We start from the raw sequence: 57,671 nt of genomic DNA on the forward strand, positions 1-57,671 counted from the left end.
CGCTCGACCGGCCACGGCGATGAAACGGATCGCCTCGGATCGTCGTCCGAGACGGTGACGACCAAGAAAATTGCGACTCCGGCGCATCGGGAGGATGCGTCCGAAATTTCAATCGCGGAATTTGGGGATCGCATGGTCCTTGACAAACTGCTGGGCCGGGATGATGTTTCGCCCCAAATCGTCGGTCGCGCTCGAGGCGTCGGAGACCAAGCAATACCCGACCTCGGAACCGATCGCATTTCGATTCGCGACGTCGCCCGGATCCTGAACCCACGTCAGCGGAAGACCGAGTTCCTTAAGAAGGTAGCAGATCATCGGAATCGAAGCCACGAAGGACTCCGACAACAGCGGGATCGCCACGTGCCCGGCAGACCGGCGCGGATCGTTCCACTCGTCGAGGCGGCCGCGCGTATCCAGAAGCGTCAGCACCGGGGTATGGGAAGTCAGGGCGTCCGCCAGCCCGACCGAACGGGCCAGGTCCCGTGCGAACCGGTCGTGGCGTTTCGGAAGACTCCGGTACGGAACGGTCAGAAAGGCCCGAACCATCGCCAGGGATTCTCCGAAGCGTCGGTAAAGACCGTCCACGACGGAACCGGCGATCTCATCGATGTATGGATCTTCCGGGAAGGACGAGTTGCATGCCGTCCACAGGTCGGAGATGGCCATCGGTTTGAAGTCCGCGAAACGCATGCATGGGCTCCCTTGCTCGCCAGGGGCCGAAGCGGACATCCGGGATTTCTTTCGATCGCCGGGTTCTGCAAAGGACGCATTTGCTGCCTCGGCCTTCCGAAGTATTCATCGGCTTGGCCCTGAACTCCTTGAGTTTCGCCGCCGTTTTCTCTCGACGCCTACGCCATCTCAGCGACAGTTCGACGCCCGAACGACGAGATCGATGGCATCAAACACACAATCAGCGGTTACAGGAGACTCATCTGCGGCTTCCGGAACAACGAGGACGACATTCGCGAACCGACTTCACGAGGAGAGCCTTCGCTTACTTTGACCGCGCGGCCTGGGCGATGGCCGCCGGCTCGGGGGGCGCCATGCGCATCGCGGGAAGGTGCGCGGCGTTTTCGAGCGGCAGGCGCTTTTGGATCAGCTTTTCGATCGAGCGCAGCGTGGTGCGTTCCTCGGAATCGCAAAACGACAACGCGATGCCCGACGCCCCGGCGCGCGCGGTGCGCCCGATGCGATGGACGTAGGACTCGGCGTCCATCGGCAGGTCGTAGTTGACGACGTGGCTCACCTCGTCGATGTCCAGTCCGCGCGCGGCGATATCGGTCGCCACGAGCACGCGGGCCGCGCCGCTCTTGAACGCGCGCAGCGCGTTTTCCCGCTGGCTCTGCGACTTGTTGCCGTGAATCGCGCCCGCCGCGATGGCGTGGCGCGACAGGTGCTTCACCACCTTGTCCGCACCGTGCTTGGTGCGGGTGAACACCAGCGCCCGCGTCACGTCGGTTCCGTCCAGCACGCGCAGCAGCAGGCGGATCTTTTCGGGCTTTTCCACCAGATAGACCGACTGGCGGATGCGATCGACGGTCGTGGCCGGCGGCGTGACGGCCACGCACTCCGGATTGACGAGCAACGTGTTCGCCAGCTCTCGGATCGCGGGCGGCATGGTGGCGGAGAACATCAGCGTCTGACGCACCTTGGGCAACGCCTGCGCGATCTTGCGGATCGGCGTGATGAAGCCCATGTCGAGCATCCGGTCGGCCTCGTCGAGCACGAGGATCTCGACCTCGTTCAGACGCACGACGCCCTGACCCATGAGGTCGAGCAGTCGCCCCGGCGTGGCGGCGACGATATCGACGCCGGCGGTCAGCGCGCGGACCTGCGCATGCTGGCTGACGCCGCCGAAGATGGTGGCGCTGCGCACCGGCATGCCCGCGCCGTAGGCGGTGAAGCTGTCGGTGATCTGCGTGGCGAGCTCGCGCGTGGGCACGAGGATCAGCACGCGGATCGGGCGCGGGCCGCGCGGCCGTGCGGGATGCGGCTTGCCGTGGAGCCGCTGGAGGATCGGCAGGGCGAACGCGGCGGTCTTGCCGGTGCCGGTTTGCGCGCACGCCCAGACATCGCGGCCAGCGAGCACGGGGGGAATCGCCGCGATCTGGATGGGCGTCGGCGCGGTGTAGCCCTGCGCGGCGACAGCGCCAAGCAGGGGAGCGATCAGGTTCAGATGGTCGAAATTCATATACAACAGCCTCATCCCTGAAACGTTCAGGGTGACGGTAAACAAGCCTGCATCGAGGGAAATCTGAGGCGGGTTTTCACGCCTCGTGACGCGTAGTTTTACGCGATATCGCTGGAGGGTCGCTTACGATTGCGCCGCTTATCGGCGAAAACCGCCGGAAAGTCAAGCACATGGGCGAAGCGGTCGCGCGCGCCGTTGAGATCACGGCGAATTCCGGCGTAAGTTCATACGCCTTGGGGGACGTCGTAGCCCATCAGGGATCGAGATGTCGGTGACTTCGCTCGTCGTTCTCGCCGGATGCGGCGCGGAGGACCCATCGACGGACTCCGGATCGGAAAAAACGTGTATGGACGACCACGAGCACGGACGATATCCGTCGGACCATTTCCCGGTCGTGACGACGGTGTCCGCCGAGCCCTCCGAGCCCGAAAAATCCCCCGTCGTTCCTTGACTTTCGAAGACCCCCACCTAGAATGCCGACGGCACGGGGGTTCGGGAAAGGAGGGGCCCAATGGCCCGCACCGGCATCGTCCGGCACCCGCTATATATTGAGCACGACATGGGGGCCTTCCATCCCGAGACGCCGCGGCGGCTGACGTCGATCTACGCCATGCTCGAAACCCCCGAAATGGTCGGGCGATTCACCGAAATCGAGCCGCGAAAGTCCGGCTTTTCCGACCTCGTGCGCGTCCATGACCCCGGCTACATCCGGACCGTCGCCGCGACGAAGGGGCGTACGGTCTCGCTCGATCCCGACACCTCGACCTGCCCCGCCAGCTATGACGCCGCCGTGCTCGCCGCGGGCGGCACGCTCGCCGCGATCGACGCGGTCATGTACGGGCGCGTGCGCAACGCGTTTTGCCTGCACCGCCCACCCGGCCATCACGCCGAACGCGACCGCGCCATGGGCTTTTGCTTCTTCAACAACGTCGCCGTCGGCGCGACGCACGCCATCGAGACGCACGAGCTCGAACGCGTGCTCATCGTCGATCCCGATCTGCACCACGGCAACGGCACGCAGCACTCGTTTTATCACCAGCGCAACGTGCTCTACATGAGCACGCACCAATATCCGTTTTACCCGGGCACGGGTCACTTTCGCGAGGTCGGCGACGGCGAGGGCCGCGGCTTCACGGTCAACGTGCCGCTCGACTTCGGCTATGGCGACGGCGACTTCGAGCGCGTCTTCGACGAACTGCTCATGCCCATCGCGCGGGCCTACAAGCCCGAGCTTGTGCTCATGTCCGCGGGATACGACACGCACGTGGACGACCCGCTCGGCGCCATGCGCGTGACCGCGCACGGGTACGGCATCATGTTCGACCGGCTGCTGCGTCTCGCGGACGAATGCTGCGAGGGCCGTTTCGTGGCCGTGCTCGAGGGAGGCTACCATCTGGAGGGATTGACGGAATCGGTGCGCACGAGCCTCAACGTGATGGACGCGGAGCCCGACGCGCGCGGCGAATGGACCGCCGAGCCGCTGCGCCACGATGCCGTCGACGCCGTGATCCGCACGGTGCGCCAGACGCACGCCCCCTACTGGCCGGGGCTGTGAATTTTCCGATGACCGACGCGTCCCAGACACTCGCGCAATATCTGACCGTGCAGGGCGAGCGCGTGAACGCGCAGCTTCGTCGCGTCATGGAAGATCGTTGCGGCGATTTCCCCCGGCTCGAAGAGGCGATGCGCTACTCGCTCTTCGCGGGCGGCAAGCGCCTGCGTCCGATCCTCGCGATCACCGCGTGCCGTGCCTGCGGCGGCGACGACGCGCTCGTACTGCCCTTCGCGGCGGCGCTCGAAATGATCCACACGTTCAGCCTGATTCACGACGACCTGCCCGCGATGGACGACGACGACTTCCGGCGCAGCCGCCCGACCAACCACAAAGTCTTCGGCGAGGCGCAGGCGATCCTCGCCGGCGACGCGCTGCTGTCCGAGGCGTTCCGCGTCATGGCCGACACAGCGCTCTACCCTGCGGTATCCCCGGCCACGGGTCTGGCGGTGATGCGCGAGGTCGCCGACGCGGCGGGCGTGTGCGGCATGGTCGGCGGGCAGAGCCTCGACCTGCTCTCGGAAAACCGCGATATCGAACCCGAGGTGCTCGACCTCGTGCACCGGTGCAAGACGGCGCGGTTCATCGCGGCGTCGGCGGTGGTGGGTGGCCTCGTGGCGAACGCGTCCGCGGATCGAATCGCCGCGCTGCGCGCGTACGGCGAGAAGATCGGACTCGCATTCCAGATCGTGGACGACTGTCTGAACGCCTCGGGCGACACCGCGACGACCGGAAAATCGGTGGGCGGCGACGCCAAGCACGGCAAGGCGACCTACCCCGCGCATTACGGCCTTGAAGAGAGCCGCGCCCGCGCCCGCGCCCGCGCCGACGAAGCCATCGCGGCGCTGGGTGTTTTCGGCGAAGAGGCCGACCGCCTTCGCGAGATCGCGCGCTTCATCGTCGACCGCGACCGCTAATCGGCTTCGAAAACGACCCGTCATGTGGCCCGGCCGTTCCCGGCCAGGTTCGACGTCTCTTGGATTTGTGGCCCGGCCGCCCCCGGCCGGGTTGGATCCCGCCCGTCGCGGGCGAGGGCGCCCGCGCCACACTTCTGAAAACCCGCGCCACAGGTCGTCTGTCGAACGAGCCGTCAGTCTGTTGGCGAGGCCGACCGGACGTCGAGGATCTCCCGCACGCGCCGCGCGATCTGGCGGGCGGTGAAGGGTTTTTGCAAGAAGTTGACGTCCGCGTCGAGCACCCCGTGGTGCACGATGGCGTCCGCCGTGTACCCGGAGATGAAGAGCACCGGCAGGTCCGGTTTCTCCGCGCGCAGTCGCCGGCAGAGCTCCGCGCCGCTGACGCGCGGCATGACGACGTCCGTGACGAGCAGATCGACACTGCCCGCGGCGTCGCGAAACGCCGAGAGGGCCTCGTCGGCCTGGGCCGCCTCGATCACCTCGTACCCCGCGGCCGCCAGACTGCGCACGGTGAAGCGACGGACGAGATCCTCATCCTCGACCAGCAGAATCGTCCCTTGGCCGGGCGCGTCGATGACGGGCGTCAATTCCGCCGTCGCCTCCGCTCCGGCGTCCGTGGCGGGCAGATAGATGCGAAAGGTCGTTCCAATCCCCGGCTCGCTGTAAACCGTGATCGCGCCCGCGTTCTGCCGCACGATGCCATACACGGTGGATAGCCCGAGCCCCGTGCCCTTGCCGCGCTCCTTGGTTGTGAAAAACGGCTCGAAGATCCGCTCCCGCGTTTCGCGGTCCATGCCCCGGCCGGTGTCGCTGACCGAAACGACGACGTAATTGCCGGGCTGGATGTTTTCGCGCGCTTGGCAGAATTCGTCGTCGAGTACGGCGGTCGAGGTCTCGAAGATGAGTTTGCCGCCGCCGGGCATGGCGTCGCGGGCGTTGACGGCGAGGTTCATGAGCAATTGATCGAACTGGTGGGGATCGATGCGTACGTGTCCGCCCGCGGGATCGAGATCGTGAATCAGCTCGACGTCCTCCCCGATCACCCGCGCGAGCATCCGGCGTGATTCGGCGAGCATGGCGTTCACGCTCACCACGCGCGGCGAGATGATCTGGCGGCGCGAGAAGGCGAGCAGTTGCTGCGTGAGTGAAGCCGCGCGCTCGGCCGCGGCGCGGATCTCACGGGCGTCGTCCGCCAGCGGATCGCGATCGGAGAGCCCGGCGATGATGAAGTCGGTGTAACCGAGAATCGCCGTGAGCAGATTGTTGAAGTCGTGAGCGACGCCGCCCGCGAGCAGCCCGATCGCCTCCATCTTCTGCGACTGCGCGAGCTGCTGCTCGAGTTTCGCCTTTTCCTCGGCCTGTCGGACGCGCTCTCCGATGTCCATGACGGAACCGGCGACGAGCCGGACCCGCCCGTCGTCGTCGCGCTCGTACACGCCGATGTGGTCGGCTACCCAGATTTCCTCGCCGTTCTTTCTGCGGATTCGGCATTCTTGAAGCGACGTGATGCTGTCGCCGGCGTCGCGGAAACGCCGAAAGTCCTCACGTCGTCCTTCGAGATCGTCCGGGTGCACGAGCGTGCCCAGCGCGTCGCGCCCCAACGCGGCGAGCTCGTCATAGGTGTACCCCGTGACGCCGGCGAGACCGTCGCTCGCAAACACGAACGTATCCGAGTTCACGTCGTAAATGTAGAGAAAACTCGGCAGAACGCTGACGAGCCGGTCGAGAAACGCGCGCGTCCGCCGCAGCTCTTCCTCGGCGTTTCGCTGTTCGGTGATGTCGACGGCGATGCCGACGAGCGACTGGACGAGGCCGTCGTCGTCGAAAATCGGGATCTTGGTGACGTGATACCAACGTCGCCCGCCCGGCGCATCGACCCACTCCTGAAATGTCATCGCCGCGCCCGCTTCGATGACGCTCCGGTCGTTCGATTCCATCTCGGCCGCGCTGCCGGGCATGATCTCGCGTGACGTGCGGTGAATGATCGCCTCGATCGGCAGGCGCAGAATCTCGCGCAGCCGCAGGTTCGCGACGAGGTGCCGCCCCTCGCGGTCCTTGACGAAGACGATCGCCCCGGCCTGATCGAGAATCGTCATCAACTGGTGTTCGCCGCGCGAAAGCGCGGTTTCGGCGCGCGACGCCCGCGAGAGAAAGCGGTTGATCGCGACGAAGAGCAACGCGGTCGTGATGAGGACGTAGGCGATGCCCTTGTAAGACTGTGCGACGGTGAGCGCGGTCGCGTCGCGGACAAAAAAGGACAACACGCGATCGGACATGAGAATCCAGATCACGCCGAACAGAAAATACAGGGCCGCGACCCGAAAACCGACCCCGCGAAACATCGCGCGAACGAGTCCCTTCACTTCGGCATCCAATCAGATTGACGCCGGAATTTTAGCCGAACTTCCCCTGGGCGTCCAAGTATCATTCACGGGGCGAAAATCACCGTTTGTTGGCCGTTTTGCCGATACGCCAAAATCCGTTACAACACCGGGCATGTTCTGGCCGACGCTGCTCGAAATCCTGCTTCTGCTCGGGCTCGCCTTCGTCGTGGGCGCGTGCATGGAGCGCCTCGGCCTGAGCGCCGTCGTCGGCTACCTCATCGCCGGGGTCATCGCGGGGCCGTGGCTTTTCGCCGAAAACGTCGTCCGGGACCTGTCGGAACTCGGCGTTTCGCTCCTGCTCTTTTCCATCGGCCTCGAGTTTTCGCTCGCCAGACTGCGTTCGCTGGGAAAAATCGCATTCGGCGGCGGCGCCGCGCAGGTCGCGGCCACGCTCGCCGTGTTCGCCGTGCCGATCGCGGTCTTTCGCGGAACGGGCGAGGCGGTGGCGCTCGGTGCGATGGCGGCGCTCAGCTCCACCGCGGTGGTGCTGCGCACGCTGGCGGACCGCGCGGAACTCGACTCGGTGCGCGGGCGCGCGTCGCTGGGCATCCTGCTCTTTCAGGACATCGCCGTCGTCCCCCTCGTGCTGCTCATCACGATCATGACCGAGGGCGGCGGCTGGCTCGACGTGGCGAAGACAATCGGGCGCACGGTGGCGTCGGCCGCCGCGCTCGCGGGAGCATTCTGGGTGCTGTTCAACCACGTCGTTCCGCTGCTCTTTCGGCGGCGCGAGGTGACGAAGAACCGGGAGCTCGTCATCCTGCTCGCCATCGTTTCGGCGGCGGGCTCGATCTGGGCCGCGCACGCCGTGGGGCTGTCGCCGGCGCTCGGCGCATTCCTCGCCGGCATGCTGCTCGCCGAGTCGCCCTTCGCCACGCAGATCCGCGCCGACGTCGGTACCATGCGCACGGTGTTCGTGACGCTTTTTTTCACGTCGATCGGCATGCTCGCAGATCCCCGGTGGGTGATCGACCACTGGACATGGGTGTTGCCGGGGCTCGCGGGCGTGCTCGTCGGCAAAACACTCGTCGTCTTCCTCGTCTGCCGCCTCTTCCGCATGGACACGCGCGACGCGCTGGCCACCGGCATCACCCTCGCGCAGATCGGTGAGTTTTCGTTCGTGCTCGCCACCATCGCCAACGCGGGCGGCCTGATCGACGACGATCTGTTCGCTTTTGCGGTGAGTGTGACGATGCTCTCGCTCTTCTTCGGGCCGGTGATGGTCGGAGCGGCGCAGGGCATGACCGACCGGACGCTCGGCTGGATCGCCGATCGGCGCGGCACGTCGTTCATCACGCCCGAGCTCACGCGCAAGATCGAGCTTCGTTCCGTGCTCGTCGTCGGCTACGGCCCCGCGGGTCGCGCCGTCGCCCGGGCGCTCGTGGAACGCGGCGAACGCACCGTCGTGCTGGAGCAGAACCCGGCCTCGGCCAAGATCGCCCGCCATGACGGGCTCGCAGTGAAGGTGGGCAACGCCGCGCAGCCCGAAATTCTGGAGCACGCGGGCGCGAGAACGGCGTGGTGCGTCGTGGTGACGCTGCCCGACACGAAGACGGCGACGGCGGTGATCGGCGCGGTGCGCGCGCTGGCGCCCGACGCCATCATCGTCGCGCGCGCGCGGTACAACCTGCTCAAGCGCGATCTCGTCAACGCGGGCGCGGATATCATCGTGGACGAGGAAGAGGAGGTCGGCGAACGGCTGGCCCTTACCGCCCTCGCACAGATCGGCAAGCCTTCCGCCTGAATCGCACTTTTTTGGTTGCGCCGCGTCGTGCGTTCGCTAGGATGAACGCAAGCTTGTGATCCGATTCATCATCACGGAGGGAATGTCATGCGGTCCCGACGGCTCGTTTGGTGCATCGTCTTGCTGTGCGCGTGCGTCCTCGTCGCCACGCCCGCGTTCGCCAGAAATCTCAAGAAATTCGCCGACGCTCCGGACAACACGATGAAGCTGCATCAGCACATCCGGCCCTTCGGATTTCCCAGCGCCCTGCTCTCGACCAACGTCGGCGTGTATCTGGGCTACTCGTATGCCCAACTCGAATATGAGGACAAGATCGACTTCGCGCTGTTCAAGGAGAATCGTTTTCAGCTCGCGGGACTCGTGCAGGTCATCGACTTCGAGGCGAAGATGCACGACCGCTTCAGCACCGAGTTTCTGATCTCGGGGAGCCTCAACTCGGGAGCCGACGACCGCAGCGCGCTGATCTTCGGCGGGCAGGGGCTCTACGCGCTCTCGGCGATTCCCAAGGTCAATCTCGTGCGCAACGACAAGTGGGGCACGGCGGTGTCGCTGGGCCTCGAACTGGACTACGACCAGGGCGTACAGAGCAGCCCCTTCGCCCTGATGATCCAGGTTCTCGAAAACGTGAACGAGTTTCTGACCGACCTGGCGAACGGAGAGATCGAGACGGTCGACGAGGACACGCTCGAGGATATTGTCGAGATCAAGCTCGCCGACGCGCTCACCACGACCACGACCACAGGCGTGAGCCCGATGATCCTCTACACGCAGACGATCGTCCCGGCCTTCGGCATCCAGGCTTGTCTGCGTTACGACTACGGCATCAACGAGGACGTGGACAGCCCCGAAGAAGATGACACGGGCGATCCGCCGACGGGCTGGTTCTTCGGCGGTCTCGCGGTGTACGACTTTTACCGCGTGTCCAAAGCCGCGTTCGGACTGCGTCTCGAGGGATTCTACGAGTCCGAAGAGAACGACGAGACCACTTCGACGCTGATGACTTACGCGGGCGGCATCCTCTTCACGGGCCGGCGCAGCCTCGACCTCGGCATGACCGTTTCCTACCAGCAGACCGAGGTGGATTTCGGCGGCGGGGTGATCCCGGAAATGTCCGGCGATTCCTACACGCTGCTGCTGAACATGAAGTATTACTTCTAGACGGTCATAATCCTCGGACTTCATTGCGCCGACCTTGACGGGTCGGCGCTCCCGTTTCCATGATCGGTCCATGCCGGTCGATTCCCCACGCGGGCCGCGGCGCTTCGCCGCCGCCGCCGTGCTCGCGCTCATTCTCGCCGCGTTTTGCGCGCAGAGCGTTCCGCGCCGGCACGCGCTCGAAAATCACTATCGGTCGAACGAGGGCATCTACGTCATCAGCGCCGTGATGACGCACTGGGATCTCGAATACGGCCGGCCGACGATCGTCGACCTGCTGCGTTGCGGCGACATCTACGCGCCGATGCAGTTTCTACTCGCGCAGCCGCTGCTCGCGCTCGGACCGACCGATCTCGAAACCCTGCGCCGCCTCAACGTCGCCTGGCTCGCCGTGCTGCTCCTCGTCACGCACCTCGCGGGCGCGCGCCTCACGGGTCGGCGCGAGGGCGGCTGGCTCGCGGCGCTCGCGGTCGCGACCTTCGGCTCGGTGTACGATTTCGCGTGGTACTACAATCAGCTCCTGCTCACGGCCCTGTTCATCATGGCCACGCTTGCGCTGATGTTTTCGAGCGATCTGCTGCGTAACCGCCAACGCGCGGCGCTGGCCGGGCTCGCCATGGCGGCGGCGTTTTTGTCGCATCGCGGCAGTCCGCCGCTCATGCTCGGTCCGCCCGTCGCGCTCTACGCCCTGCTGTCGTATCGACGCACCCGCGAATTCAAGACGCTCGCGAACGCCGCACTCATGTTTGCGATCGCCATCGCCGTCGCGTCGCCGCACCTGTACGACTACTATGTGCGTTCGGGGCACGTCGTCGGCACCTCGGTGCAGCGCGGAGAGAGCTACGTGCTCAAGGAACTCGCGATGGGCTTTGCGGCCCTCGACCAATCGGTCGAATTCTTCCGGTTGCTCGGGTCCTGGCACCTCACCCCGGTCATCGGCATCGCGTGGGTCGCCGTCGCTGCGTGGGCGATCTGGGCGGGCCGCCGCGACGCGCGGTGGTGGCCGCTGCTCGTCGCCGCGATGCTTCCGATGATCTGGCTTGGGTTCTTCAAGACGAAAAACCGCGACTTTCTATTTCCGGTGATCCCGCTGTGGGGGCTCCTCTTCGCGGCGGCGGTGTTTTCGCTGCCGGAGCGCGTGCGAAATCGCGCGGGGTGCGGCGTCGCGGCGGCGTTCGTGCTGTTCGGCTGGATCCGGCCCGCGTGGATCGAAGCGCGCGGGCCGGAGTATCCGTCGTTTGACCCGATGCTCGGCGCGACTTGCCGTGAGACGATCGACGCCCTCGCCGCGGTGCCCGAACGCGGCGCGACCGTGCTCTACGTCAACGGCCGCGACGATCGCTATCAGCCGCTCGGCCGCGACCTGCTGGGGTGCGTGCACCTGTCGCGCCCCGACCTTCGCGCGGCGATGGCGGATTTCGGCGACGCGCTCGACGACACGGCGGCGCTCGAGGTGTGGGCGATCGCGCCGGATGCGCCGGGGTCGGACACCGCGCGAGCGCTCGCCGACGCGCAGCTTCGCGTGCCGCCCGAAATCATGGTGCACCAGCCGAACGAGCCCCTGCCCGGCGTCGCCCGGCCGCCGCGCCCACCGAACCGTCGTGTGCTGCCGACCCCGGTCGATGGCGACCGCACGGTCATGGTGTTTTTGCCGTGAACCGCTAGTGAAAGATCGACAGCGAGTTGCCGAGGAAATTTGAGACGTAGAAGCGTCGTCCGTCGGGCGAGGCGGTGAGCGCGGCGGGGTCGTCGCCCGCGGGAATCACGTCGACCACCGCCATGGTCGCGATATCGATGAGCGCGATCCGGTTGCCCGCTGTGTCTGCCGTGTCTTCGGTTTCGCCGGGCGCGCCGGTTCGCGCGGGGAGCGTGACGACCAGCATTTTGTTGTCGGGCGTGACCGCCGCGAACTCCGGCGGCGAGGGCAGATCGATGTCGCGCACGACCGTCGGCGGCGAGACACGGATCACGCTGATCGACGATGACCGCGTGTTCAGGCAGTAGACGATCTCGCCGTCGGGATCGACGACGAGCCGCTCGGGACCTTCCCCCACGTCCAGCTTGCGCGCGAGCGTCGCGCCCGCCACGTCGAAGACGCTCACCGTGCCCTCGCCGAAGTTCGGCGCGAGCAGCAGCGAGTCGCCCTTCACGAAGACGGGCTCGCGCGAGGTGCGATCCACCGTCAGGCTCTGCGCCACGCGGCCCTCGTCGCCCGCGTTCGGATTGAACAGATAGACCTTGCCCGTCGTCATGCGCGTGCCGCGCTCGTCGCGCACCCACAGCCCGCCGGTCGCGGCCGCAATCTCGCCGGTCTTTCCGACGGCGATATAGCCGATGTGCCCGGGGAACTCGATGGTCCGGTCCACGCCGCGTGTGCCGACGTCCACCACGGTCACCGTCTGATCCTGCGCGCTCGCGACCAGGTAGCGGTTCGTGCCCGGCACGCGCTCGATGTCTGAGATGCTGCGTCCCACGCGGATCGCGTCGCGCCGCCGCCCCGTGGTGGCATCGAAAACGTGCAGGAACTGCCCCGCCATGCCCGCCGTCACCACGTAGCGGTCGTCCGCCGCGAGATCGACGTAGAACAGGTGCTCAAAAACCGGGCCGTACGTGTCCTGGATCGACATCGAATCGGGATCGATGAGCTGCAGTTCGCCGAGCAGCGCGCACGCGAGCCAAATGCGCCCGCGCCGATCGACCGCCGCGCCCATCGGTCGGCGGCACGTGGGGATCGCAACGCGCTCAACCGCGCGCTCAAGGTGGCCAGGGCTGAGCGATTCGTGGCCCCCGGGCGCGACCGCGCGCTCCTCGCCCACCGGCGCGGGCGGCGGACCCTCGACACGCACGCTCAGGTCGTCGCAGGCGGCGAGGAATAACGCGGCGAACAGAATGCAGATCCGCGCGAGCCGGAAGGCCCTCACCCCGGCCTTCGGCCACCCCTCTCCCGCCTGGAGGGAGAGGGGACGTGGGTGAGGGTGCTTTCCCCTCAACATCCGCAACCATCGTCGTCGCCGGACGAATCGTCGTCGGAGTCGTCGTCATCCGCCGCATCATCGTCCGCGTCGTCATCCGCGTCGTCGTCGCCGCACGGCCACGAGGCCGAAAGCGCGTTCGAGACAATTCCGTTCACGCTCGCCATGATCTCGTAGTCGCCGCACACGACCGTCCGAAACCTTCCGTACTCGATCGAATGCCCGCCGGGGCCGTTCACGCTCCACGTCACGAGACCGGTCACGTCTTCCGCCGAGCCGTCCCAGTAGGTCGCGGTCGCGGTGAGCTCGCCGTATTCGCCGAGCACGGGGGCGTCCGCTTTCCAATCGAGCGCCAGCGCTTCGACGCGCGAGGGCAGCGCCGCGTGAATCGTGAACACGCTCCACGCGAACTCGACCCACGGGCGGTCGCTGTTCGCGTTCTCGAAGCGCAGTGCGATCTCGCGCTTGCCGCGCGTGTGCGCCGCGTCGATCAGGAAGTCGTCCTCGAGCATCCGCCGCCACGTGTTCTCGCCGCGCCGGCGCCAAACGCCCGCGTCTACGCCGTCGACATCAACGCGCGCTTCCTGGCCCTCGGTCGCGGCATCGGTGGTGCGTCGCAGGAGCACGCCGTCGTTGTGCGGGTTGATCGCCACGTTGAATTGCGACGCCGAGTCGATCTCGTATCCGTATTCCACGACGTGCTCGCGATCGCGGTCGCCCTCGAAAAACGAATCGAGCTCCACACCCACGCGCCCCTCGGCCTCGTAGTCGGCCTCGGCCTCGCTCGCGGCGTCGCCCAAATCGATCGTCGCCGCGAGGGCGAGCGCGCGGTCGGGCGCGCCGTACCAATACGCCACGCTGCGATAGTCCTCGGCGGGCAGGATGTTGAGCAAATCGTGCTCGATGCCGAAGTGCAGGCCATCCATGAACGGTAGCGGATCGGCGATGTGGAAACGGTAGACCGAGGTGATGTCGTAAAGGCCCGTGTTCGTCTGGCCGACGTAGCCGTGCGTGGGCAACGTGAAGAGGCCCTGATTGAAGTACCAGCCGCCGTTGTAATAGTCCTCGGTCCCCGTGCCGTAGAGCGCGGGTGAACGCGAGCCGTTCACGTGCACGCGCTCGTCGCCTTCGAGAAAAAGCCGCACCGGCACGCCGCGCATCGTGATCGCGCTGCCCACGTAGTGCCCGCGCCCCGCCGCATCGAGCATGGTGTAATCGACAACGAGCTGCGTCACCTCTGACCGACCCAGCGCGTGAAAGTGCCCCGCGTGGATTTCGTAGGGCGCGTCCGCGACCGTCACCTCGTACTCGGCCTCGACCGTCGCCGCGCCGTCGCTCACGAGTTCGATCTCGAAGCTCCGCCAAAACGGCATCGGGAACCAGCAGTAGAACCAATCGTCCGCCGCGCCGACCGGCAGCGCGCGCGGCTCGATCTGCGCGTGCAGCGTGAGAAATAAATCGGGCAGCGGCGCATCGACCTGCGGCTCGGACGCGCCATCGAAGCGGATCCGCAGGCGCACGTCGCGCCACGCCTCGTTCTGCGGCATGTCGAGGCGAAAACGCAGCCCGGCGATGTGCCCAGCGCCCTCGCGACTCGCCACGAGCGCCGTCTCGCCCGGCGCGATGCCCACCTCGCCGGTGAGGATTTCGCCGTCCGTCAGCGGCTTGGGATCGTCGCCCGCGCTCTCCCAGTCGTCGAGCGCCTCGGCGAGATCGATCGCGTCGTCGTAGGGCTCGACGTCATCGCCGTTCGCGAACCTCTCGAAGTTGATGTTGTAGAAGTGCGGCAACCCGGTCGTGGCGATCTTCACCGATTCGCGAAAACAGATCGGCGCGTAGTTGTAGAATCCACCCGACGAGACGAGGTCGTCGCCGGCGATGGGGAAGTCGAAGGGCGGCGTCGCGCCCGAGACGAAGTCCTCGATCGGCAGGTCGATCAAAGGATCGGACTCGCCATCGATCCAAACGAGCAGCGTCCCCGACGTCGACAGATTCGTGAACCAGATCCGTTCCACGCACCCCGCGCCCGCCTCGTCCACCAGCACGTAGCGGTCCTCGTCATCGCGATAGAGGAACGAATAGGTGCCCGCGAAACCGTCGTCGTTGAAGCCGCGCCGGTCGTGGCTCGAGTCCTGCCGCACGAGCGCGGGGACGCGCTGCTCGGGCAAACGCTCGAATGCGTTCGTCAGATCCGCTCCCGTGGGAAACGCCCACGCGGCGGACGCGAGAGCCGTGCACGCCGAAATCAAAACGATGACAACGCGAATCATCCGATGTTTGTATCACGAAGAGATGGCCGTTGTGCAACTCGGAGAGCAGTTTGACGTCAAGTTCGTCGTGTGGAACAGGCGCCTTCGCCTGTTCATGCTCATGCACAGCCGGGGGCGGCTGTGCCACATGACTCGCGAGGGTTCACGCAGCCGGGGGCGGCTGTGCCACGTGATCCTCGCGGGCGCCGACTACAGGTTGCGCGCGAGCCACTCGGCGGCGGCGGCCTCGCGCGTCGCGCCGTCCGCCCCTTCGAGCACGCCTTCATCGAAATACGCTGCGCCCGCCTCGATCGCGATCGCTTGCGCCTCCGGGAAATTCGGCGCGTGGTCCCACACCGCGACGGGGATCTCCTTCTTCGCCAGGCCCTCCAGCGCGGCGCGCAAAGCGGGCGAAACGTCCGCGCCGGGCGAGTCGGGAGTCGTCGCCGCCGGCACGAGCGCCACGAGCGAGGGACGCAGGCGCGCGGAAAACGCCGCGAGGCGCGCGACGTCGGTCAGCGAGAACGTCGGTGCGTCGAGCGCGACGATGTCGAGCGCGCGCCCGCCCAGCACGGCGCTCATGAGCACCGACACGCCGTCGAGCGCGCGGTCGCGGTCGGGTTTTCCGAGCGCGCCGGCCCAGTCGCCGACGAAGACAATCCGCGCCGCCCCCGCGGGCGGAGCGAGCGGTATACGCGCACCGGTTGCGCGGATCACGACGAAGTCGGCCTCGATCGCGACGAGATCCGCGACGTCCGGCTCGCCATCCGGCGCATCGGTGGACACGGCTTCGCGGCCCAGGTCGGGGATGATGACATAGCGGATGACCACTGCGAGGAATGCGAGCAGCGCGAGGTTGACCGCGATCATCACGACCGGCGAGCGGGGTTTGCGCTCGGGGCGTCGGTCGCGGATGCGTTCGGCCAGCCGCGGCTGGCCGTGACTGTCGTCGTCGTCGATCATCATGGCGGCAGGTTACACCGTGCGCGACGCCCGGCCAACGTTGCCGGCACGGCGCGCGGTGCGCCCAGGCGGGCGTGCCGTGGGGTGTCATTCCCGTTACCGCGATGTCCGTGCCGCAAGCGCCATCGCGCGGGCCGTTGCGAGCGACACCGCCTCCCGCGACAAAAACGGCACCGGTTCGAAAGTATCTCCCCGGACCTGCCCCAAGACGCGGAGTTCATGTCACGCGGGGATCGAACCACGAGATCTTGCGGCCCAGCGCACGCGGCGTCCAGATGTGGTTGAATCACACCGGCAACATCGTCTAAACGCCCGGACAACGGCGGAGGCCGGCGAGTGTTGCGACGTTGAAGCAGTTCGTCGCCGGTTGAGTTCTTATTTCCTGAGCCGGTCGGTGCCGCGCAACCGGTCATTCCGAGTACTCTCTGCCTGTCATTGGGTGCTCTCCGGCGGTCATTGAGTGCCCTCCGGCTGTCATTGAGTGCCCTCCCGCTGGCCGGGCTTTTCAAGTTCTTTGGACAAGTGTTCGTGTCCTGGGGGAGTCACTCGCAACAGCCAGCGCGATTTGTCCGACAGAGCCGCGCCCCTGAGGGAGCGGTCTGATCGTCGCCGAAAAATGGGGTCGAACCCGGGCGACCCAGCTGCGGGAGGCGGAAATCCATCGGTTTGGTCGCAGCGGCAACGTGCTCGATACGCAGGACCGCTCCCTCACGGTCGCGGCTCTGTCGTCGCAGTGCATGCGCGCCAGCGCTTGCGGCACGGACGTCGCGGGGCGGAGGTCCCGACCGCAAAGCCGGGGGCGACTGTGCCACATGAGTAAAGGCCGCCCACAGCCGAGCGGGAGCTGTGCGAACTGCACTGACGCTCCCGCGTCGATCGCGCGGGATTTCTTCCCTGCTTTTTCGACGCGAATTGCGTTAGAATCCCGCCGGGCTCGGGCCCGAATGGGAGATGCCATGTCCGCTTTTCGTTTTTCCCGCCATGTTTCCGTTCTCGTCGCTTTGATGGTTTTCGTAATGTCACCCGCCGCCGCGTACGCCGCGCGATTCGACGACGCGCTCGTGGACGCGCTGGCCGAGGCTGCGCCGGGCGAAACGCTGAATGTCTACGTCGTGATGGCGGAGTCGGTGGATCTGTCCTCGCTCACGTCGTACATGGACGACGCGCGCCTGACCCGCGCGCAGCGGCACCTGTTGGTCGTCGAGGAGTTGCAGGACATGGCTGCGTCGACGCAGAGCGCGCTGCTGGGCACGCTGGCCGGCGCGGGCGCGGCGGTGCGCCGGGTGCGTCCGTTCTGGATCGCCAACGCGGTCGCGGTCGAGGCCGACGCCGCGTACATCGAATCGCTGCGCGCGCGGCGCGATATCGCGAGCGTCTATCTCGATCCGCCGCTGGAGCTGATCGAGCCGGTGGCCGTGGGCGACGCGATCGCCGCGGACGACGTGGCCACGGGGATTCTCGGCAGCATCACGGCGTCGCGCGCGCCGGAACTTTGGGCGATGGGATACGACGGCACGGGCGCGCTCGCGTGCGATCAGGACACCGGCGCGGACGCCACGCACCCCGCCTTCGCCGACCGCTGGCGCGGACTCGACGGCGGCGTGTTGCCCGAACACGCGTGGTTCGACCCGGTCGGCAGCGAGACCTTTCCGACGGACTCCGGCTCGCACGGAACGCATACCCTCGGCACGATCCTCGGCGACGACGGCGCGGGGCACCAGATCGGCATGGCGCCCGGGGCCAAGTGGATCGGCGCGAAGACGATCGACGTGCCCGGCGGCAACATTTACAGCGACGCGATCGCCGCGTTCGAGTGGATGGCGGATCCCGACGGCAATCCCGGCACGGTGGACGACGTGCCCGACGCGGTGAACAACTCTTGGGGCATTCCGAATCCGTCGTGCGCGAACGACTTCTACGCGGCGATCGACGCGGCCGAGGCGGCGGGGGTGGTGGTACTCTTCGCGGCGGGCAACGAGGGACCGGCGGCCAAGACGCTGCGTTCGCCGGGCAACCGCATCACGACGTCGCTCAACACCTTCTCGGTGGGCGCGCTCAAGCAGGACAATACGACGATCACGAGCTTTTCGTCGCGCGGCCCGTCGCGCTGCGACAACCTGACGCTGAAGCCCGAGGTCTCGGCGATCGGCGACAACGTGTTGTCGTCGGTGCCGGGCAACAACTACAGCACCATGAGCGGCACCTCGATGGCGACGCCCGCGGTGACCGGCGCGGCGATTCTGCTGCGCGGCGCGTTTCCCGAGGCGACCGTCGATCAGGTCAAGATGGCTCTGTACGAAACCGCGGTGGATTTGGGCGCGGCGGGCGAGGACAACATCTACGGGCGCGGGCGTATCGACGTGGTCGAGGCGTACTGGTGGCTGCTCGCGGAGATGGTCACGTCGAACGCGACGCTCTCCGTCGACCGCGCGCTGTACTCGTGCGATGACCTCGTGCGCGTGACGGTGACCGAGGGCGATCTGTCCGGCTCGCTGAACGTGACCGTGAAGAGCACCACCGAGGCCGGCGGCGAAACGCTCGCCCTCGCCGAGGACGTGGATGTGGACGGACTGTTCCGCGGCCAGATCGCGACCGCGACCGGCGCGCCCGCGGCCGATGGCGTGCTCCAGCTGACCAACGGCGACACGATCACGGTGACGTACACCGACGCAAACGACGGCGAAGGCGGCATCAACGTCGTGGAGACGAAAAACGCGAGCGCCGATTGCGCCGCGCCCGCGTTCGCCGGGGCGACCGGCGCGACCGGGCTCGACAACGAGGCCGAGATCACGTGGGATCCCGCGACCGATCTGGGCGTGGTTGTTTACAACATCTACCGAGCCGATGCGTCGGGCGGGCACGATTTCGACGACCCGATCGACACGGCGACCGAATCACCCTGGCTCGACCAGTGGGCGCCCAACGGGGCGGACTGGTACTACGTCGTGCGCGCTTGCGATCCCTTCGGCAACTGCGACGGCAACACGGTCGAGGTGACGGCGTCGCCCACCGGGCCCGACCGCATCTTCTTCGACAACTTCGATCTGGAGCCGCGAGCGTGGCAGATCGTGGACGGCGGCTCGAACACGGCGACCTGGAACTCCGACAACGCGGGGTCGCGATCGTCGCCGCACTGGACCGACCGATTCATCGCGGCGGACAAGGAGACGACGGGCGCGCTCCAGCGAATGGACGAGCAGCTCATCACACCGCCGCTCGACTGCTCGCACCACGAGGGCATCGAACTGCGTTTCCGGCACGAGTATCGCCACGGCCTGCTCGACCGCGCGCAGGTGGCGTGGTCATACGACGGCGCGACGTGGACGAATCTCGTGAACTGGGGCGCGGATCAGGAGGGCGCGGTGACCTTCGACCTGCCCGAGGCGGATCTCTACCCGCAGGTCTTCGTGCTGTTCTATTTCAAGAACGCGGGGCTCGATGCGCAGTACTGGGGTCTCGACAACATCGAGGTCGTGGGATGGCCGAGCACCGGCACGCCGACGACGACCACCTCCACGACAACATCGACAACGACCACGACGATTCCCGGAGACGACGACACCGACGACGACACGGCGGATGATGACGCGGATGACGACACCGCCGACGACGACATTGTGGACGACGACACGACGGATGACGACACCGTCGACGACGACGTCGTGGACGACGACACGACGGATGATGACACCATCGATGACGACTCCCTGGACGACGATACGGCGGATGACGACACCGTCGACGGAGCGGACGACAGCGGCGGGAACAACAACGACGGCGGCTGCGGGTGCTGAGCGCGCTGGACGTGCAGTCGGAGACAGAGCCTTCATTCGAAAAGCGTACTTGAAAAAAATCCGCCGGCCGCGTTGGCGGCCGGCGAAGGGTCATGGAAGGTCCGTCGATTTCTACTGAAGATCCTCGTCCAGGAACTGGCGGGCGATCATCTCCCAGTCGTTCGCACCGGCGGCCTTGGCGAGGCCGTCGACCGCCTCGCCACCGTCCGCGGCGACCATTCCCATCTCGTGCGTGGCGGCGAAGAACTCGTCCATCACGCGCGTCATCCACTGCTTCGCCCGCTCACCGTCGAAGAGCGATCCGCGCACGTCCGCCGGGTCCGCGGGTTTCACACGCAGCAGCCAACCCGCCTGATAGGGATCGTTGTTGAATACGTCGGCGTCGGCCGCGGCCAGCGCGTTCACGCCGACGACCGTGCCGTCGAGCGGCGAACGCACGTCGAAGCGCCGCCCGTCCACGACCAGCGTGAAGGCCCGCGCGCCCTTGCGAAGCACGGCGCCTTCGGCGGGCAGCACGACTTGCGTGACGCGGCCGAGCAGCTTGCGGGCGAAGTCGTCCGCGCCGACGAGCACGTTCTGGCGCACGAAGCGCGCCCACGCGTGGCCGGGGTGGAACGCCAGGTCGGCCGGCATCGCGATGCCCTTGATTCGCTCGACCGCGGCGCGCACCGCCTTGGCCGGATTCATCGGCCGGGCGACCTTGTAGAGAGCGACAAAGGCGAGCATGAGGCCGAAAGCGAGGGCGTACTCGACCTGTTTGATGAAGGTGACGTAGTCGACGAAGGTGTTGAATTCATGCATGGCTCGCCCCTCTAGTCGTGGTCCGGGAATTCGGGCAGCCGATTCAGAATCGGCATACGGTTGACGATCCAGCGGAAGATCCACACGCCGAAGACGACGAGCGTCGCGGAGACCGCGATCTCCATCCAGGACGGCACGTAGCGATCCGGCAAATTCCAATTCAGCGCGATGACGGCGACGTTCATGCGGTTGAGCAGCAGGCCGAGCACGGTGACCACGCTGCCCCAGCGAACCAGCGTCGCGCTCTCGCGCCAGATGCCGAGCAGGAAGAGGACGGACGGCAGGGCGATGCCCGCGACGATCTCGACGGCCCACCACGCGCCCCATCCGGTGAAAATGTGATTCCAGGACATGCCGTGCGCGATCGACAGGAGCTTGAGGCCGAGATACGCGAAGAGGGCGAACATCGCCGCCTTGCCGAGCCCCAGCGTCAGCCGGTCGATCGTCTCGTGGTCGTTGTGGGACAGCTTGTGGCCGAACACCTTGTGGGAGACGAGGCTCTCGACGACCAGCATCGCGATACCGCCGGCCACGCACGACGCGAAGAAGAGATACGGCAGATAGGGCGAGTACCACAGCGGGTGCAGCCGCGTGGGCATGAGCAGGAAGAGCGCGCCCAGCGCCGACTGATGCCCCATCACGAGCACCGAACCCAGGATCACCGCGCCGATATGGATGCGGTGCAGCCACGCGCGCACGGCTCGCAGACGCAGCCACTCGACCGCCGCGGGCAGGAATTCGAGGAACTGGATCGTGATGTACAGGAACAGATGCTCGGCGACGAGGAACATGACCGACGCGGTGCCCATCGAGACGAAGAGGGGATAGGGCAAGCGCCACGGACGGCCGAGGTCGATGGCGAGACCGAAGACCGCGAGAGCGTATCCGAGGAAGCCGGTGAGGATCGCCGGGCGGACCATCGGTTTGTACTCGGTGCGCCCGAGGATGTAGACGCCGACGACCATGGCGAATCCGCCGGTGGCGATCGCCACGCCGAAGAACATGTCGAAGCCGAGCCAGATACCCCACGGGTTGGTGTTGGACAGGTTCGTCGTCGCGCCGAGGCCCCAGATGAACCGGGCGATGATGACCGGCAGGCCGACGGCGACGATCGCCGCACCCACGAGATTCCACGGAGTGACGAGGCTGCGCAGGTAGTCGCGCACGCTCTGACCGAGCAGGATGTTTTCGCGAACCCAGGCCCGTCCTTCGGGCGTCATGACGAGCGGACTACTCATGATCGTCCTCCGCGCGCGCGTCGTCCCGCCGACGGGTGACGCTGTAGATGCCGGCCAGAAGCACGGGGAGCGTGATGTGCAGGACCGGGATGGTGGACAGGAATCCGTAGGTCGCCTTGGGCATCGGCTCCAGCGGAAGGTTTGTCGGGAAGCCGATTTGATCGAAGGGGACCCTGGAGATGTAGAGCACGCTCGTTCCGCCGAGTTCCTTCTCGCCGAAGATGTGCTTCACGTAGCCGGCGTCCTTTTCCAGACGCTTGCGGGCTTCCTCGATCAGCACTTCGCGCCGCCCGAAGACGATCGCGTCCTGCGGGCAGATCGAGGCGCAGGCCGGAGCGCCCTGCTTGTCGATATTGTGGAAGCACATCTCGCACTTGCGCACGCGCGGATCGAACGCGCTGTCGTATTCGTACGCGGGCATCGCGAAGGTGCACGCCTGCATGCAATAGCGGCAGCCGATGCACACGTCGGGGTTGTAGGTCACCGCGCCGTTGATGTTCTTCTCAAACGCCCGGGCCGGGCACGCGGAAACGCACGCCGGTTCGGAGCAGTGCATGCATTGGTTCTTCACGAAGACCGGAGCGGCGCCCTCGGCGGGGATACGCTTGTTGACGACGGTGAAGTGCGTGGCGTCGGTGCGCCGAATTTCGTCGAAGACCTTGTCGGACTCGTACTCCGCCGGGTGATTGCCGAGGTGATTGGCCTCGTTGCACGCGGCTTCGCAGCTTCGGCAGCCGATGCAGCGCGACAGGTCGATCAACACCGCCAGCGTGTCCTTGTGCAGCTCGATGCGGGGCGCGGCGCTCGCGGTCCCGGGCAGCAGGGGGGTCGCCGCCGCGGCCGCACCGCCCAGGAACATCAGGCGCAGGAAGTCCTTGCGGCTGACGGACTTGTCGCACGAAGTGTTCGTCGTGTTCGTCGTCATGGCTTCACCTCGCCGGTCGGAGCGGGGGCCGGAGTCGGCTTCGCCGCAACGTTTTTTGCGTGGCAGCCGGTGCAGGCGACGGGTCCGGCCTGAAGCGACTTGTGGCAACCCACGCACTGGATGTGGTAGGCGCGCTTGAGGGCGGCGGGCTTGCCGGCTTCCGTGACGATTTCGTCGGGCCGATGGCATCCCGAGCAGCTGAAGTCGAAGTTCTCGAGCCCCTTGTGATGGCAGCTCGCGCATCCGTTATCGACGTAGTCGTTGTGCGTCTTGTGCGCGAAGGTGACGGGGCCGAAGTGCGGGCCGATGGGCCGGATGGTCACGCTCTCGGGCGGATCCACCGGCGGCCCGGCCGTCTCCTGGCCCATCACCGCGGCCGCGGAGCCCGCCAGAACGATCAGGGCGATCGTCGCGGCGAGGCCGGCGGCCGTTCGGGTGGTGGGGTAGTTGCGTGGCATGGGTCTCTCCTTGCGATGATAAAAAGTCAAACCGATTTGGATTCGTCGCGGCCGCGGCCGTAGACGATCTCGCAAACGTGATTCCAGGTGTCGTCGTCCATGTGGCGCGCCGCGCCTTCCTGCACCTCGTCGCCGTCGGCCATCGCCGGGCCGAGCTGCGGCGCGCAGGCCGCGAACAGGCGGATCTTCTGGACGTCGAACCACTTGCGGAAACGCGCCGGGGTGTAGAGATCCGGCAGTTCGCTCAGGGCGTGATCGGGGGCGATCTTGATGATCCACGCGTCGTCGGCGAAGGGATTGCCGAGCTTCGCGGGATGCGCGACGAGATCGCGATGCACCTCATACACCGTGCCGGTCAGCGGCGCCGGCATTGCCAGCTCGCGCTCGCCGATGCGCAGCGTCCACGCCGGTTTTCCCTTGGTCACGCGGTCGCCCGGCTCCGGAGCCTGGATCGCGTCGATCGTGCCGGCGAGCCGCCGGGTGAACTCGTCGAGGCCGACCGTGAAGGCAGCCCGGTCGAGGCGGAGCCAGGTGTGGCCCTCGGTGTAGAGCATGTCCCGATCGGGTTCGCCCATGGCGTCCAGCGCGAACTTCTTCAGAAACATTTCCTTCGCCTTGCGGTGCGCAAGGCGCTCGACGACGAGGGCGTCGAGCGCGATGGCGGTGATGAAGAAGGCGGCGACGATGATGATGACCATGGGGTCCTCCCTTCTCGGGTTCGAGGCGTGCTCCCTTGGGCTTTACCTCGGTTCGCTTCCGCCTGTTTCCATATCCAAGAAGCGGGCCAAGTCACAAATTTCAAATATTCTCCTTTATAATCAAACGGTTACGAGTTCACGGCACGTCCCCGTGGCGCTCGACCGGGCCGAAAAGTGTCGAGGAATTCAACAGTGGATTCTCACAACCGCGAGTTTCGAGCGTAAGCACATGAAATCGCTGATAAAATTTGTTGTTGAATTTCGCGACAGCCCTTTTCGGAGGGATGCCGAATAGTTCAACACGCCGACGAGCCATCGCTGTAGGATATTTCGGCACGCGACTTTTTCGCCTTATTTATCAGGCCACTGGCGCTTTTTTATGGACATGCGAGTCCGCTTTGTGGTACCCTTGCGTCGTGCTCGGGAATCCCGAGCGGAATTTCGTCCGCAAATGGCGGGCGGGTTGGATTTGGCGATGTCGGGTTCGGAAAACGCCGCGCGTGCGCCCGGCGGCCTCGGTCGTCGCGCGTTGCGTTGGTTCGCGAGGCAGCCGCTCCAACACAAGTTGGTCGTCGCCACGCTCCTGCTGACCCTCACTCCTCTCATTGTCTATTCTTCAGTCGCCGCCGGTTTCCAGCGCGCCCGCGCCGTGGACAGCGCCCGCGAGGCTCTCGAGTTCGCGTCCATGAGCATCCTGCGCCTGTGCGAGGCGCAGGAGGCCCTCAACCGATTCCACGAGAATCGCTTTCAGGTTGCGGACGGCGTGAGCGGCGCGACGATGGGCTGGCGCGAAGGCGGCCAATTCAAATCGCTGCGCGACGTCGTGCGCGAGGTGCGCGTCGGGCGCCACGGCGAGAGCGTCGTCTTCGACGGCGAGGGCCGCGCACGCATCCATCCCCGCTTGGCGGAAGGCGAGGCCCTCGACCGGGACGGCCCCGACGCGGCGACCACCCGCGAATTGCTCGATACCGCCCGCGCGCTAGGGGCCGGGCAGATCGCGCTGCGCGAGATTCCTTGGGCGAGCGGGGGCGCAACGGCGAAGCGACTGGCCGCCGTCGGCTACTTCGCGCCGTACGACTGGGTGGTGCTGGTCAGCGAGAACGAAGCCGACATTCTGGCCGAATACCATCGCGGACGGCGCGCCTTTCTCGTACTCTTCGTCGTCACCGTCGCCCTCATTCTCGTGGGCGTGCAGGTGATCTCCGCGTGGATGATGCGGCCGATCGTCACCCTCACCGCCGCGACCGAGGTGGTGGCCGAGGGCAGCTTCGACGTCCCCCTCCCCCGCGCCCCGGCCGACGACGAAATCGGCCGCCTCACCCGGGCGTTCGGGCGCATGGTCGATCAGCTCAACGCTGCCCGCGAAAACCTGCTCGAATGGAATCGCACGCTCGAGGACAAGGTCGAGGCCCGCGCCCGCGAGCTCGAAACCGCGCGCGACCGCGTGCTCGAATCGGAGAAGATGGCGTCGCTGGGCAAGATGGCCGCGATGGTGGCGCACGAGATCAACAACCCGCTCTCGGGCGTGCTCAGTTACGTCAAAGTCTGCCGTAAGTTGATCGATGCCGAGCCGACCCCCGAACGCCTCGACGCCATCCGCCGCCATCTCGACACCGGAGCCGTCGAAATCAAGCGCGTGGGCGACATCGTGCGCAACCTGCTCATGTTCGCCAAACGCACCTTCGGCGAGTTCGCCACGGGGCCGCTCAACGAGATCGTGCGCCGCGCGGCGGGGCTCGTGCGCCACGGCATGGACATGAAGAACATCGCGTTCGAGCAGGATCTGTCGGCGACCGAACTGACGCTCGTCCACTGCGATGCGAGCGGGCTGGAGCAGGTGCTCGTGGCGCTGTTCGTCAACGCGATGGACGCCATGGAGCCGGGCGGGCGACTCCTGGTCTCCACCGACTATGAGAATAAGGAAGAGGTGCGCATCCGCGTGCACGACACCGGCAAGGGCATCGAGCCCGATTTGCTGCCGCACATCTTCGAGCCGTTTTTCACCAGCAAGACCTCGGGCAAGAGCATCGGCATGGGCCTTGCCGTGGTGTGGGGCGTGGTGCAGGCGCACCACGGTCGCGTGAAGGTGAACTCGACGCCGGGCATCGGCACGACGTTCACGATCACGCTGCCCCTGCGCGGTCCGTCCGACGAAGCGGGCGCGTCGGCGTTCGGGCGCGTGACGAAATCGGGAGCCTGATGTTTTTCGGAGTGTGAGCCATGGAAACCTCGGATATCGGCATTCTGATCGTGGACGACGAATTCTCGGTGCGCGACTCGCTCGACGCGTGGTTTTCGGCGGACGGGTTCCGCACGGGCACGGCGGCGAGCGCGGACGAGGCATTGGCGGCGCTGGACCGCGGCAAGTGGGAGATCGTGCTGACCGACATCAAGATGCCGGGCATGGACGGCATGGCGCTGCTGCGTCGGATCAAATCCACAACGCCCGACACGGTTGTCATCATGATCACCGCGTTCGCGGCGGTGGACACGGCCATTCAGGCGCTCAAGGACGGCGCGTTCGACTACATTTGCAAGCCCATCGACCCGGACGAACTGACGCACATCGTGCGCAACGTGATGGACGCGATCCGGCTGCGCAACGAGAACCGTGAGCTGCGCGAGGGCATCGACCGGCTCGCCGCCGTGGACGAGATCGTCGGCGGCTCCGCCGCGATCCGCAACATGATCCGGCTGATCGGCGAGGTCGCGCCGACCGACTCGACGGTGATGATCCGCGGCGAATCGGGCACGGGCAAGGAGCTCGCCGCCCGCGCGATCCACATGAACAGCCGCCGCAAGTATTTCAGCCTCGTCACGGTCAACTGCGGCGCCATCGCAGAGACGCTGCTGGAAGACGAACTGTTCGGCCACGAAAAGGGCGCGTTCACCGGCGCGCAGTATCTGCGCAAGGGCAAGCTCGAAACCGCGGACCGGGGCACGATCTTTTTCGACGAGATCGGCGACATCCCCCCGCGCATGCAGATCGACATTTTGCGCGTCATCGAGACCAAGCGATTCACGCGGCTCGGCGGCGACAAGGAGATCGGCGTCGATTTCCGCATCATCAGCGCCACCAACCGCGACCTGGAGCAGATGGTGAAGGACGGCACCTTCCGCGAGGACCTCTACTATCGCCTCAACGTCTTTCGCATCGACCTGCCCGCGCTGCGCGACCGCGCCGAGGATATCGAGCCCATCGCGCGCTACTGGCTCGGCCGGCTCGTCGAGCAGATGAACAAGCCGGTCGAAGGCTTCACCGAGCAGGCCCTCGCCCGCCTCGCCGCGCACCCGTGGCCGGGCAACGTGCGCGAGCTGCGCAACGTCATCGAGCGCGCGCTGGTGTCGGCGCGCGGGCGACGCATCGACGCGGCGGACCTGTCGCTGCCCGCGACCGGCGGCCCGGCCGCCCCCACGCTGATGTCCATCGCAGACATGGAGAAGGTGCACATCGAGCACGTGCTGCGTCAGGTGGACTGGAACATCTCGCGCGCGGCCGAAGTGCTGGAGATCGACCGGGCCACGCTGTACAACAAGATCAAGAAATACGGGCTGCGAACCTGAACCGGGCGCGAATGTGTCGATTGTTCTTCGTCCGATCGGCTACGTGGACGCGGCGCTGCTGGACGCGATCGCGCCGCGCGTGGCGCGGTGGTGCCGGCGCGAGGTGCGGCTCGACCCCCGCGCGATCGATCCCGAGCCCGCCCGCGACCCGAAACGCCATCAGTACCACGCGGGCGTTCTGCTCCAGAATTTGCTCGACGAGTCGAACGACGCGGCCACAGACGCGCGCGTGCTGGGCGTGACCGGCGTCGATCTGTTCATCCCCATTTTCACGTACCTGTTCGGTCAGGCGCAGCTCGGCGGGCGCGCGGGCATCTTTTCGACGCACCGTTTGCGCGAGGAATTTTACGGCGGCGGGCACGACGGCGACCGGCTCGTCGCGCGCGCGGTCAAGGAAGCGGTGCACGAACTCGGTCACACGTTCGGCCTGCGGCACTGCATCGACCCATCGTGCGTGATGCGCTCGTCCACCTATATCGAAGAGGTCGATCAGAAGGGCGAGGACTTTTGCCTCGCGTGCGCGGCGCATCTGCACGCGCCGACTTGACATCGCCCGCCGCCGCGCCGATATCTTTCGGGATTTCGTCCATCGAATTTTTTGGAGTTGCCGTTGAGCGAGCGCGGTCAGCCCGGTCCCATCGACGGCATCGCGCGTTTCGCAAACCGGTGGATGCTGGTCGCATTCGCATGGACGATCGGCGGCTTCGTGCTCGGTGTGATGCGCGCCGGGCCCTACGACTACCTTGACCGCGGCCTGCCCGGCGTCTTCGTCGCCACGGTGCAGAAATTCCTCGCCCCCGGCATCGAAAACGGCCTCGCCGTCGGCTTCGTGTTCGCCGTGCTCGTCGCCGTCGCGCGGCGGCTCGGCGGGCGACCCGCCGTGCGTGTCCTCGTCGCCGCCACGCCCACCGTGCTAATCATCGTGTCGTACGTCTTCTACGAGCGCGTCACGCTCGAGGGCGGACGGATGTTCAACATCGTCAACCTCACGATGACCATCAACTCGCCCGCCGAGCTGCTCGAAGTTTTTGTGCGTCTCGGCATGGCGGTCGAACCCCTTGCGTTCCGCGTCGTGCGGATCGCCCTGGCCGGGCTGCTCGCGGTCGCGTTCCTCGTCGTCGCCCACATCGTCCGTCGCCCGCGCGCCGCCGCCCCCGCCTGCCGACACCGCGCCCGCGCGTGGGTCGCCCCGGTGCTGCTCGTCGCGATGGTGATGCTCGGAGGACTCCTCGGCCGCCAGGCGACCGATCCGCTGCCCGCCGGCGCGGGCGACATCGTGCTCATCAGTATCGACACGCTGCGCGCCGACCATCTTCAGGTTTACGGCTACGAACGCGACACTGCGCCCGCCCTCACGCGGCTTGCCGCCGATGGCGTGGTCGTCGATCAGTTCATCTCCCATGCCCCGTGGACGCTGCCCGCGCACGCGTCGATCTTCACCGGACTCATGCCGCACGAGCACGGCGCGACCGACTGGCGTCACAAGATCCGCGATTCGGTCGGCGTTTTTCCCGAGGCGCTGCGCCAGCGTTCGTACCGCACGGGGGCTTTCGTCAACGGCGTGTACGTGTCCGACAAGTTCGGGTTCGACCGCGGCTTCGATGTCTTCCGCTTCGACGAAACCACCCACGCCGCCGAAAACGTGCGCGACGCCGCCCTGTGGCTGTTCTCCGACCGGCGCCCCGGATTCCTCTTCATCCACCTGTTCGATACGCATCATCCCTATGTCCCGCCGCCTGAGACGTATGGGATATTCGGCCCGCCGACGCCGAAGCTGATGGACAAGCAGACGGTGTTCTCGGAGTTCCTCGACTGGGCGCGGGTCGATCCGCACTACACCTCGCGCGCGACCATCAACCGCTACGACGAGTTGATCCTTTACGTCGATCAGATGCTCGGGCGGTTTTTCCTGCGCATGCAAGAATTGGGGCGTTACGACAACGCCCTCATCGTCGTGCTTTCCGATCACGGCGAGGAATTCTTCGACCACGGCTACTGGGGGCACTCCAACTTCCTCTACGAAGAAATGGTGCGCGTGCCGCTCATCGTGAAGTGGCCGAAGGGCGCGTGCGCCGGCTCGCGCCTGGTTGACGCGCCGATTCCGGCCCGGGCCGTCGCCAAGCTCATCCTCGACGCCTCGACAGACGACGCGCGCCGGGGCGAACTGCTGCGCTGCGAAAAGGACGGCGTGCCGAAACTCCTGCACGACCTCGTCGAGCGCGGACCGATCGTCTCCGAGACGCAGTCGATGGGCCCGAACCGCTTTTCGGCGCGAACGACGACCGAGAAGCTCATCGAGCCTTTCATGCCCGGCAACCCGCGCGACATCCGCGCGATGGCCCGCCCGTGGGAGTACTTCCGATTGAAAGACGACCCGCGCGAGATTTTCAACCTCTACGAACCCGGCGGCGCGGCCGCGTTGGAAAAAGCGATCGAGACCGCCCGCCGTGACCGAGAAACCGCTTCCGGCGATATGGAGAACATCCAACTCGACCGCCGCACGCTCGACCGCCTCAAGTCGCTCGGGTATCTGAACTGACCGCCCGCACGTCGCGGCGTCACGTCCCGCCCCTTTTGGCCTAACTCTTGAAATGCACGATAACATGTTTTATGTTAGAGTGCATAATGAGTGTTAGGAGCCGTCATGACGCTCGGGCTTGTCGACTTTGAGCGCTACCTCGTGGAAGCGCTCGCCATTTCCGTGTCCGGTCGACCGTGGCTTGGCGGCCAACGCCTTCCCGCGTTCCTCCGAGGCAATTACGCCTTTTTCGAGTGCGAGATCGACGGGCACCCCTGCCTGATCATGCAAGATCGAAACCGGGAGGACGTTTCCCCGGCTACGGTTCGCAAGCACATGGCGATGGTCCGCGGAAAATGGAGCGCGGACGTCATCTACGTGTGCGATCGCGTCACGGCATACAACCGCAAGCGCCTGATCGAACAGAAGGTGCCCTTCGTCGTACCCGGCAACCAGATGTATCTCCCAATGTCAGGCATCGACCTTCGAGAGCATTTCCGTAAGCTCCAAACGGAGAATCGGAAGTTTGCCCCAGCGACACAGGCTACGATCATTCACCTGCTGCTGAATGAGTCCGCGGGGAGTCGCATCACTCCCACCGAAACGGCGGCAGCGTTGAGTTACACACCCATGACAATGACACGGGTGTTCAACGAAATCGAAGCGGCGAACCTTGCCGCGCCCATCAAGCACGGAATCGGGCGATGCCTGATCATGCCAGGAAACCTGAGAGATCTCTGGACCAACGCTTTGCCGTATCTGCGCAGCCCCATCGAACGAAGGGTCAGCGGAAAACTCAGCACGTGGGAATCGCCGGGGCCACTGGCGGGGATCGCGGCCCTGGCCCGATATTCCGATCTCGCGGAACCGGAACACCCCACGTTCGCGGTCAGTCGCGAGCGTTGGAAAATGCTCCGGCAATCCGGACAGGTTCAGGAACTTCCATCCGAGGAAACGGACGCCGCGCAATTTGAGGTTTGGCGCTATTCGCCACAACCCCCAAAGAACTGCAAAGTGGTCGACCGGCTTTCCCTGTATCTCTCGCTGAAGGACGATCCGAACGAGCGCGTGGAAGCCGCTCTCGACGAACTGTTGCGGGGCGTACCGTGGTGAAGGGTCTCGAAATCTTCCGGGAGCACTTTCGGCTCCTCGCGGACAGATATCTGCTGATCGGGGGCACGGCGTGTGACCTCGCGATGAATGCCGCGGGGGTCGAGTTCCGCGCGACCAAGGATCTCGACATCGTCCTGTGCGTTGAGACACTGGATGCGGCATTCGTCACGGCGTTCTGGGAATTCGTCCGCGCGGGCGGATATCAAGCCAGGCGAAAGGAGATGGGAGGGCGGCAGTGCTACCGGTTTCAGAATCCGACGGATGCCGATTACCCGTCTATGTTGGAGTTGTTTACGCGGAAACCAGATCTGCTTGATCTCCCCGAAGGCGCTCACCTGACACCGATTCCGATGGGGGACGAAGTATCGAGCCTGTCGGCGATCCTCATGGAAGATGATTACTATCGATTCATCCAAGGCGGACGGAAAAGCGCCGAAGGGTTGACCTATCTCGGACCTGAGCACCTGCTGCCGCTCAAGGCCCGCGCGTGGCTCGACCTGACGGCGCGAACAGCCGAGGGGCAACCTGCTGACGGTCGGGACGTCAGAAAGCACGGGAACGATGTGTACAGGCTCTATCAAATCCTCGACCCCGACTTCGCGGGGGATGTTCCCGAGACCGTCCGTCACGACCTGCGGAACTTCGTCACACGGATGCGCGACGAGACAATCGACCTCAAGGCGCTCGGAGTGCGAGGCGCGGATCGAGATTCGATACTGGAAGAGATCCGCCGCATTTATCGACTGGGAACCTGAACCCCGTCGGACGTCACGCTCCCCCGCCTTGGCGCGAACGGCGATTCGGGTTAAACACGTCCGCCGGCCCCGGCGGGATTCCCCGGGGCCGCGTTGCGAACCTCGGTGGAAACGCCGCACGAACGGACGCCGTGACCAGAACCGCGACATTCCAACTCGCATTGATCCTGATTCTGCTGCGCCTGTTCGCGGGCGTCGCGCGCGCGTCGTCGATCTACACGCCGAACACCATCGGCCTGTCGCCGCGCGCCACAGCGCTCGCCAACGCGCTCGGCGGCGAGGCCGACGACGTGGCCGCGCACTACCTCAACCCCGCGGGCCTCGCCGTTACGGACCACACCGAGTTCCTCGCGTCGTACGCCTACACCATGCCGCGCCTCGTCGGCGGCCTCGCGGACGGGCAGACGGTGCACGAACGCGCGAGCAACCATCTGGTGATCCTCGGTCTGCGCCTCGACCTCGATGCCCTCGCCGGGCCACGGCTGAATCTTCCGCCCCTCGGCTGGGGATTTTCCGTCGCCGTCGATCGCAATTTCGGCACGATGATGATCTTCGACGACGTGCGTTCGGATTACGGCGAATTCGACCGCTGGGGTGAGGCGAACATGACGATGCAGTCGGCGCTCGGCGTCGGCATCGCGCCGCACGTCGCGCTCGGCATCGGGTTTCACGGCGGCTTTCGCGGCGACGGCATCGTCGAGACGCGCGCCGAAGTGTCGGGCGGCACGTCGAATGAAGGCACGCGCATGCGCGGCAGCTTCAGCCCCAAGCCGCTGTACGGCGTATACGTGTATGGCGAGGGCTGGGGCGTGGGCGCGACGTACCGCGAAGAAACCTGGGGCAGCTTCGAGGCGATCGAGGTGACGGCCGAGCCCACCGTCGCGGGTCTGCCCTTTCCCACGATGAACATCCCCATGAATTTTCTGGATACCTACGTGCCGCGCGACGTGACCGTGGGCATGCACTGGGACGCGCCGGGCGGCGTGCGCGTGCTGGCCGACGGCTCGTGGCGGCAGTGGAGCCGTTACGAGGAGGTCGCCGCGCGGCCGCACTTCGCGGGATCGCACTCCGAATACGAGACGGTGGACGTGTGGATTCCGCGCGCCGCCGCCGAGTGGACGATCGACGACCAGTGGACCGCGCGCGCGGGGTATCGCTTCGAGCCCACGCCGTTTCGCACGATCGGCACGCGCTTCCCCGAATCGGGCACGACCATTCGCGGCAAGGTCATCCTCGACGCCGACACGCACGTCATGGGCGGCGGCGTGGGCTGGCGCCCGCCCATCGCCGACTGGTTCCGCGTGCCGCTGCGCCTGGACGCGACGTACCAGTATCACGCGCTCGTGCCGCGCCGCGCCGCCACGTCGGACGGCCATGATTACAACGCGCGCGGTGGTGTGCACCTTCTCCACGGCGGATTGCTGTTCGGGGGGGAGACGGCGCAGTAGCGCCGTCACCGCCGGCGGACACGACGGTCCATGTGGCACAGTCGCCCCCGCCATCCATGCAAGATGGTCGTTTCCCGCTCCGGAGGCTCCCGATGAAACGCCCCCTCGCGCTCGCCGTCGTATTGGCGCTCGCCGCCACGGTCGCCGCCGCGCAGTTTCCCGCCGACATCGCCGCGCGCTATGAGACGAAGATGACGGCGAAGGTCTCGCGCGTGATCCCGCTGGAAACGCATTCATACATCGTGCTCGTCGACAAAGGCGCGGCGCACGGCGTGAAGCCTAGGACGATGGCGCTCAAGTACGGCTTGAATACCGCCGACGGCGAATTCGCGGTGATCGAAAACTTCAAGGCGCTCAAACAATCGGACCTCACGCCGGAGCGCATGCGACGTCCCTTCGCGGCGTTCCTGTCCACCGACGACGACTTCACCGCGTTTTATTTTTGGACCTTCGACGCGGGCATCGAGGCGATGAAGGCGCTGAACGAGACGAAGGGAAAAGCGTTCGCGTATCCCGCGCCGAAGGTCGGCGATTTGGTGGAGTTCGTCATCGCGAAGCCGTGAGGCATGCCCTCACCCCCGGCCCCTCTCCCGTCATGACGGGAGAGGGGTGCCGTCTTCGATCCTGAGGCTCAGACCCGAAGGGAGCAATGCGAGGCGGGGTGAGGGTTGGTTCCCGATTATCCGGTCTTTCCAACGGTTGCGTGTTTTCCGATAATAAATGGATTGAATCGGCGACGGTGCACCCGGTGCCGCGCGATGCGGTTGGTTGAGCCTGAACATGCGAACGACGCGGATGTTCGCGCGGAGGAACGATGTCGATGAAGTGGATTGCGGTTTGGCTGGCGGCAGCGCTGTTCGCCTTCGCGGCGTGCGACGCCCTCACCGAAAGCGTGAATGACGCGACGGCCAAGGAAGAAACCTTCGAGGAAGAACTCGACGAAATGCCGATCGTCGGCGTGGGCGCGGTCTGCCCGCCGGCGCTGCTGACCTTCGACGACCTGCTGGCCGACATCGACTGGTGGGCCGACGCCAAGGGCCATCTGGAAGACCTCGCCGTCGAGGCGATGGATTACGAGGTCAAGGACAACGAGACCCCCGCCGACGTGACCGTGCGTCTGTACCTCACCGAAACCACCGACGCGGAGCAGATCTCCGAGGACGACTTCATCGGCGTGACCGAGCTGATTCCCGCGAACACGACGACTGACGACTGGACGCCGCTCGATCTCGCGACCGACGCCGAGGACCGGCTGACCGAACTCGTCATGGAGTCCGATACCGAGTTCGCCATCTGCGCCAAGATCCCCGAGGTCGAGGACGGCACGGTGGCGCAGGAGGACGTGAACCTGACGCTCGGCTTCCAGGTCGTCGCCACCGCGACGTTTGTGCCGATCTCCGGGGACTGATCCGCGCGCGTCGGATTCCTGTCCGCGTCTTGACCACGCCCCCACCGTGTGGTGGTGTGCCCGCATGCCGAAAAAGGGCTGGGACCATCTCGTCACGACGCTCGTGATCGCTGCGGCGGTTTATCTCGCGACGCACACCATGTTTCGACCGTGGCCTCTGTGGGGTCATTCGTCGGGGCTCGACGCGGCGCGGCTTTTCGAACTCGACCGCGGCCTGCGCGCGGGCGAGCTCTATACGCGCTGGGCACCCGACATGTACGCGGGTTACGGCTCTCCGCTGCTCGCGATGTACGCCCCGTGGGGCTACTACGTCGCTTGGCCGTTCCACGCCCTCGGCCTCACGCAGACCCTCGCGATGAAATGCTCGTATCTGCTCGCCGTGCTCGGCGCGGCGCTGGGCATGTTCGCGCTCGCGCGACGGATCGCCGGGCGCGACGCGGGGCTCGCGTGCGCAATCCTCTACGTCTTTGCACCCTACCTGCTTGTCGATCTGTACGCCCGCGCGGCGATTGCGGAGTTGTGGGGTTTCGCGCTCATTCCATGGATCGTGCTGGGGCATCTGCGTTTCGCGGATGAGGGCGACGCGCGATGGCTCGCGCTCGCGGCGCTGGCGCACGGGGTGCTTGGCTTTGCGCACAACATCAGTTTTCTCATCTACACGCCGATCGTCGCGTTGTTCATCGTGCTGCGCACGCCTCGCCGCCGGTGGATCGCGGCGCTGGGCGCGATCGGCGCGGCGCTCTCACTTTCGGCGTTTTTCTGGTTGCCCGCGCTCGCGCTCAAGGATGCGGTGCAGTCCGAGAAACACCTGACGACGGGATTCTTTTCGTTCACGCGGCATTTTGTTCCCGCGCTCGATCTATTCCGCCCGCACTGGGGTTTCGGCGCGCCGGGCGGTGAGGACGGCGTGGGCATGTCGCGCCAACTCGGCCTCGTGCACTGGGCCGTACTCGCGGGCGCGCTGGTCGCGGCCATCCGCGTGCGCACGGTTCGGCGCGACGCGGCGGTGTTCCTCGTGCTCGCGGCCATCGGCCTGGCGTTCACGAATCGCCTCACCGCGCCGCTGTGGGAACACCTGCCCCTCATCCGCTTCGTGCAGTTTCCGTGGCGTTTCCTGATGGTGGCGACTTTTGCCGCGACCGTTTCGCTAGCCATCGTCTTCGCCGCGCTGCGCGACGGCCTCGGCGCGCGCTGGACCGAAGCGCGTCGGCTCGGTGCGATAGGTGTGGTCATCGTCGCCGCGACGATACTGTATTTCCCCTACGCATCGGCGCGCTATCTGCTCCTCGACCTCGACACGCTCTCATACAAGATGTTCGACGCCGAAGGTGCGGCAAGCGCGGCGGGCGAGGCGATGGGCGAACCCCGCTTTGCGACCTTCGACGAATTTCTCTCGGTACCCAACGTGCGCGCGGCGAACATCACCGGCATGGCGTCGGATGATTTCCTGCCCGTGGCCGTGACGCAAAAGCCCGCGCGCCCGGCCGCCGCGCCGTGGCGCGTCGTGGACGGCGACGCCGATCTCGAGGGCGGCGAGACGGGTTTTTGCCGCTACGAAGCGCGCACCACCGTGCGCACGCATGCGACGGTCGCCCTCGAAGTCTTCTGGTTCCCCGGCTGGACGGTGCGTGTGGACGGCGCGCGAACGAAGACGGCGCCGCTCCCCGAAACCGGCGTCGTGAGCGTCACCGTCGAGCCGGGCGAGCACGCCATGGTCGCGACCTACGAGCGCGCCGAGATTCACCGTATCGCCGACGCGATCAGCCTGCTGGCGCTCGCGCTGGTGGTGGGCGGCGTCTCGGTGAACACGTGCCGGCGGCGACGATTGGACATCGAGCTCTGACCTTCCGCATTGACGCCGCGCGCCGCAACACCCTAACCTTCGCGCTTCTTTTTCGGAGGCCCCTTTGCGCCCGGCCCGCTCCGGCGGCGGATTTGCCGCGATCGCCTATACGCTGCGGCTCGCAGCCGCCGTCGGCCCGCTGCGGTTGTGGCGCGCCATGCGTTCGCGAAACGCATGCAAGGCGTGCGCGCTGGGCATGGGCGGCGCGGCGGGCGGCATGCGCAACGAGATCGGGCATTTCCCCGAGCTGTGCAAGAAGTCCTTGCAGGCCATGGCCGGGGATATGCGCGGCGCGATCCCGCAGGAATTCTTCGCGGCCAATTCCATCGCGCGCCTTCGCGCCATGTCGCCCCGCGAACTCGAGGCCGCCGGTCGTCTAACCTTTCCTGTCATCGCCGAACCGGGCCAGGCGCACTACCGCCCCATCGCGTGGGACGACGCGCTTGCACGCATTGCGGGCACGCTGCGCGCGACGAATCCGCTGGAGACGTTCTGGTATTTCAGCGGGCGCTCGTCGAACGAGGCCGCGTTTTTGCTGCAAATGTTCGCGCGCGTTTACGGCACGAACCACGTCAACAACTGCTCCTATTACTGCCATCAGGCGAGCGGCGTCGGGCTGATGGGCTCGATCGGCGGGGCGACCTCGAGTGTCGATCTCGAAGATGTGGAAAAGTGCGATCTGTTTGTCTTGATCGGCGGCAACCCGGCCTCGAATCACCCGCGCCTGATGTCGATGCTCATGCGGCTGCGTCGGCGCGGCGGGCACGTGATCGTCGTCAATCCCGTGCGCGAGCCGGGGCTCGTGCGGTTCCGCGTGCCGTCCGATCCGTGGAGTCTGCTCTTCGGCACGCGCATCGCAAGCCAGTACGTGCAGCCGCATATCGGCGGCGACATCGCGTTCATGACCGGCATGGCGAAGCGCCTCGTCGAGATCGGCGCGGTCGATGGCGTGTTCCGCGAAACGGCGACCGATGGGTGGGACGCGCTGCGCGCCGTCACCGACCGCACGACATGGGACGACATCGTCGCCGCATCGGGCGTGACGCGGGTGCAAATCGAGCGCGCCGCCGACGTGTATGCGAAAAGCCGCGCGGCGATCTTCGGCTGGACCATGGGCATCACGCACCACGCGCATGGTGTCGAAAACGTGCAGTGGATCGCGAATCTCGCCCTGATGCGCGGCATGATCGGCCGCCCGCATGCCGGGCTCCTGCCGATTCGGGGTCACAGCAACGTGCAGGGCATCGGGACGATGGGCGTGACGCCGGCGCTTCGCCGTGCGGTTTATGAACGATTTCGAGAGCACGGCCTCGCGCCGCCCGACGCGCCGGGTCTCGACACGATGGGGTGCGTCGAAGCGGCCGAGCGCGGCGAGATGCGCGCGGCCGTGTGCCTGGGCGGCAACCTCTTCGGCTCGAATCCCGACGCGGACTTCGCTCGGCGCGCGATGGCGAAGATCGGGCTCGTGGCGTACCTCAACACGTCGCTCAACAACGGCCATGCGCACGGGCGGGGCGAGACGACGATCATCCTGCCCGTCGCCGCGCGCGACGAGGAGGAGCAACCGACCACGCAGGAGTCGATGTTCAACTTCGTCCGTCTGTCGGAGGGTGGTCCACACCGATTCGAGGGACCGCGCGGCGAGGTCCGGATCGTCGCCGATCTCGCGCACCGCGTGATGGGCGAGCGCTCGCCGATCTCGTTCGCCGATCTCGCCGATCACGCGAACATCCGCGCTTGGATCGCGAAACTGATTCCCGGCATGGAGCCGGTTGCGGGCATCGAACGCACCCGCGCGGAGTTCACGATCCCGGGGCGTGTGCTGCACGCGCCGACATTCGCCACGCCCACGGGCCGCGCGAAATTCCACGCGCATCCCATCCCTCTCAGCAACGACAAAGCCGGGCACATCCGTCTCATGAGCGTGCGCAGCGAGGGGCAGTTCAACACGGTGGTGTACGAGGACGCGGACATCTACCGCGGCCAGGAGCGGCGCGACGTGATCCTCATGAACGAGCGCGACCTGGAGCGCTTCGGCATCGCGCACGACGCCCGCGTGCGCGTGAAGAGCGACACCGGCGAGATGCGCGGTCTCGTCGCGAGGGCCTTCGACGTGCGCGCGGGCAATGCGCTCGTCTATTATCCGGAATGCAACGTGCTGATCGGCCGTGCGGTCGATCCCGCCAGCCGCACGCCCGCCTTCAAATCGACCTGGGTCACGATCGCGCCGATGTGAAGGGACGAACCCTCGCCCGTCATGTGTCACGGCCGCCTTCGGCCGTGCGGCACTCGGATATTTCCCGGCCGAGGGCGGCCGGGCCACACCTGATGAATGTGGCGCGGGCTAATATTTGTAGCGCGGGCTAACTATTTGTGGCGCGGGCGCCCTCGCCCGCGACGGTATCGAACACTTCTGCGAGCTTCTTCGCCGTGACGCGCTCGTCGTAGTCCCACGCGCGGACACGGCCCGCCTCGCCGGCGCGGCGCGCGTCGTCCGGGTGTTCGAGATAGTGGCGAATCGCGTCCGCCATCGCGTCGGAATTTCCGGCGGGCACGAGCCGGCCCGGCGCGACCCCGTCGTGCGTCCAAGGCGTGCCGTCGTCGTGCCGGAAGATCTCCGCCGCGCCGCCCACGTCGGTGGCGACGACGGGTACGCCCGCGGCCATCGCCTCGACGATCACGCGCCCGAACGCCTCGACCACGCCCTGCTCGGCGCGATCGTATTTCGAGCTGTGTGCGAGCACGTCCGCCGCGCCCAGCAGCCGCGGCACGTCGGCGCGAATCCCCGCGACGACGAACCGATCCCCCGCGCCCGCGTCGCGCGCGATGGCTTGCACGCGCTCGCGCCACACCCGCGATTCCTCGCCGCCCGCCTGCACCAGCCAGGCGTCGGGAACCGAGCCCATGGCGCGGGCGAGCACGTCGTGGCCCTTCCACTCGATGAGGCGCGCGAGCGAAAGCACCACCCGCGCGTCGGGCGGCACGCCGAGCTCGGCGAGGATCGAACGTTCGCGAGGAACGGCATAGCGCGCGGGGTCGATGCCGTTTTCGGCGATCGCATAGCGGTCTGGGGTCACGTTCGGCATTTGCCGCGTCAGGCATTCGCGCACAGCCCGCGACACGCACACCACGCGCGCCGATTGCGCCGCAAAGGCCGCCTCGGTGCGCCCGAAGAGGCGGATCATCTGCGCGGCGAGCGTGAAGCGCATCCCGCGCGCGGCGAGCGCATCGCCGAAGACTTTGTTCGGCAGGTTGAGGTTGTTGATGTGCACCAGATCGGGCGGGTCTTCGTCCAACACACGCAGGAACTCGGGCACGAGTATGGATGCGAGTCGGCGATAGGCGAGAAACGAAAACGGCCGATTGAGCGGGCCCGGCAGCACGGGATCGGCGAGCGCGCCCGTGTGGCGAAAGACGTCGCGAAAGCCCGGCCACGAGAGCGTGCGCACGGGCACGTCCGGCGGAAGCGAACCGGCAAAAAGATCGGGGTTCGACGCGATCAAGCGAAACCGCGCGCCCGACTCCGACAGCACGCGAATCTGCGCCGCGAGGTGGTGGACCGATCCGCCCATCGCCGGGCTGTTGTCGACCGCGAGGATCTTCATGCCGATTTCCGAATCAAAGCGAGATCCGCGCGGCGAATAAGCCCCACCGCGATTGCGGCGGGAACATAGACGACGACGCCGGTGGCGATGGCGGCGACGAGGCCGTAGGGCCGCGCGAACCACACGGCGATACCCATCGCGCCCGCGGCGAAGACTCCCCGAGCGGCATCGACACCCACGCGCAGCGGGCCAAGTGCGCGCCGCAGCGATACGACGCTCCACGCCCACACGACGGCGAACGACGCGAGGGTCGCCGCCGCCGCGCCCATGTAACTGTGGCGCGGGATCAGATAGAGGTTGAGGCCGACGTTGATCGCCGCGCCGACGAGCGTGATCTTCGCCAGCTCGCCCTCGCGCTCCACCGCGCGCAGCGCCACCGCGGCGAGCGGGTTCACGCTGTCGAGCACCTGTCCCCAGATCAGCACGACGAGCGCCGCGCCCGCGACGGCGAAGGCGTCGCCGAACAGCAGCGCCATCAGGTCGTGTGCGAGCAGCGATGTCCCCACCGCGACGGGCAGCGTGAAGGCGACGAGCGCGCGAAACGACGGACGGAAGGCGTCGAGCACGCCCGCGCCGCCGTGCACGAAACGCCGCGCCATCACCGGGTACACGGCCATGACGAACGCGCTCGTCACCAGGCCCAGGGCCTCCATCAACTTGTACGCGGCGTTGTAGCGGCCGACGGCGAGCTCGGTGTCGACCGGTCCGCGCATCCACGAGAGCATCACGATGTCGGCGCGGTTGTAGAAGATCACGAACATCGTGGTGATGAAAAACGGCCACGAGCCGGTGAGCAGCGTGCGGATGAGGTCGCGATCGGGCCATTCGAAGCGACGATCGACGAGCAGCCCCCGCGCCCAGTGCCGCGCGAGAAAGAACGTGGCGACGCGCGCCAGCGCATACGCGCCGCAAAGCGCGACCACGCCGCCGCCCGCCGCAATGGCGCCGATGCCGAGCGCGATGGTGAGCACGGTGTTGGCCACATCGGCGATCGAAATCAGCTCCATGCGCTCGAAGCCCGCGAAGACCGCGTGATAGCTGTTCGTCACCGACGAAAAGAGCAGGCTTGCCGCGAGCAGGTGAATGGCCAGTTCGACATCGGCTGGGTAACCGAAAAACGGAACCGCGCCGAAAAGCCCCGCGCACAGGAGCAGCGTGAGCACGATGTTGGTGGTGAGGACGCCGGAAAGGAAGCGGCCCGAGCGCTCGCGTTCGCGCGCCACGAAGCGGATGATGAAGGGCCGCGCGACGTAGCCGGGGATCACCTCGACGAAGCCGACGAGCGCCATCGCCATCGAAAAGCGACCGAATCCCGCTTCGCCCATCTCGCGCGTGACGTAGCCGAGAAAGACGAGCGACAGCGCCTTGGTGGCGATGCGGCCCGCGGCGAGCGCCGCGGAGTTCTTCACGACCGAACGCAGGGTGGACATACGCTCGGCAGATTAGCAGAGGCCGCGCGCCGCCGCGAGGTGCTTTTCGTAGAGGCGTCGCTCAGTCGAACCGTTTCGTGCGGAAGTGACAGTAGGGCTTCTTTCCCTTGTGGTCGTAATAGTCCTGGTGGTACTCCTCGGCGCGCCAAAACGTGCCCGCCGGTTCCAGCTTCGTCACGACGTTGAGGCCCTTGGCCTTGAGTAGATCGACCAGTTTCTGAGCGGTCTTCTTCTCTTCGTCGCTCATATAGAAGATCGCCGATCGATACTGCTCGCCGATGTCCGGGCCCTGGCCGTTCATCTCCGTGGGGTCGTGGATCTCGAAAAACAACTTCGCCAGTTCTTCGTACGTGACCTTCGCGGGGTCGTACACGATGCGCACCGTTTCGGCGTGGCCGGTCGTGCCCGTCGTCACGTCGTGGTAGCCGGGATTCTCGACCTTGCCGCCCATGTAGCCGGAGTCCGCGGAGATCACGCCGGGCAAATGGTTGAAGTAGTACTCGACGCCCCAGAAACACCCGCCGGCAAAAAAAACGGATTTCGTGGCGGACTTCATTTCGGCCTTGGCCGGACCGCCCTGCGCGCGCGACGACGTGGGCATCGCGAGCGCCGCGGCGACGCCGACGGCGAACATGAGGGCGATGATCAGCAGCGTCTTCACGGCGAGAGTCCTTTCCCGGCCCGCGGCCGGCGGATTGTCCAACGGTGAGAGATACGCCGGAACCGTGCAAGGCGTTTCCGATTTCGATTTCTCCCGCGGATGTGCCCCCCTTTCGAGTGGCCATCGCGGATGTCACGGAGGTTGACCAAAATGCCGATATTGACTGGTCAGTGCAGGAGGCTTATATAGTCATACATGAACTCGGCTTTCCTCGAACGTCGGTTCGCCAGAGCCGTCTCGTCCGCCTTGGCCGATCTTCTGGGAGAGAAACAAATCTCCTCGGAGGTCGAAATCGGCGAATCGACGCGGCCGAACCTCATCGCGCGAGTCGGGAACCGCGTATTCATCGTGGAATGCAAAGCGAACGCGTCTTCGTCTCAGGTTGGAGTCGCAATCGAGCGGCTGAGAGGCGCCGCGAAGCATGATCGCAGAATGGTTCCCCTCGTCGCCGTGCCATACATGGGCGAGGTCGGCCGGCGTCTGTGCGAAAATGCGGACATCGGATGGATCGACTTGTCGGGCAATGCGCTCATTCGCGCAAAGGATTTGTTCGTGCGCGTCGAGGGTCGCCCCAATCGTTTCAAAACCGCCGGTCGCCCGCCCGACGTGTTCGCGCCAAAGAGCGCGCGGATTGCCCGGTGGCTTCTCATGCATCCCGATGAGGCGTGGACCCAACGCGAACTCGCCCGCTCGACGGGGATGGACGAGGGGTTCGTCAGCCGCATCGTCAAGCGACTGGCGGTGGCGGATCTCGTCTCGCGCGACGAATCCGGGAGAGTCCGGTCGCGTGACGCGAACCTGCTGCTCGACGCGTGGGCCGAGACATATCGGTTCGAAAACCACACCATCCTGAAGGGACATGTCGCCGCGCGTTCCGGCGAGGATCTCGTGAATACCGTGGCTGATCGTCTCGGCAGTGCAAAGCTGAGGTACGCGGCGACGGGACTGGCTGCGGCGTGGCTGTATTGCCGGTTTGCCTCGTTTCGGCTCGCATCATTTTATCTCGCCGAAGAACCGACCGCCGATTTGCCGGATCGAATCGGCTTTCGCGAGGATCCGCGCGGCGCTAATCTTTGGCTCGTTCTTCCGAAGGACATGGGAGTGTTTCAGGAAACGCGGGTCATCCGGGATGTCACGTGCGTGCATCCGGTCCAGGTGTATCTCGATCTGGCGGGCCACCCCGAGCGGGCGCCCGAGGCTGCCGAGCGTTTGCGCGCGGACTTCCTGAAACCGGGCGCGCATGACTGACAAACCCACTACCGCCGCGGGTTACGGTCCGAGGCAAACGGAACTGGTGCGCGCGACCTGCCTTTATGTCGCGACGAAACTGGGCGACTTGCTGAACGAGGTCGTGGTGATCGGCGGTCTCGTCCCGTCGTTGCTGATCGATCAGCACGTTCCCGGAAGCGGGATCGACGTCCATGTCGGCACGATGGACCTCGATCTCGGGCTGACGCTCGCGATCTTCGATCGGAAGCGATACCAAACACTCACCGAGCGCCTGCGTCGCGCGGGTTTCGCACCCGATCGAAACGAGCAAGGCGCGGCGACACGTCAATGCTGGCGGATTGTCGGTGAGGGCTCCGTGACGGTGGACTTCCTCATTCCGCCCACCAACGCGAAAGACCGGGGTGGCGATCTCAGGAACATTGAGCCGGACTTCGCGGCGTTCATTGCCCCGGGGCTCCCACTGGCATTCGAACATCGCATCAGCGTCACGATTTCCGGTCGAACGATCCTGGGAGAGGAAGCGACGCGAGATATCTGGGTATGCGATCCCGGCGCATTCGTGGTGATGAAGGCGTTGTCCTGCGGGAGTCGTGGAGAAAACAAGGACGCCTACGACCTGTATTACGTGGTTCGCAACTTCGGCAATGGGATCGAGGATGTGTTGCGCTACATTCATCCTCTCGTGGATCACCACGACTCCCGTCAGGCATTCGCCATTCTCCGCGCCGACTTTCTCGCGCACGACGCAATCGGTCCGCGCCGCGTCGCTTCATTCCTGACCGGCGGTTCCGACGATACGATCCAAGCGGACGTTGTCGGATTCATCGGCAGCCTCGTGAAGCGTTGGCAGCCCCCGACCGACTCGGCTTAGAAACGGCGCAACGGTCGCCCCCAGGCGGGAGCGGTTGCTGTCCGAGTTTCGCGAAATGTCAATCACACGCCTCCGCGCACGCACCGCGCGAAATTCAGCACGCGCAGCACGTCGCCCTGCGGGCCGTCGCCGCACCCGATCGTCGAGTCCGGCGTCATCGTCTTCGGGTCGCTGCGTTGCGCGCCCGCACCGTGCACGTCCATGAGTTCCTTTTCGCCCGAACCGCCGATCTCCATGCAGCCCAGCGCCTCGCCGAACGCGATGTACGCCGCGAAGTCGGGGCCGTCGTCGTGCGTGGTCGAGGTCCAGTAGTACGCCCAGTTTTCGCCGCCGCCCTCGTCGGTGATCGGCGTCGCGGTGAAGAGCGGATCGATCGCCGCGGAGTCCGTGGTCGCCGGCGAGCGGGAGTAATCGACAAGGCCCTGCAATTCCTTCGCGTTCGGCAGCCGCCAGTCGTCGTATCCGGCTTCGCTGAGGCCCTCGCACCACGCCAGCGCGTCCGGCCAATCCATCGCGCCGCCGTCGCCACCGCCGAGCGAACCGCTGTCGCCCTCGGTCCACATCAGGCCGGTGGCGTTGTCGGTAATGGTGCCGTCGCCGTTCGATGCGAAATCGTTGCCGCCATAGGCGTTGCCGCGCACGTAACGCACGAACTCCGTCATGTCGCCCGCGCCGCCCATGAGGCCGTAGCCCTTGATGCGCCCGTCGGCGAAGTTGACGCCGAACGCGGTCTCCTGGCCATCCATCGTGGTGCTCACGTACTTGGTCGCCGACCAGTACTGCGCGTCGATGAATCGCTCGCCCGCGTCCGTGTCGCCGTACTCGAAGTCGAAGACGTCCGTGTCGATGTACGGAATCGCGTCGTCGGGCACCTCTTCGAAGGATCCCGTTCCCGTCGCGCCGTTGAAGTCGATCAGCGAATACAGCTCGTCGATGCTCGGCAGCCGCCAGTCGTCGTGACCGGCGAGTTCGAAGCCGTCCGCGCCGCTCGCAGCCTCGTCCCATGTCATCTTTTCGCCGGGGGTCTGCTGCCACATCAGACCGGTTACTTTGTCGGTCACCGTGCCGTCGCCGTTGTCGGTGTAGCTCGGCGCGTTCGACGTGTACTGCGCGTCTTGGCCGAACAGATCGCCCGACGACGGGCACGCGATCACCTGATTCATCTCGTCGTAGCAGTCGGTCTGGCCGGTGTCGGGCAGGGTGTAGGGCGCTTCGGCCTGCTCGTCGTTGTCGTCGTCGTCGCCGGAATCGTCGTCGTCATCATCGTCGTCGCCTTGGGGACCGCAACCGGCGACGAGCGCCGACATCGCGAAAAGCGCCGTCAACAGGGTCAACGCGATCAGCCGTGACATCATCGTGTGCGTTCGGGGCATCGCTCACCTCCTGTCGGATGCCGTGAATGATGCCGACTCTGCCCGGCGAACGTAAACGTCGGATGGGGCCGCGCGGCGTTTTTTGTAAACGGTATGTAAAAAGCCCAGCGTGAATCACGCTGTCATTTCGACCGAGCAGTGACGCAGGAGCCGCGAGCGGAGAAATCCCTTCGGACTTCGCCATCGAGAGCGATTTGCATCGACTCTGCGCGGTCCGGGCTCTCCCTCGGCACTGCCGCCGTCGAATCGAGGCATTGCCATTCCCGAAAATTTGGGACAAATGTTGGGATCGTATCCATGAGGATTTCTCCGTAAGACCAATGTGCGTTGGGGAGGCCGCCTTGAAGGGGGTACACGAAAAGCTGTGTCGAAGCCCGTCGAACGGTTCCTGCGGTGTTCCTCGGCGTGCGTCAGCGAGGGGCATCGCTTCGTTGCAACCGGGTTGCTTGGCGGGAGGGGTTCGGTGTCGTGTCTCCGGAATTCCAATATTTTCGAGGCCAACGGAAATGACTCCTTTCGCGAAGATGAAAATGGCATTTTACGGATTCTTGGCAATTGTCATCGTTGTCTGCAACGCCTGCGCAACGACGACGAAATCCGTGCCACGGGATGCGAGGTGCGGTGACTTCGATCTCGACGTGAAAAAAGTTTGGAACGCCGAAATTCGAGCCTCGGTTCAGTACGCGTTCGTGAAATATGGCGGTGAGATCGGTGGGCAGTCCGAGAACGAAATCGTTACGCAGATGGACAACTTGACCCGCGACTGGGTGATGATGCGCGAGGCAGCCTGTCGCGATCATTTTGACCGCAAGGTGATTTCGTCAGATACCTATACCCGACGCACCGCCTGCTTGGACCGGCACCTCGCGGTCTCCCGCTCAGCGATCGCTACCTTGCAGGCCGGTAGCCCAGATGCAGGCGCACAGATCGCCCAAGCGGCTCAGATGGCATCGGAATGCCGATAACGGGCTTGTATTTGAGCGAGTGTTGAAGATCAGGGAGGCGCTATGCATTGCAGATTTCTCGCATTGATTCTCGCCATGTTCGCGGTCCTATTCTCCGGGATCGCTTTCGCGCAAGTACCCGAGAAAGGTCCTTGCGACGATTTCGAGACCGATATCAGCGTGGTCTGGAACGAGGAAGCAAAAGCCAAGGTCAACGTCGCCTTCGCGAAGATACCTCTCGATTTCGCCAAGAAGGTCTCCTACTCGGTGACGACGAAGTTGGACGGCGTTGCCCAAGACTGGGTGATGCTCAACAAGCGCGTTTGCAAGGACGCGGTGGAACGCAAAATTATCACGCCCCGCGAGTACTCGTTGCGTAGCACGTGTTATAACGCGTCGCTGATTGCGATGCGCCAGTTCAAAGAGCTCTTGATCGTTGCCGACAACGAAACGGCCGCCAAGGCATTGGACGCCTACCAGACCGTGGCCGACAAGCTCTATACGTGCGAGCAAAAGGCGGTCTATGCGGCTTACGCGCAAGATGCGGACGCACCCGATCAACAGGCGATCAAGAACACCGAGGCCCAACTCGCTAAAACGGATTTGCTCGAGACCATCGGCAAAAACGACGAGGCGCAAATCATTGCCGTCGCCGCTGAAGCTTCGTCGATTTCCTCCGGCAACAAAAGACAGCAGGCCGACGCACTGCTGAAGAAGACTGACCTAGCTTTGGATCGCGCTCAATATCCTGCCGCGGCACAGTACGCCGACGAGGCCTCTGCGATTTTCGAGTCGACGGCTGACACGATCGGTCGAGCCGACGTGTTCATGAGAAAGGGCCTAATCGCCCACGACAGAGGGAGCGCCGACGAAGCGCGAGTCTATTACGAGAAGGCTCAGTCGATCTACCAGTCCGAAGTTGGCGAACTGAGTTCTGATTACGCACTGGCGACAAGTAATATCGGCGTTTTGTGGCGGGCTCTAGGAGACCAGAAAAAGGCGATGGATTACGAGGAAAGAGCGCTGAAAATTTACCGATCGATGTTTGGAGAAAACCATCCAGAAGTCGCGGGCGCGCTTTGCAACATCGGCAATGTCTGGTTCACACTTGGCGAACACAAAAAAGCGCTGGAATATTACGAGCAATCGTTGTCGATCTACCAATCCGTGTATGGGGAGAGTCATCCCCAACTGGCGGTTGCACTCGGCAGCATCGGCAATTCCTGGTCCGAGCTTGGCGACGAAAAAAAAGCGTTGGAGTACAAAAAGCGCTCACTGGCGATCTTCAAAGAGGCGTATGGCGAAAACCACCCACGTGTGGCGTTGGCGATCGGCAATATCGGGAATTCTTGGTCAGCCCTCGGTGACCAGAAAAAGGCGCTTTTGTTCTATGAACGATCACTCGTGATTTATCGGGCGGTTTATGAAGAAAACCATCCGGACATCGCGATGGCTCTAAGCAACATAGGCGTTTCGTGGTCGGCACTCGGCGACGAGAAAAAGGCACTGAAATTCAGAGAGCGCTCTCTGGATATTTATCGGTCAGTGTACGGGGAAAACCATCCGGATGTCGCTTTTGGTTTTGGCAATATTGGAGTTTCGTGGGGAAAACTCGGTGACCAGAAAAAGGCACTGGAGTATTTTGAGCGGTCCTTGAGCATTTACCGTTCGAATTATGGGGAAAGCCACCCGGAAGTCGCGAGACTGCTGGTCAGTATTGGCGCTTCGTTTGCTTGGCTCGACGATTGCCCCCAAGCTTTGATCAAATATCGCTCGGCCCTTGAAATTTATAGACGGTTTCTGCCCGAGGACCACAAAACCATCGAACACATTAAGGCCAATATTGAAAGATGTTTGAAATAGTACATGGAATGACAGCACAGCTGGCAATCTTCAGAGCGTGCGTCAAAGTTTTTTGGATTGCGACAGACGCCGTAGACGGTCCCTCTTTGCAAGAGGTCCCGAAGACATTTGCGGTGACAAAAATCGACCTGAGCGATACCTTGGGTTTCCGGTCTTCACGATTCATCGGTTTGTCGAGCAATAAGAAACAACTATTAACCGGGGTTCTTAAAGGCTGCGTTGGGCGAAAAGTCATTCTGTCAAGATCTCTCGAGAGCGAACCAATGCCTTTCGCATTCCAGCCATTCCGTAGGAGGACGCGATGGAGCGATCGTGTAGCGAGAGTGAGGTCCGTGAAGCAATTCTAGAAGAAGGGCTTCGAGCATGGCAACGGGGGGAACATGCGAATGCCAGATATTCCGATGTCGCGATTCGTCTAGAAATCGCCAAAAGAGAGGTTGTTCGCGTGGCTATGCGCTTGAGCGAAGACGGCCTCCTTCGCCGAACGGCGATTGATTTGTATCGCCTGACCGAGGTCGGTGCGAGCATAGCCGAATCAGAAATCGAAATGGGTGAATGAATAAAGAGGACCAAGTGCGGATTTAATAAGGGCTAAATTTGGAAGTCCCGAAGTACCGGGAGTTCCGGCGACAAATTACCGACCCTTGGCCTCTGGTCCTCTCCGCAGGGGCCAACCGTGCCCGACCGAGCCGCGACCGTAAGGGAGCGGTCATGTCTTCGCTGATGAATCGGTCGAAACCGAGCAGACCGTCACCGAAGGAAATCGGTCGGTTGATTCGAGGCGGCATCGTACACGAACCCCGAACCGCTCCCTGACGGTCGCGGCTCCGTCGTCGCAGCGTGGTCGCGGCGCGGTCGTCGGTGCGTGAGCGCAGTTCGGTCGCAGCAAATCACGGCCGAGGGCGGCTGTGCCACGTGGGGGGAAGCCGGGCCTTCGCCGCTTTAGTGCGTCAGCTTCTTGTAGCGGATGCGGTGCGGCTGATCGGCGTCGGCGCCCAGGCGGCGCTTCTTGTCCTTCTCGTAATCCTGATAGTTGCCCTCGAACCACTCGGCGTGGCTCTCGCCCTCGAAGGACAGAATGTGCGTCGCGATGCGATCGAGAAACCAGCGGTCGTGGCTGATGACGAACACGCACCCGGCGAACGCCTCGATGGCGTCCTCCAGCGCGCGCAGGGTGTCAACGTCGAGGTCGTTGGTCGGCTCGTCGAGCAGCAGCACGTTGCCGCCGGTGCGCAGCATCTTGGCCAGGTGCACGCGGTTTCGCTCGCCGCCGGACAAATGCTTGATGAGCGCCTGCTGGGAGTCTTTTTTGAACGCGAATTTGGAAACGTAGGCTCGCGAGTTGAGCGCCGTTTTGTCGAAGTACAGAATCTCCTCGCCGCCGGAGATTTCCTTCCACACGGTGTTTTCGGGCGAGAGCGCGTCGCGGCTCTGATCGACGTACGCGAGCTTCACCGTCGTGCCGATTTTCATCGAACCGGTCGAGGCCTCATATTGTCCGGTGAGGATGCGAAAGAGCGTCGTCTTGCCCGCGCCGTTGGGGCCGATGATGCCCACGATCGCGCCGGCCGGCACCTTGAACGAGAGGTCCTCGAAGATCACGCGGTCGTCGAAAACCATCGAGAGTTTTTCGGCCTCGATCACGAGATCGCCGAGTCGGGGGCCGTTCGGGATCACGAGTTCGGCGGTGCTGCGGCGCTGCGCGGTTTCTTCCGACAGCAAGCGCTCGTACGCGGTGAGGCGTGCCTTGCCCTTGGACTGCCGCGCCTTGGGGCTCATGCGAATCCATTCCAGCTCGCGTTCCAGTGTGCGCTGGCGGGCGGTCTCCTGCTTTTCCTCGACGGCGACGCGTTTGCTCTTCTGGTCGAGCCACCCGCTGTAGTTGCCCTCGAACGGGAAGCCCTTGCCGCGGTCGAGTTCGAGAATCCACCCGGCCACGTTGTCGAGGAAATACCGATCGTGCGTGACGGCGACGACGGTGCCGGGATACTCGGCGAGAAAATGCTCCAGCCACTCCACCGACTCGGCGTCGAGGTGGTTGGTCGGTTCGTCGAGCAGGAGCATGTCGGGCTTTTCCAGCAGCACGCGGCACAGCGCCACGCGGCGGATCTCGCCGCCCGACAGGTGCGTGACCGCCGAATCGCCCGGCGGGCAGCGTAGCGCGTCCATCGCGATCTCGATGGTGCGGTCCAGATCCCACGCGTTCGCAGCGTCGATCTTGGCCTGCAGATCGCCCTGCTCGGCGAGCAGCGCGTTCATCTCGTCGTCGCTCATGGGCTCGGCGAATTTCGCGTTGACCTCGTCGAAGCGGTGCAGCAGGTTGCGGATCTCGCGCACGGCCTCCTCGACGTTTTCCTTCACCGTCTTGTCGGGGTCGAGTTGCGGCTCCTGCGGCAAAAAGCCTACGCGGATGCCCTGGCCCGGCTTGCCCTCCCCGTCGAACTCGTGGTCGACGCCCGCCATGATGCGCAGCAGGGAGCTTTTGCCCGCGCCGTTGGGGCCGATGACGCCGATCTTCGCGCCGGGCAGAAACGCCAGCGTGATGTCGTCGAGAATGACGCGCGGGCCGGAGACGACCTTGCGCAGCTTGTACATGGTGTAGACGTATTGCGTGGACAAAACGCGGCTCCCTTTTTCGGCAAATTCGACGGGCGCGAAACCTAGCACAAGCCGCGACCGGCGAAAAGGCCGCGCCCTGGGGCCATCGGCCGCCCGTTTTGAACTTCAAATATCTTCGCGATCTTGAAACCGCCGTTACAAAATCCTGCCGAAAAACGGGGTGTTGGCAGGGCTGTGAATGACTTCCGGTCAACCCTTACGTTCCAGACCGTGCGGTACGCAAATCTATCAGAAAACCGTCGCCGACCGTGAAAAATTGTCACGACTTCGGATTGGGGGATTTCCTCGGAACGAGCTAAGTGCCTGAAATCGCGTTGCCACACGACTTGGCATACCGTTTGCTTCGTTCAAGGCTCGGCAGAGCGGAGCGGCTCTTTGACATAAGGGGGGATTTCGCGGAGGCGAAACGCGGACCTGACCAGACCAGAAACGCCGCGATTTCCCCCCTCTCCATTTGCCATTCGATTCGGAACACCCGGACCCGCAAAGTCCGAGAAGATCTTTCACAGTCCCCTCGAGACGGTTTCACGCCGCCTCAACCATCCCCAAAGAGATAGGATGACCCACACCTATCTGCCTGCATGAGCAACGGAAACCGCGTTTTCAATTCCCCCGAAAACGCGGTTTCCACTTTTTTACCCCGGAAAATCTGAATCGACGCCGGCCGCGCTATAGCGCGCGCAGGTACTCCGGCTTGAGCGCGCTCGCGTCGCGTTTGTCGATCACGCGTCGGATCGCGGCGAGGGCGGCGTCCTTTTCGCGCGGCATCCGCACCCGCACGGGCAGGTAGTTGCTCGCGTGGTTGCTCATGAACATGCCGGAGGACATGCTGGTCGCGCGCAGCATCACGTAGAGTTCGGCGAGCAGGTCAAACGCCTCCGGCACCGCATACGCGCCGCTCTCCTGAAGATCCCACAGCGGCGTGCCGGGCACGACCATCACGGTCAGCGCGCCGACGAAGTCGGGGTCGATCGCGCTCAGAACGCGCCCGGTTTCTTCGGCGTGAATCGCCCCGCGCCCGGGCCTGGCAATCCCGAGCAGCACGGTGGCCGACAGCAGCAGCTCCGCGTCGCGCACGCGCCGCCCGGCCTCGATCATCCGTTCCACCGGCTGGCCCTTGGCGATGAAATCGAGCGTATCCTGATCGCCCGACTCCAGCCCGAAGTACACGATGCCGAGCCCCGCGTCGCGAAGCTGGGCGAGTTCTTCCGGCGACTTGCGCAGGATCGCCTTGGCGTTGCCGTAGATGCCCACGCGCTCGATCCCATCGAGCCGTTCGCGCAGATATCCGAGCCGCGCGAGCAGCTCGCGCTGCGGCATGATGAGCGCGTCGCCATCGCCCAGAAACACGCGTCGCCACGGGTAACGCGCCATCTCGTCCACGTCGGCGCGGAAGCGGTCGAGATCCTTAATGCGGAACTTGGTGCCCTTGTACGTGGGACAGAAGGTGCACTTGTTGTGGGAGCAGCCGAAGGTGGCCTGAAGGATGAGCGAATCCGCCTCGGACGGCGGACGGATGACGATGCCCTCGTATTGCATGTCGCGTCCCTGCCCGGCGCCGCCGCTACTCTTCCGGTGCGCTCAGCACGCCGCACAGACGTTGCGACAATTTTTTCTTTTCGTCCATGTTCACCTGTCGCGCGATCATGATCCGTTGCGCCTGCGGCGATCCCGCGCCGTGCAGCGACTCGGTCAGGTAGCCGACGGCCGCGGCGCCGAGCGTCATGTGTTCAATCAGACGCAGCACACGCAGCCGGTTTTCGGTCGGGACGTCCGGCTTCGTCTTGAAATACTTCTCCACCCACGGCCCGACCTCGGGCGATCGGAAATCCGCGGCGGACGGCAGCGTGACCATTGCTCCGCCGGCGACATCTTGGGCCAGACGCGCGATGGTGAACGGAAAGCGCGTGACGTTGTGTTTGGAGACGTTGGCGAGCAGCGGATTGACCATGAATGTTCCGCTCGGCTCGGCCTGGCCTTCGGACGCGCACGCGATCGAGCCGCAGTACAGGGTTTCGTTCAGGTGGTTCATCTCGATGATCTTGTCGCGGATGTGCGCGGCGTGGTGCGTGCCGTTGTATTCGGCGATGGTCTGCGTCGCGCCGATCAGCACGTCCCCCACGCCGACCTTGCACGCGTAACTCTGGCGGTGGAAGGTCGCGAACTTTTCCACCAATTCGCCGACATATTCGGTCTCCCCGCACATGAAAACGCGTTCCCACGGGACGAAGACGTCGTCGAAAACGATCAGCGCCTCGTGCCCGCCGAAATGCGGATTGCCGACGTCCAGCGCGTCACCTTCGAGTTTGCGCGTGTCGCAGGACTGTCGGCCCATGATGTAGATGACGCCGGGCGCGTCGCTGGGTACCGCGAAAGAGACGGCCCAGTCGCGGTCTTCGGCTTTCATGGCCACGGTGGGCATGACGATGACCTCGTGGCTGTTGACCGCGCCGGTCTGATGGGCCTTGGCGCCCCGCACCACGATGCCGTCTTCCCGCCGCTCTACCACGCGCAGGTAGACGTCCGGGTCCGGCTGGCGGTGAGGCGGAAGCGAGCGGTCGCCCTTGGGGTCGGTCATCGCCCCGTCGCAGACCAGATCGCGATCCTGAACGTCCGCAAGGTAGCGCGAGAAGCGCTCGTTGTATTTTGTCCCCAGCCGCGCGTCCATGTTGAACGTCGTGATGGACAGCGCCGCCAGCGCATCCATGCCCACGCATCGCTGGAAGCAGCACCCCGTATGCGCGCCCATCAGGCGGCCCATCTTCGTGCGCATGAGCAGATCGTGCGTGCTCTGGGCGATGTGCGTGAAACGGTTGATGCGTCGCAGGGTCAGGTGCGACGTGGCCGTCATGATCTCGGCGAACTCCGGGCGCGAGGCCATCTCGTAGGTCTTCGCCACCGCGTTCATTGACGGGCGGATGATGGGATCGTCAACGGGGTTTTCCACCCGACGACCGAACATGTAGACCACGAGCCGTAGCTTGCGCAGGCTGTCCTCATACTCGTGCGGCGTCATCATGGCGGTGCTCCCGGAAACGGAATTCGGAATTCGGAATTCGATCCCGAGAGCGTCGGATTTTTCCGCTTCGAATGCAACGGGAAAACGCCACGTGCGACGGGCATCGGTCGCTTTCGGCCCTTGACTTTCGATTTACTGAGTGTACACTCAATATATGCGTGGTCGCCCACCGAGCATTCGCGAAGAAGACCTTCTGGACGCCGCACGGGACGTGTTTCGCGAAGACGGACACGCGGCGACCACGGCCAAAATCGCCCGACGGGCCGGTGTGTCCGAGGGAATTCTCTTCTACCGATACAAGAGCAAGGAAGCCCTGCTCGCCGCGGTGATCCACCGCGAGACGCAGCCTCCGGAGGCTTTGGCCGTCATCGCGAAGAACGCCGGTCAACGGAGTGTCGGCGAAAACCTGGAACGCCTGATCGAGGCGGTGCTCGATTCGTGTTTTCGAGTCCATCCGTTTTTGGAACTCGCGGAAACGAGTCCGATGTCAGGGGCAATCCGCCAACTCCTCTTTGCCGAGCCCGAGACGCTGCCGCCCCAACTCATCGTCGAAAAAATCAACGCCTGCTTCGCGGCGGAAATGCGCCTCGGCCGCGTCCGCCGCTTCGACACATGGCCGCTCGCTCGCGCGATCTTCGGCGGCTGCGTCGATTTTGTGCGGTCGCGGCAAATGCCGAACGTCACGGACAGTCGGGAGTCCTTCGTGCGGGGCTTTGTCGACGCCCTGATGCACGGGATCGCAAATCCACCGAACCGAGATGACGACCATGAGACCCAAACGTCTGCACGCAACCGAACGCGACGTGCGCCCCATCGCGGAAAACCCCGCTAGCGCCCGCGCGGTCGGTGTGCCGGCGCAGGTTCAACCGTGCGAAGCGTCGAACGGGAAATGGTCGCGACAACTCACTTCCCACCCGATCGGCGGGGAAAGATCATGAAAGACGCGGAAAATCCGAACACGGTCGTCCTCCCGTCATTAAACGTCCTTCTGAGCGCTGAGATCGAAAAACCGTATTGGCGTCGGCGGAATTGGCTGCTCGCGGCGCTGTCGGCGATCTTTGGCCTGGGGATTGCCGCGCTGGTCTCGCAAGCGGGGGGGCGTGCGGCTGTCACGCGTTTTCAGACCGAGGAGGCGGTGATCGGTGAGCTGGTGGTGACGGTGTCCGCGACGGGCACTCTTCAGCCCACCAACAAGGTCGAACTCAGCAGCGAGCTTTCCGGAATCGTCGCTGCCGTGTTGGTCGACGAAAACGATCGAGTGAAAAAGGGCCAAGTATTGGCAAGACTCGATCATTCCAAGTTGCGCGACGTCGTGAACAAATCGCGGTCAACGCTCGCGGCCGCCGAAGCGCAGATGCTGCAGGCGCAAGCCACCGTCGCCGAGACCGCCGCCGCCTTGACGCGCCTTCGGCAACTCGTCGAGATTTCCGGCGGTTTAGGAACCTCCCAAAGCGAGCTCGAGACGGCCGAGGCCAACTGGAAACGCGCTGGGGCAAACGAAGCCAGTGCCCGCGCCGGCGTTTCCCAGGCCCGCGCCAACCTGCAGTCCGCCGAAACCGATCTGGGGAAAGCCGACATCAAATCGCCGATCGACGGCGTGGTGCTCGCGCGCACCGTGGAGCCCGGTCAGACGGTCGCCGCGACATTCCAGGCGCCGGTGCTGTTCACGCTCGCCGAGGACCTGACGAAGATGAAACTGCAGGTGGACATCGATGAAGCCGACGTCGGTCAGGTGAAAGAAGGGCAGAACGCCACGTTTGCGGTGGACGCCTGGCCCGGGCGCAAGTACTCGGGCGTCATCACCCGGGTCGGGTACGGATCCAGAACCGTGGACGACGTGGTGACCTATTCCGCGGTGCTGGCGGTGAGCAACGACGACCTGAGCCTGCGTCCCGGCATGACCGCCACGACCGACATCGTGACCGTGACTCGCGAGAACGTGCTGCTCATCCCCAACGCCGCCCTTCGCTACACCCCGCCCGCGACCGTCCCGGCGTCGGCCGATCGATCCGGCGGCTTTGTCGGGAAGCTGATGCCGCGCCCGCCGGACCAGCCGAGCAGGGCTTCGGTCGCCGCGACGGACGGAGTGCCGCGCGTGTGGGTCTCGCGCGACGGCCAGGCGGTTCCCATCGAGATTCAGACCGGCGCCGACAACGGCCGGGTCACGGAGGTCCTCGGCGGATCGCTGAAGGCCGGCGAGCAGGTGATCACCGAAACGATCGGGACGGCGTCGTGAACGCAGAGGCTCTCATTCGGCTGTCCGGCGTCACGAAGACCTATGGCGGCGGGCCGGCCGCGTTTCAGGCGCTCAAAGGCATCGACCTGGCGATCGCTTCGGGAGAGTTTGTCGCGATCATGGGGCCGAGCGGCTCGGGCAAATCGACGATGATGAACATTCTCGGGTGTCTCGACACGCCCACCGGCGGAAGCTACGAATTTCAAAGCGTCCACGTCGAGGCGCTCTCCCGCAACCAACGCGCCCTGCTGCGCCGGCACTACCTGGGATTCGTGTTCCAGGGCTTCAATCTGCTGGCACGCACGACGGCGATCGAGAACATCGAACTCCCGCTGATCTATCGTCACGAAAGCGCCGCCAAACGTCCGATCGCCGCCCGCGCCGCCCTGGAGCAGGTCGGACTCACCGGCTGGGAACGGCATCACCCCTCGGAACTGTCGGGCGGACAACAACAGCGAATCGCCATCGCGCGCGCGATCGTCACGAGGCCCAAAGTGCTGCTGGCGGACGAACCGACCGGCAACCTCGATACACACACGAGCGCCGAAATCATGGAATTGCTGGTCGCGCTGAATCGCGACCAGGGCATCACCGTGTTGATGGTCACCCACGAACCCGACATCGCGGCCTACGCCAACCGCGTCATCCACTTTGTCGACGGGCGAGTGGCCAGCGATCGCCGCAATGTGGGGAGCGCCTGATGTTGTGGAATACGGTGATCCTTGCCCTCCGGGCTATTCGCCGCAATTTGCTGCGTTCGTTTCTCACCACCCTCGGGATCGTCATCGGCATCGCCGCCGTCATCACGCTGGTCACCCTGGGCAACGGCGCGACCAAATCCGTTTCCGACCAGATCGCCGCAATGGGCACCAATCAACTCATGATGATCCCCGGCCAACGCATGGGACCGGGCTCCGAAATGGGTGCATCCGCTTTTGTGAATGCGGACGCCGACGCGATTCGCAACCAGATCACGGGCGCGCGTGATGTCGCGCTGGTTGCGGGCAAAGCGACGACCGTCGTCCATCAATCTCAGGCGTGGTCCACGCAGGTCACGGGGACAAACAACGAATTCTTCACCGCGGGAAGCTGGAAGATGGCGCTTGGGCGCACGTTCACCGACGCCGAGG

General features: G+C 65.1%; 44 protein-coding genes (1 of these 44 running past the window's edge). 26 read left to right on the top strand and 18 right to left on the bottom strand.

From position 1 onward, the window contains the following. Positions 1 to 108 precede the first annotated feature (108 nt). Positions 109 to 690, bottom strand: a complete 582-nt coding sequence (locus tag IT350_07350) for a hypothetical protein (protein ID MCC6157853.1) — start codon at positions 688 to 690, stop codon at positions 109 to 111. A gap of 304 nt (positions 691 to 994) precedes the next feature. Then, entirely contained in the window at positions 995 to 2,191 is a 1,197-nt protein-coding gene (locus IT350_07355) for a DEAD/DEAH box helicase (protein ID MCC6157854.1), read from the bottom strand. 511 nt (positions 2,192 to 2,702) lie between these two features. Here IT350_07355 and IT350_07360 point away from each other — a divergent pair. Both IT350_07360 and IT350_07365 read left to right on the top strand, forming a co-directional pair. Next, the gene (locus IT350_07360) at positions 2,703 to 3,746 is read left to right on the top strand and encodes a histone deacetylase (GenBank protein MCC6157855.1); all 1,044 of its coding nucleotides are present in this window, start codon (positions 2,703 to 2,705) and stop codon (positions 3,744 to 3,746) included. Positions 3,747 to 3,754: 8 nt separating this feature from the next. Then, complete coding sequence (locus IT350_07365; GenBank protein MCC6157856.1) at positions 3,755 to 4,660, top strand: polyprenyl synthetase family protein; 906 nt, start codon at positions 3,755 to 3,757, stop codon at positions 4,658 to 4,660. Positions 4,661 to 4,833: 173 nt separating this feature from the next. Here IT350_07365 and IT350_07370 read toward each other — a convergent pair whose 3' ends face one another. After that, entirely contained in the window at positions 4,834 to 7,023 is a 2,190-nt protein-coding gene (locus IT350_07370; protein MCC6157857.1) for a PAS domain S-box protein, read from the bottom strand. A 133-nt stretch (positions 7,024 to 7,156) separates the two neighbouring features. On the opposite strand from IT350_07370, the gene IT350_07375 reads away from it, so the two are divergent. From IT350_07375 to IT350_07385, 3 genes are all read left to right on the top strand, one after another. Beyond that, complete coding sequence (locus IT350_07375) at positions 7,157 to 8,788, top strand: cation:proton antiporter (protein MCC6157858.1); 1,632 nt, start codon at positions 7,157 to 7,159, stop codon at positions 8,786 to 8,788. 87 nt (positions 8,789 to 8,875) lie between these two features. Further along, positions 8,876 to 9,946, top strand: coding sequence for a hypothetical protein (locus tag IT350_07380; protein MCC6157859.1), 1,071 nt, complete (start codon positions 8,876 to 8,878; stop codon positions 9,944 to 9,946). 70 nt (positions 9,947 to 10,016) lie between these two features. After that, a complete protein-coding gene (locus IT350_07385) occupies positions 10,017 to 11,600 on the top strand; it encodes a hypothetical protein (GenBank protein MCC6157860.1) in 1,584 nt (527 codons plus the stop codon). A gap of 4 nt (positions 11,601 to 11,604) precedes the next feature. Here IT350_07385 and IT350_07390 read toward each other — a convergent pair whose 3' ends face one another. From IT350_07390 to IT350_07400, 3 genes are all read right to left on the bottom strand, one after another. Next, positions 11,605 to 12,864 carry a hypothetical protein gene (locus IT350_07390; protein ID MCC6157861.1) on the bottom strand — a complete coding sequence of 420 codons (1,260 nt, stop codon included), beginning with the start codon at positions 12,862 to 12,864 and terminating at the stop codon, positions 11,605 to 11,607. Between the two features lie 65 nt (positions 12,865 to 12,929). Continuing rightward, on the bottom strand, positions 12,930 to 15,185 hold the full coding sequence (locus tag IT350_07395; protein MCC6157862.1) for a DUF2961 domain-containing protein: 2,256 nt from the start codon (positions 15,183 to 15,185) through the stop codon (positions 12,930 to 12,932). A 189-nt stretch (positions 15,186 to 15,374) separates the two neighbouring features. Further along, positions 15,375 to 16,130 (bottom strand): hypothetical protein, encoded by a 756-nt coding sequence (locus tag IT350_07400; GenBank protein ID MCC6157863.1) that lies wholly within the window; start codon positions 16,128 to 16,130, stop codon positions 15,375 to 15,377. 953 nt (positions 16,131 to 17,083) lie between these two features. Here IT350_07400 and IT350_07405 point away from each other — a divergent pair. After that, positions 17,084 to 19,921, top strand: a complete 2,838-nt coding sequence (locus tag IT350_07405; protein ID MCC6157864.1) for a S8 family serine peptidase — start codon at positions 17,084 to 17,086, stop codon at positions 19,919 to 19,921. Positions 19,922 to 20,032: 111 nt separating this feature from the next. Here IT350_07405 and IT350_07410 read toward each other — a convergent pair whose 3' ends face one another. The 5 genes from IT350_07410 to IT350_07430 are packed head-to-tail and all read right to left on the bottom strand — an operon-like array spanning position 20,033 to position 24,041. Continuing rightward, positions 20,033 to 20,722: a hypothetical protein gene (locus IT350_07410; GenBank protein MCC6157865.1), complete on the bottom strand. Its 690-nt coding sequence runs from the start codon at positions 20,720 to 20,722 to the stop codon at positions 20,033 to 20,035. 11 nt (positions 20,723 to 20,733) lie between these two features. Next, a complete protein-coding gene (gene nrfD / locus IT350_07415) occupies positions 20,734 to 21,942 on the bottom strand; it encodes a polysulfide reductase NrfD (GenBank protein MCC6157866.1) in 1,209 nt (402 codons plus the stop codon). Positions 21,943 to 21,952: 10 nt separating this feature from the next. Beyond that, positions 21,953 to 22,885, bottom strand: a complete 933-nt coding sequence (locus tag IT350_07420) for a 4Fe-4S dicluster domain-containing protein (protein MCC6157867.1) — start codon at positions 22,883 to 22,885, stop codon at positions 21,953 to 21,955. Next, positions 22,882 to 23,343, bottom strand: a complete 462-nt coding sequence (locus IT350_07425) for a cytochrome c3 family protein (GenBank protein ID MCC6157868.1) — start codon at positions 23,341 to 23,343, stop codon at positions 22,882 to 22,884. The genes IT350_07420 and IT350_07425 overlap by 4 nt, the downstream gene beginning before the upstream one ends. A 26-nt stretch (positions 23,344 to 23,369) precedes the next feature. Continuing rightward, positions 23,370 to 24,041: a glycine cleavage system protein H gene (locus IT350_07430; GenBank protein ID MCC6157869.1), complete on the bottom strand. Its 672-nt coding sequence runs from the start codon at positions 24,039 to 24,041 to the stop codon at positions 23,370 to 23,372. Positions 24,042 to 24,516: 475 nt separating this feature from the next. Here IT350_07430 and IT350_07435 point away from each other — a divergent pair, with 475 nt between their 5' ends. The 11 genes from IT350_07435 (at position 24,517) to IT350_07485 (ending at position 38,926) form a co-directional block, all read left to right on the top strand. Then, positions 24,517 to 26,241 (top strand): HAMP domain-containing protein, encoded by a 1,725-nt coding sequence (locus tag IT350_07435; GenBank protein ID MCC6157870.1) that lies wholly within the window; start codon positions 24,517 to 24,519, stop codon positions 26,239 to 26,241. A 20-nt stretch (positions 26,242 to 26,261) separates the two neighbouring features. Further along, a complete protein-coding gene (locus IT350_07440; protein ID MCC6157871.1) occupies positions 26,262 to 27,605 on the top strand; it encodes a sigma-54-dependent Fis family transcriptional regulator in 1,344 nt (447 codons plus the stop codon). Between the two features lie 13 nt (positions 27,606 to 27,618). Beyond that, positions 27,619 to 28,152, top strand: coding sequence for an archaemetzincin family Zn-dependent metalloprotease (locus tag IT350_07445; GenBank protein ID MCC6157872.1), 534 nt, complete (start codon positions 27,619 to 27,621; stop codon positions 28,150 to 28,152). A gap of 63 nt (positions 28,153 to 28,215) precedes the next feature. Next, positions 28,216 to 30,144: a sulfatase-like hydrolase/transferase gene (locus IT350_07450; protein ID MCC6157873.1), complete on the top strand. Its 1,929-nt coding sequence runs from the start codon at positions 28,216 to 28,218 to the stop codon at positions 30,142 to 30,144. Between the two features lie 105 nt (positions 30,145 to 30,249). Then, a complete protein-coding gene (locus IT350_07455; GenBank protein ID MCC6157874.1) occupies positions 30,250 to 31,236 on the top strand; it encodes a hypothetical protein in 987 nt (328 codons plus the stop codon). Next, positions 31,230 to 31,991: a hypothetical protein gene (locus IT350_07460; protein MCC6157875.1), complete on the top strand. Its 762-nt coding sequence runs from the start codon at positions 31,230 to 31,232 to the stop codon at positions 31,989 to 31,991. The genes IT350_07455 and IT350_07460 overlap by 7 nt, the downstream gene beginning before the upstream one ends. 131 nt (positions 31,992 to 32,122) lie before the next feature. Next, the gene (locus tag IT350_07465; protein ID MCC6157876.1) at positions 32,123 to 33,439 is read left to right on the top strand and encodes a hypothetical protein; all 1,317 of its coding nucleotides are present in this window, start codon (positions 32,123 to 32,125) and stop codon (positions 33,437 to 33,439) included. A gap of 92 nt (positions 33,440 to 33,531) precedes the next feature. Further along, positions 33,532 to 34,002, top strand: a complete 471-nt coding sequence (locus IT350_07470) for a hypothetical protein (GenBank protein MCC6157877.1) — start codon at positions 33,532 to 33,534, stop codon at positions 34,000 to 34,002. Between the two features lie 251 nt (positions 34,003 to 34,253). Continuing rightward, on the top strand, positions 34,254 to 34,847 hold the full coding sequence (locus IT350_07475; GenBank protein MCC6157878.1) for a hypothetical protein: 594 nt from the start codon (positions 34,254 to 34,256) through the stop codon (positions 34,845 to 34,847). Between the two features lie 64 nt (positions 34,848 to 34,911). Beyond that, on the top strand, positions 34,912 to 36,690 hold the full coding sequence (locus tag IT350_07480; GenBank protein ID MCC6157879.1) for a hypothetical protein: 1,779 nt from the start codon (positions 34,912 to 34,914) through the stop codon (positions 36,688 to 36,690). A gap of 64 nt (positions 36,691 to 36,754) precedes the next feature. Further along, positions 36,755 to 38,926: an FdhF/YdeP family oxidoreductase gene (locus IT350_07485; GenBank protein ID MCC6157880.1), complete on the top strand. Its 2,172-nt coding sequence runs from the start codon at positions 36,755 to 36,757 to the stop codon at positions 38,924 to 38,926. A 127-nt stretch (positions 38,927 to 39,053) separates the two neighbouring features. Here the strand turns inward: IT350_07485 and IT350_07490 are convergent, their stop codons facing one another. The 3 genes from IT350_07490 to msrA form a co-directional block, all read right to left on the bottom strand. Continuing rightward, a complete protein-coding gene (locus IT350_07490) occupies positions 39,054 to 40,295 on the bottom strand; it encodes a glycosyltransferase family 4 protein (GenBank protein ID MCC6157881.1) in 1,242 nt (413 codons plus the stop codon). After that, positions 40,292 to 41,725: an oligosaccharide flippase family protein gene (locus IT350_07495; protein MCC6157882.1), complete on the bottom strand. Its 1,434-nt coding sequence runs from the start codon at positions 41,723 to 41,725 to the stop codon at positions 40,292 to 40,294. The genes IT350_07490 and IT350_07495 overlap by 4 nt, the downstream gene beginning before the upstream one ends. Positions 41,726 to 41,786: 61 nt before the next feature. After that, positions 41,787 to 42,359 carry a peptide-methionine (S)-S-oxide reductase MsrA gene (gene msrA / locus IT350_07500; GenBank protein ID MCC6157883.1) on the bottom strand — a complete coding sequence of 191 codons (573 nt, stop codon included), beginning with the start codon at positions 42,357 to 42,359 and terminating at the stop codon, positions 41,787 to 41,789. A 459-nt stretch (positions 42,360 to 42,818) separates the two neighbouring features. Between msrA and IT350_07505 the strand changes: the two genes are divergently transcribed. After that, entirely contained in the window at positions 42,819 to 43,634 is an 816-nt protein-coding gene (locus tag IT350_07505; GenBank protein MCC6157884.1) for a MarR family transcriptional regulator, read from the top strand. Then, positions 43,627 to 44,487 (top strand): hypothetical protein, encoded by an 861-nt coding sequence (locus IT350_07510; protein MCC6157885.1) that lies wholly within the window; start codon positions 43,627 to 43,629, stop codon positions 44,485 to 44,487. The genes IT350_07505 and IT350_07510 overlap by 8 nt, the downstream gene beginning before the upstream one ends. Positions 44,488 to 44,549: 62 nt before the next feature. Here IT350_07510 and IT350_07515 read toward each other — a convergent pair whose 3' ends face one another. Further along, complete coding sequence (locus tag IT350_07515; GenBank protein ID MCC6157886.1) at positions 44,550 to 45,794, bottom strand: DUF1566 domain-containing protein; 1,245 nt, start codon at positions 45,792 to 45,794, stop codon at positions 44,550 to 44,552. Between the two features lie 572 nt (positions 45,795 to 46,366). On the opposite strand from IT350_07515, the gene IT350_07520 reads away from it, so the two are divergent. The 3 genes from IT350_07520 (at position 46,367) to IT350_07530 (ending at position 49,226) form a co-directional block, all read left to right on the top strand. Beyond that, positions 46,367 to 46,825: a hypothetical protein gene (locus tag IT350_07520; protein ID MCC6157887.1), complete on the top strand. Its 459-nt coding sequence runs from the start codon at positions 46,367 to 46,369 to the stop codon at positions 46,823 to 46,825. A 42-nt stretch (positions 46,826 to 46,867) separates the two neighbouring features. Then, a complete protein-coding gene (locus IT350_07525; protein MCC6157888.1) occupies positions 46,868 to 48,667 on the top strand; it encodes a tetratricopeptide repeat protein in 1,800 nt (599 codons plus the stop codon). 301 nt (positions 48,668 to 48,968) lie between these two features. Beyond that, entirely contained in the window at positions 48,969 to 49,226 is a 258-nt protein-coding gene (locus IT350_07530; protein MCC6157889.1) for a hypothetical protein, read from the top strand. Between the two features lie 383 nt (positions 49,227 to 49,609). On the opposite strand, the gene ettA is transcribed toward IT350_07530, so the two are convergent. The 3 genes from ettA to IT350_07545 all read right to left on the bottom strand — a co-directional run bounded on the left by ettA (position 49,610) and on the right by IT350_07545 (position 54,305). Beyond that, positions 49,610 to 51,262: an energy-dependent translational throttle protein EttA gene (gene ettA, locus IT350_07535; protein MCC6157890.1), complete on the bottom strand. Its 1,653-nt coding sequence runs from the start codon at positions 51,260 to 51,262 to the stop codon at positions 49,610 to 49,612. Positions 51,263 to 51,955: 693 nt separating this feature from the next. Beyond that, positions 51,956 to 52,825, bottom strand: coding sequence for a radical SAM protein (locus tag IT350_07540; protein MCC6157891.1), 870 nt, complete (start codon positions 52,823 to 52,825; stop codon positions 51,956 to 51,958). A 25-nt stretch (positions 52,826 to 52,850) separates the two neighbouring features. Next, the gene (locus IT350_07545) at positions 52,851 to 54,305 is read right to left on the bottom strand and encodes a 4-hydroxyphenylacetate 3-hydroxylase family protein (protein ID MCC6157892.1); all 1,455 of its coding nucleotides are present in this window, start codon (positions 54,303 to 54,305) and stop codon (positions 52,851 to 52,853) included. Positions 54,306 to 54,459: 154 nt separating this feature from the next. On the opposite strand from IT350_07545, the gene IT350_07550 reads away from it, so the two are divergent. The 4 genes from IT350_07550 to IT350_07565 all read left to right on the top strand — a co-directional run. Continuing rightward, the gene (locus tag IT350_07550) at positions 54,460 to 55,137 is read left to right on the top strand and encodes a TetR/AcrR family transcriptional regulator (protein ID MCC6157893.1); all 678 of its coding nucleotides are present in this window, start codon (positions 54,460 to 54,462) and stop codon (positions 55,135 to 55,137) included. 102 nt (positions 55,138 to 55,239) lie between these two features. Then, positions 55,240 to 56,541, top strand: coding sequence for an efflux RND transporter periplasmic adaptor subunit (locus IT350_07555; GenBank protein MCC6157894.1), 1,302 nt, complete (start codon positions 55,240 to 55,242; stop codon positions 56,539 to 56,541). Next, positions 56,538 to 57,242 (top strand): ABC transporter ATP-binding protein, encoded by a 705-nt coding sequence (locus IT350_07560; protein MCC6157895.1) that lies wholly within the window; start codon positions 56,538 to 56,540, stop codon positions 57,240 to 57,242. Before IT350_07555 ends, IT350_07560 begins: the two co-directional genes overlap by 4 nt. Continuing rightward, positions 57,242 to 57,671: the start of an ABC transporter permease gene (locus IT350_07565; protein ID MCC6157896.1), read on the top strand. The gene runs 776 nt beyond the window's last position; only the first 430 of its 1,206 coding nucleotides appear in the window; it begins with the start codon at positions 57,242 to 57,244; the stop codon falls past the right edge of the window. The genes IT350_07560 and IT350_07565 overlap by 1 nt, the downstream gene beginning before the upstream one ends.

It is taken from the genome of Deltaproteobacteria bacterium, assembly GCA_020845895.1.
Taxonomy (GTDB): Bacteria; Lernaellota; Lernaellaia; order JACKCT01; family JACKCT01; genus JADLEX01.

Excerpts from the sequence above, each read along its gene's own strand:
- IT350_07555 (MCC6157894.1), top strand. The coding sequence starts at position 55,240 with ATGAAAGACGCGGAAAATCCGAACACGGTCGTCCTCCCGTCATTAAAC.
- msrA (MCC6157883.1), bottom strand. The coding sequence starts at position 42,359 with ATGTTCGCCGTCGGCGTCGCCGCGGCGCTCGCGATGCCCACGTCGTCG.
- IT350_07495 (MCC6157882.1), bottom strand. The coding sequence starts at position 41,725 with ATGTCCACCCTGCGTTCGGTCGTGAAGAACTCCGCGGCGCTCGCCGCG.
- IT350_07385 (MCC6157860.1), top strand. The coding sequence starts at position 10,017 with ATGCCGGTCGATTCCCCACGCGGGCCGCGGCGCTTCGCCGCCGCCGCC.
- IT350_07505 (MCC6157884.1), top strand. The coding sequence starts at position 42,819 with ATGGTTCCCCTCGTCGCCGTGCCATACATGGGCGAGGTCGGCCGGCGT.
- IT350_07350 (MCC6157853.1), bottom strand. The coding sequence starts at position 690 with ATGCGTTTCGCGGACTTCAAACCGATGGCCATCTCCGACCTGTGGACG.
- IT350_07550 (MCC6157893.1), top strand. The coding sequence starts at position 54,460 with ATGCGTGGTCGCCCACCGAGCATTCGCGAAGAAGACCTTCTGGACGCC.
- IT350_07410 (MCC6157865.1), bottom strand. The coding sequence starts at position 20,722 with ATGCATGAATTCAACACCTTCGTCGACTACGTCACCTTCATCAAACAG.
- IT350_07440 (MCC6157871.1), top strand. The coding sequence starts at position 26,262 with ATGGAAACCTCGGATATCGGCATTCTGATCGTGGACGACGAATTCTCG.
- IT350_07545 (MCC6157892.1), bottom strand. The coding sequence starts at position 54,305 with ATGATGACGCCGCACGAGTATGAGGACAGCCTGCGCAAGCTACGGCTC.
- IT350_07480 (MCC6157879.1), top strand. The coding sequence starts at position 34,912 with ATGCCGAAAAAGGGCTGGGACCATCTCGTCACGACGCTCGTGATCGCT.
- IT350_07425 (MCC6157868.1), bottom strand. The coding sequence starts at position 23,343 with ATGCCACGCAACTACCCCACCACCCGAACGGCCGCCGGCCTCGCCGCG.
- IT350_07375 (MCC6157858.1), top strand. The coding sequence starts at position 7,157 with ATGTTCTGGCCGACGCTGCTCGAAATCCTGCTTCTGCTCGGGCTCGCC.
- IT350_07510 (MCC6157885.1), top strand. The coding sequence starts at position 43,627 with ATGACTGACAAACCCACTACCGCCGCGGGTTACGGTCCGAGGCAAACG.
- IT350_07530 (MCC6157889.1), top strand. The coding sequence starts at position 48,969 with ATGGAGCGATCGTGTAGCGAGAGTGAGGTCCGTGAAGCAATTCTAGAA.
- IT350_07520 (MCC6157887.1), top strand. The coding sequence starts at position 46,367 with ATGACTCCTTTCGCGAAGATGAAAATGGCATTTTACGGATTCTTGGCA.
- IT350_07435 (MCC6157870.1), top strand. The coding sequence starts at position 24,517 with ATGTCGGGTTCGGAAAACGCCGCGCGTGCGCCCGGCGGCCTCGGTCGT.
- IT350_07405 (MCC6157864.1), top strand. The coding sequence starts at position 17,084 with ATGTCCGCTTTTCGTTTTTCCCGCCATGTTTCCGTTCTCGTCGCTTTG.
- nrfD (MCC6157866.1), bottom strand. The coding sequence starts at position 21,942 with ATGACGCCCGAAGGACGGGCCTGGGTTCGCGAAAACATCCTGCTCGGT.
- IT350_07525 (MCC6157888.1), top strand. The coding sequence starts at position 46,868 with ATGCATTGCAGATTTCTCGCATTGATTCTCGCCATGTTCGCGGTCCTA.
- IT350_07355 (MCC6157854.1), bottom strand. The coding sequence starts at position 2,191 with ATGAATTTCGACCATCTGAACCTGATCGCTCCCCTGCTTGGCGCTGTC.
- IT350_07430 (MCC6157869.1), bottom strand. The coding sequence starts at position 24,041 with ATGGTCATCATCATCGTCGCCGCCTTCTTCATCACCGCCATCGCGCTC.
- IT350_07420 (MCC6157867.1), bottom strand. The coding sequence starts at position 22,885 with ATGACGACGAACACGACGAACACTTCGTGCGACAAGTCCGTCAGCCGC.
- IT350_07470 (MCC6157877.1), top strand. The coding sequence starts at position 33,532 with ATGAAACGCCCCCTCGCGCTCGCCGTCGTATTGGCGCTCGCCGCCACG.
- IT350_07455 (MCC6157874.1), top strand. The coding sequence starts at position 30,250 with ATGACGCTCGGGCTTGTCGACTTTGAGCGCTACCTCGTGGAAGCGCTC.
- IT350_07365 (MCC6157856.1), top strand. The coding sequence starts at position 3,755 with ATGACCGACGCGTCCCAGACACTCGCGCAATATCTGACCGTGCAGGGC.
- IT350_07400 (MCC6157863.1), bottom strand. The coding sequence starts at position 16,130 with ATGATGATCGACGACGACGACAGTCACGGCCAGCCGCGGCTGGCCGAA.
- IT350_07490 (MCC6157881.1), bottom strand. The coding sequence starts at position 40,295 with ATGAAGATCCTCGCGGTCGACAACAGCCCGGCGATGGGCGGATCGGTC.
- ettA (MCC6157890.1), bottom strand. The coding sequence starts at position 51,262 with ATGTACAAGCTGCGCAAGGTCGTCTCCGGCCCGCGCGTCATTCTCGAC.
- IT350_07360 (MCC6157855.1), top strand. The coding sequence starts at position 2,703 with ATGGCCCGCACCGGCATCGTCCGGCACCCGCTATATATTGAGCACGAC.
- IT350_07540 (MCC6157891.1), bottom strand. The coding sequence starts at position 52,825 with ATGCAATACGAGGGCATCGTCATCCGTCCGCCGTCCGAGGCGGATTCG.
- IT350_07395 (MCC6157862.1), bottom strand. The coding sequence starts at position 15,185 with ATGATTCGCGTTGTCATCGTTTTGATTTCGGCGTGCACGGCTCTCGCG.
- IT350_07380 (MCC6157859.1), top strand. The coding sequence starts at position 8,876 with ATGCGGTCCCGACGGCTCGTTTGGTGCATCGTCTTGCTGTGCGCGTGC.
- IT350_07475 (MCC6157878.1), top strand. The coding sequence starts at position 34,254 with ATGTCGATGAAGTGGATTGCGGTTTGGCTGGCGGCAGCGCTGTTCGCC.
- IT350_07515 (MCC6157886.1), bottom strand. The coding sequence starts at position 45,794 with ATGTCGGCGCTCGTCGCCGGTTGCGGTCCCCAAGGCGACGACGATGAT.